The organism is Paramagnetospirillum caucaseum (assembly GCF_000342045.1).
GTDB classification, from domain to species: Bacteria; Pseudomonadota; Alphaproteobacteria; order Rhodospirillales; family Magnetospirillaceae; genus Phaeospirillum; species Phaeospirillum caucaseum.
The window spans coordinates 1-40,857 of the sequence record NZ_AONQ01000041.1; the positions used below are offsets into that span (position 1 = coordinate 1).

Sequence of the window (40,857 nt, forward strand, 5' to 3'; positions counted from 1 at the left end):
GGGCGCGGGTGCGGCGGCGGGATCGTCGTCGCCCCCAGGCCTGTCCCCAGCCCCCCGCCTCGGGCCAGGCCTTCTGTTCGGAGATCAGATCGGCGCACGCCGGCGCGGTCAGCGCCGAGGAGGCCGACAGCAAGGTGATGAGGAGCAGATGGCGGGAAGACGGCACGGTGGTCACCCTGGGCCCGTCACGCGGCGCCCATGGCCGGTACGGTCCGGCGGCACGGCCACGGCGGGCGCGCCAGGACCCACAGGCCAAAGGCGATGGGAAGGGCGGCGTTGATGTAGATGAGCGGGACGAAGGCCAGATTGCCGGCCGACAGGTTGGTGGCTCCCAGCGCCAGGGCCTGGACGGCGACCATCAGGGCGGTGGCGGTCATCACCTGCATGGTCTGGCCGCGCCGGTCGAAACCGGAGGTCAGCAGGATGGCGGCGGCCAGCAGCGGAAAGCCCAGGCTGTACAGCGGCGCGGTCAGGCGGGAATGCAGCTCGGACTTGAAGCGGCGGAAGTCGCCCTTGTTGGGCATGCTGTCGTCCATGGTCAGCAGCTCCAGGGTCGGGCGTTCGCGGGCGTCGCGGAAGCGGTCGGGCTTGTTGCCGGTGGCGGTGTTGAAATCCACCGTGTAGTTGTCGAAATACAGCAGCGACAGCTTGCCGGTCCCCTGGGTCACTTCCTGGCGGTTGCCGTTGACCATCAGCACCCGGGGCCCCTGCTCGGTATAGACCAGGGCGCCGCGCTCGGCCATCAGGGTGACGGGGCGCTGGGGATGGCGCTTGTCATGGACCAGCAGGCCGGTGAGCTCGCCGTCGGGAGTGCGCGAGCGGACATAGATGGTCAGCCCGTCGCCGAACTTGTTGAACATGCCTTCCTGCAGCAACACGTTGCCGATGTCGTTGCGGATGGTCCATTGCATCTCGTGGAAGCTGCGCACGGTGAGCGGAATGATCCAGCAACTGAGCAGATAGCCCACCGCGCTCACCGCCAGCCCGAGAACGATCGCCGGCCGCGCCAGGGCCAGATGGCTGAGGCCGGCGGCGCGCAGGACCACCAGTTCCCGGTCGGCGATCAGGCGGTTGTAGGTGAAGAGCACCACGGCGAACAGGGAGATGGGGATGATCACCACCAGGAAGCCCGGCATCAGCAGGATGGTGAGCTTGAGGAAGGAGCCGATGGACAGCCCCTTGTTGACGATCATCTCGACGAAGCGCAGCGACTGGGTCAGCCACAGGACGCAGGCCAGCGCGGCGGAGACGAAAATCATCCCCACCGCCATCTGGCGCATCATGTATCGCGTGATCCCCGACATGGCGCGGGATTATAGACACGAGGCCGGCGGCGGAACAGCGAAAGCTTCGGGCCTTCGCCGATTCATGGCCGCCCGGGGCCGGGGCGCAATATCTTTCCCGGATTCATCAGGCCGCGCGGGTCCAGCGCCTCCTTGACCCGGCGCATCAGCTCCAGGTCCACCCCCGGCTTGTAATGGGCCAGTTCGTCCACCTTGAGGCGGCCGATGCCGTGCTCGGCCGAGATGGAGCCCTCCATCTCCACCACGATGTCGTGGACGATGCGGTTCATCTCCGCCCAGCGGGCCAGGAAGGCGGTCTTGTCGGCCCCGATCGGCTGGGTCAGGTTGAAATGGGTGTTGCCGTCGCCCAGATGGCCGAAGGGCACCACCCGCACGCCGGGCATGGCCGCCTCCACCGCGCTGGTGCAGCGGCGGATCATCTCGGGCACGCGGGAGGTGGCCACCGCGACGTCGTGCTTGATGGAGCCACCCTCCTTCTTCTGTGCCTCGGGAATGGCCTCGCGGATGCGCCAGAAGCCGGCCCGCTGGCTCTCGCTTTCGGCCAGCACGGCATCCGCCGCCAGGCCGTCCGCGAAGGCGTCGCCCAGCACGTCCTCCAGCGCCTGGCGCAGGCCGCCGGGCCGCGACGACGACAGTTCCAGCAGCAGCATCCAGGGGTGGGGCGCGGCGAAGGGGTCGCGCACCCCGGGCACATGGCGCAGGCCCAGTTCCAGTCCCAGGCGGGGGATCAATTCACAGGCGGTGACGGAATCCCCCGACGCGGCGCGGGCGCGGGCGAACAGGGGCAGCGCCGCCTCCAGGTCGGACAGGGCCACCAGGGCCGTGGCTGTTTCGCGCGGACGGGGAAACAGCTTCAGCACGCAGGCGGTGACCACGCCCAGCGTGCCCTCGGCGCCGATGAACAGGTGCTGCAGGGCATAGCCGGTATTGTCCTTGCGCAGGCGCTTCAGCCCGTTCCACACGCTGCCGTCGGACAGCACCACTTCCAGGCCCAGCACCAGGTCGCGGGTGTTGCCGTAGCGCAGCACGTTGGTGCCCCCGGCATTGGTCGAGATGTTGCCGCCGATGCGGCACGAGCCTTCCGCTCCCAGGCTCAGGGGGAACAGACAATCGGCGGCGGCCGCCGCCTGCTGCAGGGTGGCCAGCACGCAGCCCGCCTCGGCGGTCAGGGTGAAATCCACCGGATCGACGGCGCGGATGCGGGTCAGCCGCTCGCTGGAGATCACCACCGAGCCCCCGTCCTCGGACGGCACGCCGCCGCCGCACAGGCCGGTATTGCCGCCCTGGGGCACCATGGGGATGCCGGCGTCCGCGCAGACCTTGACCACCTCCGAGACCTCGGCGGTGGAGCCGGGGCGGACGACGCCCCGGGCGGCGCCCCGGTAGAGGCCGCGCTCCTCCGCCAGATAGGGGGCGAGGCCGGCGGGATCGGCGATGACGTTGCCGGGGCCGACGATGGCGGCCAGAGAGTCGAGAATGCTCATTTCGGTTTGTCCCTCAGGCGCCGGGCGGGCGCCTTGGCGCCCTTGGCTCCTCCGCTGCGCTCCGGGTCGCTCAACGCTCCCGCGCTCGGCATAGCCTCGCTCATTTCTGCTTGTCCCTGGGAGCCGCCGCGCGGCGCAGGCGGTCGTTGATGGCCAGGCCCAGGCCCTTCTCGGGAATGGGCATCACGGCGATGCCCCGGTAGTCGGGGCGGTCGAGGGCGCGCAGCATGGCGAACAGATGGGCGGCGGCCTCGGACAGGTCGCCCTTGGGCGACAGGTTGAGGACGCAATCGGAGGCGGGGCCGAAGCCCAGCAGCGCCTCGCCGGGTTCGGCCCCGGCGGCGTCGAGGCGGACGGGCAGGGCGGGGGCATAGTGGCTTTCCAACTGGCCGGGCGAGCGTGGGGCGTCGGGCGTTTCCAGGGCGCGGCGGATGGGGTGGCCGAGGACGGCCTCCAACTCCTCGGCGGTGACGCCGCCGGGGCGCAGCAGGGTGGGGGGCTGCTCGGAGAGGTCGAGCACGGTGGATTCCACCCCCACCCGGCAGGGGCCGCCGTCCAGCACCATGGCGATGCGGCCTTCCAGGCATTGGGCGACGTGCTCGGCCCGCGTCGGACTGACCCGGCCCGAGCGGTTGGCCGAGGGCGCCGCCAGGGGGCGCCCCGCCGCCCTGATCAGGGCCAGGGCCACCGGATGGTCGGGCATGCGCACCGCCACCGAATCCAGCCCGGCCGAGGCCAGCAGCGACACCGGCGAATCGGGCCGCCTCTTCAGCACCAGGGTCAGCGGGCCGGGCCAGAAGCGCTCGGCCAGGCGGTGGGCGTCGCCGTTGAATTCCACCAGGGCGGCGGCCTGATCGAGGCCGCTGACATGGGCGATCAGCGGATTGAAGCTGGGACGGCCCTTGGCCTTGAAGATGGCGGCCACCGCCGCGTCCGAGGTGGCGTCGCCTCCCAGCCCGTACACCGTCTCGGTGGGAAAGGCCACCAGCCCGCCCTCGGCCAGCACGCGGCCGGCCCGCGCGATGGCGGCGGGGTCGGCGGACAGGATCATGGCGGAGGCGGGCTGGCTCATCCCCGGACCATAGTTCATGAGCCCCCTTCCGGAAAAGGGGGCTCGAGCTTCAGCCGCCCTTGCGGTGGGCCTTCACATAGGCGGCCAGCACCGCGTTCATGCGCGACTGGTAGCCCGGCCCTTGGCCCTTGAACCAGTCGAGGACCTCGCGGTCGACGCGGATGGAGATGGCCGCCTTGGGCTGGGGCATGACCAGTTGGGCGGTGCGGAACCATTCCTCGTCCAGGACGGGGGCGGCCTCCGGGTCGGCGGCGATGGCGGCGTCGATGGCGGAATCGGGCAGCGCCTTGACCCGCACCCAGTCGGTCTTGCCTTTGTGGCGCTCAGTGAGAGTGCGCCTGATGATATGCTCTTCGCTCATTTGTCCGTGCCCTTCGCGCCGAGATCAAGCGCTTGGCTGTTCCACGCTCGGCTATCCGCCCATAATATGTATATACAATTTACCTTTGCCAAGGAGAGCGCTATTGCCCCGCCACGGTGGACAGCGCCCGGATGAAGGCGCCGAGGCCGGAGCGGCGGACCGGCACGAAGGGTTTTTCCCAGCGGCGGCACAGGCGCTTGACCTCGTCGTGGGCGCCGTGGCTGACGCTGTCCACCGGGAACAGCACGGCGTCGGCGCGGCCGAACAGCGAGTGCAGGCGGCCCATGCTTTCCTCGAAGCCGCCGTCGTGGTGGGTGAAGGTGCCGCCCGCCTCTTCCACCAGCCGGCGGAAATGGGGCAGGTGCTGGTTGCGGCCGCCGACGAACAGGATGCAGCGGCCGCACAGGTCCAGGCGGGCGCACTCCTCGTCGCATTGGCCGAGTCCGTCGCCCGCCGTCTCGGCCGGGGCCAGGGTGGCGGCCAGCCGGGTTTCCGAGGCGGCCAGCTCATCGCGCATGTCGCGCAGTTCGCGGTGCAGGCGGTCGTTCTCCGCGTCCCGGTCGCGGGCCTGGGCCTGCAGTCGGCGCGCCTCGTCCTCGGCCACCTGGCGGAAGGCGGTCTCCACCTCCAGCAGGTGGCGCAGTTCGCCCACCTCGTGGTGCAGCCGATCCATGTTGAGGGCGGATTCGGCGGCATGGGCGAGGCGGCGGGATTCGGCGGCCTCCTGGTCGAGCAACTGGCGCAGTTCGCGGATTTCGGTGTTGCGCCGGCCGATCTCGGCCTTCAGGCGGTCCTGCTGGCGCGCCACCTTGGCCTCCAGGTCGGCCTTGTCGCGCTCCAGCTGGTGGATGGACCTGAGATCGGCGCGCGCCGCCGCTCCCACCTGATGGGACAGCATGTGGATGTCGCCGAAGATCCGGCTGCGCAGCGAATCGGTGCAGTCGGGGTGGCTCATCACCGCCCAGCAGGCGGCGGCGACCTCGCCCTTGCCCAGGCATTCCTCCCACCAGGCGCCCAGAGTCTCCTCGCCGGCCAGCGGCTTGGCGCGGTTGATGGCGGCGGCGTGCTTGCGGTCCAGCAGCTTGTTCAGCGTCTTGCCCACCAGGCGTTCCCGCGACGCCAGATGGATCATCGAGGTGTGGATTTCATAGGCGGTGGGCTTGGCCGAGCGCATCTGCACTCCCAGCTTGGAGGCCACTCCCCTCAACTCACCCAGGCTGAGGCAGGTGCCGATGATGGTGCAGTGCCACTGGTTGTCGATCTCCCACAGCCGGGCGCGGTGGCGGGGCGTCGGGGCCGCTTCGGCCAGGGCGGGGTGGCATTGCTCACACATGGGAAGCTCCTTGAGTGCAAATGCGAATGACTCGCAATTTGCTTTGGAAGGAGATCAATGTCAAGCGCTCTTCGCCAGACCGCTGTCGGGTGACTCAACCCAGCCTCTCCAGCGACGGCGCCGCTGTTGACGAACGTCATAGATACCTCCCTCAACCCGATTCACCATATCTGGCGGCCGAGGCTGCATGGAGGCAGCAAGGCACCAGGATGAATCGACGATGAAGCTGATCGACATTCTCCAAGACGAGCACGTCCTGATCGAGCAGGTGCTGGGATCCCTTCGCACGTATGTCGGCGGACTCGTCGACGGGACTGCGGACCCGGATGACGGCAAACGCTTTGCCGCGTTCTTCACCGAGTTCGCGGGCCATTTCCATCATGATCGCGAGGAACGAGTGTTCTTCGAGGCTCTGGTGACGGAGGCGGAACTGCCGGGCGACCGCGGGCCATTGCACGCCGTCACGCTCGAGCACGTCGAGATGGGAGGGTGGCTGTGCGAGATGACGCCGCTTCTCCAACAGAGGCCGCAGTCCGAGGATGATCGTGTTCGGCTTCAGGCTCTGGCAATTCGCTACTCGCACGCGCTCTGGCGCCATATCGACGCGGAGAACTCCGTCCTGTACCCGGAGGGTGCCGAGCGGCTTTACCGGTGCGGCATTCGCGAGTTGCCGGATCGGCCGATGAGCGATGTGGAGGCCGCCGCGCGTGAGGCCGGCGCGGCCCTGCTGCTCCGTTATCCGCCGGTCGAGGACGCGACGCTCACGCGTGGCGACGGTTGCTTCATGTGCCGAGCCTACGGTGACACCTGCGACGGCTTCGAGGCCGAATGGTGGACCGAGTTCGAGTGGGACGAGGAGGGTGACGCAAGCGACTGAAACTCCTGGTGCGCCACGAAGGTCAAATCCATCTTCGACACTTCGAGCAAGACACAGACACGGAGCACCGCCACCATTGTTTCCAGTGGATTGGGATCAGCAGCTTTGCGGGGTATGCGTCACCCGACAACCGCTGGCTTCGAACAATGGTTCGACCGGCGATCCCACGATCAGCAGGGCGCTGTAGGAATCCATCATTTCCGCCCAGTCGTGGATCACCGCGAACAGGCCGCTGCTGATCTCCTCGGTCACCGTGGCCGGATCGGGCGGGGTGAGGTCGAGGAAGGCCTCGGCCTCACCGCCCTCGAAATGCACCTGCATGCCGGCGCGCCGCGCCAGGGCGACCATGGACCGGTTGTCCGACAGGCACAGGGTATAGAGCTTTTCCGCCCGGCGGTTGCGGGCGAAGGCCACCGCCTGACGCAGCAGTTTGGAGCCGATGCCGTCGGTGCGGTGGCGCTCGTCGACGCTGACCCCCACCTCGGCGAGGCTGCCGCTCAGCGCCACATGGGCGGCCCCCACCAGTTCGTCGCCGGCGAAGGCGGCCAGGATCAGGTCGCCGACGCCGATGGTGGCGACATAGTCGTCGATCACCCGGTCGGCCACGCCGGAGCGGGCGAAGCGCAGGCGACGGTCCTCGGCCGACAGCCCCTTCAGATGGGCAACATAGGCGGCGCGTTCATGGATATAGAGTCTGCGGATCAGCATGGCCGACCTCCTTCACTGGTCATACCATGAGATGGGATGTTTATGTTGCGGTGCAACATAAACTTATGTGTCAAGGGATGCATGGGGGCATGCGGGACGGGACCGGAATGGGGCCGGAGCGGAATGAAGAAAGCCCCTTTCCCCGGCGAGGGAAAGGGGCTTTCGCGGTCCAGGGAGAAGGCTATCCCGCCAGGGCCTGCTCGATCCTGTCCAGGGCCGCCTGGGCCGCCGAGGCGTCGGGGCCGCCGGCCTGGGCCATGTCGGGACGGCCGCCGCCGCCCTTGCCGCCCAGGGCCTCCGAGCCGACGCGGACCAGGTCGACGGCGCTGTGCTTGCCCGTCAGGTCCTCGGTGACGCAGACCACGATGGAGGCCTTGCCTTCGGCGTCGGAGACCAGGGCGATGATTCCCGAACCGATCTGCTTCTTGATCTCGTCGGCCATGCCCTTCAGATCCTTGGCGGGCACACCGCTCAGCACCTTGCCGGCATAGGTGATGCCGTTAACGCTCTTGGTGGCGGCGCCCTGGCCGCCGCCGGTGGCCAGTTGCTTCCTGACTTCGGCCAGTTCGCGCTCCAGCTTGCGCCGCTCGTCCATCAGGCCGGCGATGCGGGCCGGCAGGTCGGCGGGGGCCGCCTTCAGGGTGTCGGCGGCCTTGGCCAGCAGGTCTTCCTGCGCCTGTGCCCAGGCCAGGAAGGCCGGGCCGGTCACCGCTTCGATGCGGCGCACGCCCGACGCCACGGCGCTTTCCGCCACGATCTTGAAGCCGCCGATGTCGCCGGTGCGGGTGGCGTGGGTGCCGCCGCACAATTCGGTGGACAACTCGCCCATGGAGACCACGCGGACCTCGTCGCCGTACTTCTCGCCGAACAGGGCCATGGCGCCGGCCTTGATGGCGTCGTCGGGGGTCATCACCTTGGTGGCGACCTCGGCGTTGACGCGGATGCGGCGGTTGACCTCGGCCTCGACGGCGCGGGATTCCGCGGCCGACAGGGCCTTGGTGTGGGCGAAATCGAAGCGCAGGCGGTCGGGGCCGACCTGGCTGCCTTTCTGGGTGACGTGGTCGCCCAGGATGTCGCGCAGCGCGGCGTGCAGCAGGTGGGTGGCCGAGTGGTGGCCGCGGGTGGCGTCGCGGCGGGTGGATTCCACGGCGAAATGGGCATCCTCGCCCACCGCCACCGGCCCGCCCTCGACGGTGCCGAAATGGACGATCAGGTCGCCCAGCTTCTTCTGGGTGTCGGTGACGGTGACGATGGCCTTGCCGCCGGCGACGGTGATCAGGCCGCAATCGCCCATCTGGCCGCCCGATTCGCCGTAGAACGGGGTCTGGTTGGCGATGATCGCCACCTGATGGCCGGGATGGACGGCCTCGACGCTCTTGCCGTTCTCCACCAGGGCGATGATCTTGCCCTCGGCCTGCTCGGCATCGTAGCCGAGGAACTCGCTGGCCCCCAGGCTTTCCCGCAGTTCGAACCACAGGGATTCGGTGGCCGCCTCGCCCGAGCCGGACCACGCCTTGCGGGCCTCGGCGCGCTGGCGCTCCATGGCCGAGGCGAAGCCGTCGGTGTCGACGCCGATGCCCTTGGCCTTCAGGGCGTCCTGGGTCAGGTCGAGGGGGAAGCCGTAGGTGTCGTAGAGCTTGAACGCCACCTCGCCGGCCAGCTTCCGGCCTGACCCGATCCGGGTGATTTCGTCGTCCAGCAGCTTGAGGCCCTTGTCCAGGGTGACCTTGAAGCGGGTTTCCTCCAGCTTCAGGGTCTCGGTGATCAGGGCGTTGGCGCGCACCAGTTCGGGATAGGCCTCGCCCATCTGGCGGGTCAGCGCCGGGACCAGCTTCCACAGCAAGGGCTCGGAGCAGCCCATCAGATGGGCGTGGCGCATGGCGCGGCGCATGATGCGGCGCAGCACGTAGCCGCGCCCCTCGTTGGAGGGCAGCACGCCGTCGGCGATCAGAAACGCCGACGAGCGCAGATGGTCGGCGACCACCCGGTGGCTGATCTTGTGCGGGCCGTCGGCGTCGGTGTTGGAGCCCTCGGCCGAGGCCTCGATCAGGGCGCGCATCAGGTCGATGTCGTAATTGTCGTGCTTGCCCTGCAGCAGGGCGGTCAGGCGTTCGAGGCCCATGCCGGTGTCGATGCTGGGCTTGGGCAGGGGAATGCGGGTCTGCTTGTCCACCTGCTCGAACTGCATGAACACCAGGTTCCAGATCTCGATGAAGCGGTCGCCGTCCTGGTCGGGGCTGCCGGGCGGGCCGCCGGGGATGTGGTCGCCGTGGTCGTAGAAGATCTCCGAGCACGGGCCGCAGGGGCCGGTGTCGCCCATGGCCCAGAAATTGTCCGAGGTCGGGATGCGGATGATGCGCGATTCGGGCAGGCCGGCGATCTTCTTCCAAGCCTCGGCCGCCTGATCGTCGTCGTGGTAGACGGTGACCAGCAGGCGGTCCTTGTTGATGCCGAAATCCCTGGTGATCAGGTTCCAGGCCAGTTCGATGGCCAGATCCTTGAAATAGTCGCCGAACGAGAAATTGCCCAGCATCTCGAAGAAGGTGTGATGCCGCGCGGTGTAGCCCACGTTGTCCAGGTCGTTGTGCTTGCCGCCGGCCCGCACGCATTTCTGGGCGGTGGCGGCGCGGACGTAGTCGCGCTTCTCGATGCCGGTGAAGACGTTCTTGAACTGCACCATGCCGGCGTTGGTGAACATCAGCGTCGGATCGTTGCGCGGCACCAGCGGGCTGGAATTCACGACGGTGTGGCCGTTCTTCTCGAAGAAGTCGAGGAATGTGCGGCGAATCTCGTTGGCGGTCTGCATGGCATCCATCGCGGGCTAGGGGGACGGCGTAACGGGCGGTTTTAACCCGTGGGGGGTTGGGCTGTCCAGGGGCGGCCCGAAGGCCGGGGAGGGGGTGGGGATAAATACCAGACATGGGATTGTGGGTTTTATGTAAAACACAGGAAATGCCGCTTGACCAGGCTCAAGGCAAAGCCTTAGCGCGGCGCTTATGTATTTATCAGAGCCCCGGTGCGGCAGGCCCTCCCCTCCCCACTCCCCTCCCGCCGTATCGGGGCCTCCCCAATTCCCAAGGAGCAGCGACCGCCATGTCCGAACCCCAGCTCGACGTCCGCGCCATCCAGCCGCGCGACCGCCATCCCCAGATCTTCGGGACCTTCGAGTCCCTGGCCGTGGGCGGTGCCTTCATTCTGGTCAATGACCACGACCCCAAGCCGCTCTATTATCACTTCAACGCCGAGCGCGCCGGCACCTTCGGCTGGGAATACCTGGAAGACGGCCCCGAGGTCTGGCGGGTGCGCATTTCGCGGACGGCCTGAGGCAAAGAGGAACTTGCGATGATGAACCGTCTGGGGCTGATCGCCCTTGTCCTGTGGTTGGTGTCGGCCGTCGGCCTGGGCGCCTTGTTCGTCCACGGGCGGACCGCAAAGGCCCCGGACGGCCGCACCGCCATTCTGCTGAGCGGGGCCGAGCGCGAGATGGTGTTCTCCGAGATGCGCGGCCTGCTGGTGGTGGTCCGCGACATCACCGCCGCCCTGGCCGAGGGCGACACCGCCAAGGTCGGCCGGGCCGCCCGGGCCATGGGCATGGGCGAGGCCCACGACAAGGCCCCCGACCTGCTGCTCAAGCTGCCGCTGGACTTCAAGCGGCTGGCCATGGGCCTGCACGGCGGTTTCGACGAGATGGCCGACGCGGCGGCCAAGGGCGAGAGCCCGGCCCAGCTCAACAGCCGGCTGATCGCCCAGCTGGACCGCTGCACCACCTGCCATGCCGGCTTCAGGATCGACGTCGCGCAATAAGTGCTCTACCTTGGGCTGATGCATGCAATCGCACTCGCCCTGACCGCCCTGATCCTGTCGGCCCCCGTCCTGGCCGCCGGGCCGCAGGCGCCGCCCGCCACGCCCGCTCCCGCCGCTCCCCTCCGCTGTCCCGAGGATGCCGAGGGCGGTGCCTGCGTGTGGGGCAAGGCCGAGGGCTACGACGCCGGCGCGGTTCAGGTGCGCGGCCTGCACATCGCCCTGGCCGGCATCGCCGCCCCGGGACGCAAGGATTGGTGCGCCAGCAAATCGGCCAAGGACGAATTCGACTGTGCCCGCCCGGCCAGGAAGCGCATGGGCGAAGCGCTGGCCAAGGGGGTGGCCTGCGAGATCGTCGATGTGGCTTCGGGCCAGCTGTGGGGGCGGTGCCGGGTGGCCGAGGGTGATCTTGGCCGCCTGCTGGTCCAGGCAGGGCTGGCCCGCGCCGCCAAGGACGGCCCCTATGCCGAGGCGCAGAAACAGGCCGTCGCCGCCCGGCGCGGCCTGTGGGCCGCCGACATGATCCTGCCCCGCGACTGGGAAACGGCGCGGCGCAAGGCGGCGGACGAGGATTAGGTTATTCCGCCTTCCGGGCGATTCTCTTCGGCTTCGTCCCGGCGTCGGCCTGTCGGGTTTCGGGGCAGGGGCTGATATCCGCCGGCTTGCCCACCGTCTCGCCGGCCAGGGCGATCAGTTGGTGGCCATTGGCCGAGGCGGCCTTGTCGAACAGCGGGGCATGCATCTCGCAATAGCCCTCGGTCTCGTGCACGCGGATCGACTCCCGGTTGGTCAGTACCGTGTTGTAACGGTCGAAGCTCGCCGCGCCCTTGCCGGTGCGCTGGAAATAGCCGCGCATGAGCTTGGCGTTGTCGCTCATGGTGCCACCGTGGCGGTGGACATAGGTGCTCCACTTGCCGGGCAGCGAGGGATCGTCGCCCCGGCAGTTCAGCGCCGCCACCTGCAACTGATAATGGAACTGGCGCAACTGGGCCGCCTTGATCTCCTCGGGCGTGCCGCAGGCCGACTTGGCGGCGGCGGGCAGGGCGGCGAGGGCGAGGACGAAGGCAAAGGCGGCGGGGCGAAGGATCAAGGCGGCCATCCTGGTCGGGGCAAGGGGCACCAGTGTGCTCTTCCCGGCGGGCAAAGATCAACTGGCTCGTGCCCGCCGGGTGAAGGGGCGCAGATGGCTGAGGAATTCCGCCGCCACCCGTGACCAGGAGAAGCGGCAGGCATGGCGGCGGCAATCCTCGGGCGGGATCGTCAGGGCCCGCAGGGCGGCGGCCCGCAAGTCCTCGTCCAGCACGCCGACGGAGGCGCCTCCCACGACGTCCAGCGGACCGGTGACCGGGAAGGCCGCCACCGGCACGCCCGAAGCCAGGGCTTCCAGCATCACCAGGCCGAAGGTGTCGGTGCGCGAGGGAAAGACGAAAACGTCGGCGGCGCGATAGGCTCGGCCCAGTTCCTGATCGCCGTTGACGATGCGGAAATGGGCCTCCGGATAGCGCCGCATCAGCCCGGTCCGCGCCGGACCGTCGCCCACCACCACCTTGGAGCCCGGCAGGTCGAGATCCAGGAAGGCCGGCAGGTTTTTCTCCACCGCCACCCGGCCCACATACAGGAAGATGGGGCGCGGCAGATCGAGGAAATCCCTGGGGCCGGGGCGGAAGAGACCGGCATCCACCCCGTGCGACCACGGCACGGCGTTGGAGAATCCCTTCTGCCGCAATTCGCGGTGGACCGAGGGCGACGGGCACAGCACCGTCGCCGCCGGGCCGTGAAAGCGCCGCATCAGGCCATAGGCCCAGTCCAGCGGAATGCCGGTGCGGGTATGGATGTATTCGGGGAATTTGGTGTGGTAGGCGCTGGTGAAGGGCAGGTGGTGCTTCAGGCACCAGGACCGCCCCGCCCAGCCCAGCGGCCCCTCGGTGGCGATGTGGACGGCGTCGGGGGCGAACTCGTCCAGCATCCGCGCCATGCGGCGGCCGGGCAGCAACGCCAGCGGAATCTCCGGGTAGGACGGGCAGGGAAGGGTGGTGAAGGCCGAAGGCTCGATCACCCGCACCAGATGGCCGAGATCCCCCAGCGTGTCGGCCAGGGTGGCCAATACCCGCACCACCCCGTTGCGTTGCGGAGTCCAGGCGTCGGTAACCAGGGCGATGCGCATGATGTCCTCCCGGATATTTCGGGAGAAGGCCTAGGCCGCGCCACGCCGCGGCTCAAGTGACAGGTCGGTGACGTTTACAGATCCGCCAGTTCCACCTCGGGCGCCGGGCCCAGCGCCGGGAACAGCTTTCCCACCATGCGGGCGAAGCGTTCCGGCGCGTCGGTGGAGATCAGCTGCAGGCCGCCGCCGCCCGGGGGGGCTTCGCGTCCCGCCAGCCGGCGGACCAGCATGGAGGCGGTCGCCTCGGCGCAATCCACCAGGGTGACGTCCGGCCCGGCGAGGCGCGCCAGGGCCGGGGCCAGCAGGGGGAAATGGGTGCAGCCCAGCACCAGGCAGTCGCCGGCCTCGCTGCCGTCGAACAGCGATCCCAGATAATGGCGGGCGACGCTGTCCACGATGGGGCCGTCGGTCAGCCCCTCCTCGGCCAGGGCGACGAACAGCGGGCAGGGCACGCAGCGCACCCGGGCGCCTTCGCGGCGCCGCGCGATGGCCCGTTCGTAGGCCTGGGAGCGGCAGGTGCCCTCGGTGGCCGCCACCACGATGCGGCCGTCCGCCGAGGCCTTGGCCGCGCCGTCGGCGCCCGCCTCGACCACGCCGAGCACCGGCAGGTGGGGAAAACGCTCGGCGATGGCGTCCAGGGCCACCGCCGAGGCGGTGTTGCAGGCCACCACCAGGGCCTTGATGCCCTTTTCAACCAGGAATTCAGCCGCCTGCACCGCGTAGCGGGTCACGGTGCGCGGCGATTTGGTGCCGTAGGGCTGGCGCGCCACGTCGCCAAGATAAAGCAATCGCTCGTCGGGCATGCTGCGCCGGATGGCCGCAGCGATAGTCAGTCCCCCCACCCCGGAGTCGAAAATCCCGACCGGATATGTCGCTGGTATAGCATCGGGTGAGGTGAACACTGTATGTCCTTGCTGCGAAGTCATTGGAATCTTTTGCCCGAGGGACCACATGATTGAACGGGAGATGAAGATTCTCCGGTCTTCATGGGAATTCAGACCGCCACGCTCTTGGACAGCCTCGGTAAATATCCTATAAACAGAGCCTGCTTCTAATCGCTTCGGCGGTTCGGTTCAACCGTCACCCGGTGGGAAGGATACGGGTCTTGGAATTGATGGGGCAATCCAGTATCGCGGGGGGCGCCGGAGCCTGCCTGCCGCCGGCGCGTCCGGTACGCTGGTCGCTGGCCCGCAAGGTCTCGCTGGCCCTGGTTTCCATTCTGCTGTCCACCCTGCTGCTGACCGCCTTCTTCGCCTATTACAAGTTCGAAAGCGTCTATTCCGCCCAGGTGCAGTCCCGCTACTCCTTCGTGGTGTTCACCATCAAGAAGCGGATCGAGGACAGTCTCAACCTGGGGTTCGCCCTGCGCCAACTGCGCCAGGTACAGGAAATCATCGAGCGCGAGAAATCGCGCGATTCCCAGATCCTGGCGGTGGAGGTCTACGACTACCGGGGCGAGGTGCTGTTCGACACCGACCGCGGCGCCATCGGCACCAGGGTGTCGGATTCCCTGGCCGAGGCCATTCGCAGCGGCATGCAGCAATCCTTCAGCGTGGTGGACGAGGACAACCTGATCGTCGGCCTGCCCCTGGTCAACAACCTGGGCAAGGTTGAAGGCGGCGTGGTGCTGCGCTATCCCATGGCCTATGTGGAGAAGGGGGTTTCCGGGCTGCTCAGCCAGTTGCTCAAGAGCATCGCCATCGCCCTGGCGGCGGCCTCGGTGGTGGCGGTCGGCGGATTGTACATCCTGTTCGGCGGCGTCGGACGCAAGCTGGGCAGCATGGAAAAGACCATGGGCGAGGTGCTCTCGGTGGGCGGGCAGGCGATCCCCGAGAGCGGCGGCGATTCCTTCGAGGCGCGCTTCGCCGAGTTTGTCGGCAAGACCCGCGAGACCATCGACCACGTCAAGGACGCCACCGACGAGGTCGGCCGTCTTGACCGGCTGATGTGAGGGGGCGGCCATGATCCTCGACCGCACCCGCCCGCTGTTCATCCGCCTGCTGCTGCTGGTGGTGCTGGTGCTGGTGCCGCCGGTGGCGTGGATCGCCCATCAGGCCACCGGCGAGTTCAGCCGCGGCCTGATTCCCGAGATGGACAAGAAGGCCGAGGCCATCGGCCGCGATCTGGAGCAGTCCATCGAACGGGCGGTCGGCTACGGTATTCCTCTCGACCAGTTGCAGGGGATGGACCAGTTCTTCGCCCCCGTCCTGGCCGCCAACCCGGAAATCCGCTATCTGGCGGTGACCGACCGCGCCGGCAAGGTGCTGTTCATCGAAGGCGCCGAGCGGTCGGTGCTGGAAGCCGTCTATGGCGGCGCCGACTTCGCCGCCGGAACGGAGCATTCGCGCAAGCTGGCGCTGGGCGGTTTCATCGATCTGGCGCAGCCGTTGGCCATCAAGGGCGCTCGCATCGGCCACATCCATGTGGGCATGGACCAGGATTACGTCGGAGGCCGCCTGCAGGAGATTCTCGTCGATCTGGCGGTGGTCACCCTGGGGGCGCTGCTGGTGGCGGTGGAGATCCTGCTGTTCGTGGTGACCTTCAACATCACCGGCCCCATGCGGGTGGTGGGCACGGTGATGGAACGGGTGCGGCGCGGCGATTTCAGCTGTTCGGCCGGCGTCACCTCCGACGACGAGGTGGGGCGCTTCGTGCACGGCTTCAACGGCGCCATCCGGCTGGCCGACCAGTTGTTCCGCCGGCTGGAGGCCTATATCGACGAGGTCAAGGCCGCCCATTTCGATGCCGGCGTGGTCGAGAAGGTCAAGGACATCGAGTCCCGGGTGCGCTTCCTGTTCCGCTTCGCCCGCAACGGCCGGCCCGAGATCGTCAACGAGCACCAGGCCACCGACATCCGCCTGCCGCTGTTCCTTTTCGTGTTCGCGGAAGAGATCTCGCGCTCGTTCATGCCGCTCTACATCCGCGACCTCTACGCCCCCATTCCCGGCCTGACGCCGGAACTGGCCATGGGCCTGCCCATCGCCCTGTTCATGCTGGTGATCGCCCTGGCCTCGCCCTCGGCCTCGCTGCTGGCCAACCGGCTGGGGGCGCGCCGGGTGTTCCTGATCGGGCTGGTGCCGGCCACCATCGGCTTCGTCATGTCGGCGCTGGCGGTGACCATCTACGACCTGATCGCCTGGCGGGCGGCGACGGCGCTGGGCTACGCCTTCATCACCATGGCCTGCCAGGGCTACATCGCCCAGGTGTCGCAGCAGCAGACCCGCACCCAGGGCCTGGGCGTCTATGTGGGCGCCGTGCTGACCGCCAGCGTGTGTGGCACCGGCATCGGCGGCGTGCTGGCCGAGCGGGTGGGCTTCCGCGTCACCTTCCTGGTGGCCGGCGCGCTGACGGTGATCACCGCCGTACTGATCTGGCGCCTGTTGGACAGCACCCAGCCGCAAGCCGAGGGGCCCAGCCCGCGCAAGCGCGACTTCCTGCGGCTGCTGCGCAACTGGCGCTTTTCGGCGCTGGTGGCCTTCGCCGCCATTCCCGCCAAGATGGCGCTCACCGGCTTCCTGTTCTTCCTGGTGCCGCTGACGCTCTCCCAGAACCCGTCCCTCGACCTGGGGGACGTGGCCCGGATGATGATGGCCTATCCGGTGTCGGTGGTGCTGCTGTCGCCGCTGGTGGCCCGCTTCGCCGACCGGGTGGGGTGGCGGGTCGGGCTGGTGGCGGCGGGTGGCCTGCTGGGCGGGGCCGGGCTGGTGCTGCCCGCCTTCTGGGACGAGCCGGTCCTGGCGGTGCAGGCGGCCATCCTGCTGCTGGGCGTCTCGCACGGCCTGTCGGCCTCGCCGCAGCTGGCCATGATCCCCGATCTGTGCTGGACCGAGTGCCGGGCCATCGGCCAGACCAACGTGCTGGCCTTCCTGCGTCTGGCCGAGCGCATCGGCAGCTTCGCCGGGCCGCTGCTGGCGGCGGCGCTGATCCCGCTTTACGGCCATCAGGGGGCCATCGTGGCGCTGGGCTGGCTGGTGCTGGGCATGGCGGCGGTGTTCGCCCTGCTGTCCTTCGCCTACCATGCCGGTCCCCATATCGAGACGGAGTGGGGGGAATGAGACGACTCGTCACCCTGATCCTGGCGGCATGCGCCCTGGCCCTGTCCGGGCCTGCCGGGGCGGCCGAGCCGGGGGCCAAGCCGTTCCGCATCTACATGGCCCTGTGGCGGGGCTGGGAGGATGCCGCCCAGGGCTTCAAGGACTATTTCGCCAACCAGGGCATTCCGGTGGAGCTGATCATCCGCGACGCCGGCCAGGACAAGGCCAAGCTCAAGGATTTCGTCGCCGAGGCCAAGGCGCTGAAGGTGGATCTGGTGTTCACCTGGGGCACCACGGTCAGCGAGGAGATGCTGGGCCGTTTCGATTCCGCCGACCCGGCGCGGCACATCACCGACATCCCGGCGGTGTTCGCGGTGGTGTCGCAGCCGGTGGGCGGCGTGGTGCCCAGCCTGTCGTCGTCGGAGCGCAACATCACCGGCACCCTGTACCTGGTACCCATGGAGACCCAGGTCAACCTGATCCAGTCCTACCGGCCGGTGAAGCGGCTGGGCATGGTCTATAATCCGCTGGAGCGCAATTCCCAGGTGGCGGCCGAGCAGCTGGACGGCATCGGCAAGGCCACCGGCTTCGAGGTGGTGGCCCTGCCGGTGGATGTGGCCGAGGGCAAGCCCAAGCCGGCCAGCATCGCGCTCAAGGTGGCGGAGATCAAGGCGGCGCGGGTGGATTTCCTCTACATTCCGCCCGACACCTTCCTCAACATCAACCGCGACATCCTGACCCAGGCGGCGCTCGACCACGCCATCCCCACCTTCGCGGCGGCGGAGAATCCGGTGGTGACCTCCAAGGCGATGTTCGGCGGCGTCTACCGCTACTACACGGTGGGCCAGCTGACTGCCTACAAGGCCGAGCAGATCCTGGTCCGCAAGATCGCTCCCAAGGACATTCCCATCGATGCGCCCAAGCGGCTGTCGGTGCTGATCAACATGCCGGTGGTGCGGCAGATCGGTCTCTTTCCCCCCATGAAGCTGATGGGGCTGGCCGAGATCATCGACCGCACCGAGGCCAAGGAGAACAAGCCTTGATCACCTCCCACCCGCCCCTCCGCATTCTGGTCTGCACCAAGATGGACCTGGCGGGGGCCTTGATTCTCAACACCCTGCTGCCGCATCTGGCCGGCGACACGGTGATGGTGCTGATGAGCGAGAAGACGCGGCCCGTCGAGAACACCGTGCCCGAACTGGCGGAGATCAAGTTCTTCGAGCGCGACCTGCCCATGGACATCCTGTTCCCGCTGCTCGACCGGGCGGAAGCGTCCGGCGTCGGAGAGGGGGGGGCGCCGCTGCTGACCTTCGCCGGGCTGTCGCAGCGCTACGGCATCACCATCGAAAGCATCTCCGACCTCAACGGGCCGGAGGGCGAGGCCCGCATCCGCGCCTTCGCCCCCGACCTGACCATCTCGGCGCGTTTCTCGCTGATCTTCAAGCCCAACACCTACGATATCCCCCGGCTCGGCACCTACAACATCCATCCCGGCGCCCTGCCGCGCTATGCCGGGCTGTTCGCGCCGTTCCGCTGCCTGCTCGACGGCTCCGATTCCATCGGCTGCACCCTGCACCGGGTGGACAAGGGCATCGACACCGGCCCCATCGTCGGTATCGGCTATCTGCCCATCGAGCGGCAACGCTCGCTGCTCTGGCACGTGGTCAACACCTACCAGCCGGGCCTCGCCCTGTTCCTTGCCATGCTGGCCGGGCTGCGCCAGGGCCGCCAGCCCGAATACGCGGCGCAGGATTTCAGCCTGCGCCAGTACGGCTCGCTGCCGGGTCCCGAGCCCTTCGCCGCCTTCAAGGCCAAGGGGCTGAAACTGTTCGAACCGGCCGAGTATCTGGAGATACTGTCGGGCTTCCTGCCGCCGGACATGGCCATGCCCGGCGCGGTGGCCAACGCGGTGGTCAACGGGCGGGGGGATGCATGCTGCTCCGCACCCGCGTAACGCTCATCGTCACCGTCACCTATTCCCTGCTGGTGGCGGGGTTGTTCTTCGCCGGCCTGAAGAACGAGGAACTGGCCGACGAGCGTTATGTCCAGGCCACCCTCAACGGCCAGCAGATCTTCTGGGACAAGCTGGTGGAGAATACCGTCCAGCGCCTGGAAGCCGCCGCGCCGCTGCTGACCGCCAACCAGGAGATGATCGCCGCCATCGCCCGCAAAAGCCCGAGCGAGGCGCGCGAGGCCATGGCCCCGACCATCGCCGGGCTGGCCCGGCGCGGTGTCGGGCGGGCCGAGATCGTTGGCCTGGACGGCGACCTGCTCTATTCGTCCCAGGGTTCGCTGCTGGACACGCCCCTGGTGGATGCAGGCACGGTGCGGCTGATCGCCGAGAGCGGCAAGGCGCGCACCGGCATTACCCAGAACAGCGACAAGCAGTTCATCGCCGCCATCACCGTGCCGCTGGCCGGGCTGGACGGGACGGTGGTCGGCGTCGCCACCATCGTTTCCGATCTGCGGCCGCCGCTGGAGGAGTTCAAGGCCTCGACCGGGTCCGATGTCTTCCTGGTGGACCGGGTCGGGCAGATGACCGACGGCACCAATGACCTGCTGTGGAAGGTGTTCGAGTCCAAGATTTCGGTCCGCAAGAGCCGGCTGGAGAGCTGGCGCGACGGCTCGCGCTTCTATTCCGTGGTGGTGTTCCCGCTGTCCGACGGCGAGGGCAGGGTGATCGGCGCCCTGGTCAGCGTGCGCGATTCCACCGAGACCCAGGCCCGCCAGCACGAGATCCGCATGATCGCCATCGGGGCGGTGGGGCTGTTCCTGGTCTTCGTGCTGGCCGTGTTCTCGGTCTATCTGCGCCGCTCGTTCGATCCCCTCGACCAGGCCATCGCGGTGCTCAACGCCTTGTCCCGGGGCGATACCTCGGTGATGCTCGACGTGCGCCACGACAACGACGAGATCGGCCGCATCGCCAGCACGGTGGGAGTGTTCCGCGAGAACGCCATCAAGATCGACCTGCTGGAGGAGCGGCGCGAGCGCCAGCGCCGCCGCCAGGAACTGTTCATCCGCCTGCAGATGCTGCGCCTGTCCGAGATGCTGGAGCAGGACGCCCGCGAGGCGGTGCTGGACGACCTCAAGCAGATCGAGGAACTGTCCAGCCGCCCGACCGCCGGCGCCGAGGGCGGCGACGGCTCCAAGGGCGAGCTGGAGGTGCTGGCGGTGGCCTTCCAGACCATGTCGTCGCGCATCCGCGAACAGCACGAGCGTCTGGAATCGCTGATTGCCGAGCGCACCCGCGACGTGGAGATCCTGCGCGAGGCCCTGCGCACCCGCGACCAGCTGGCGGCGCTGCGCCAGGAACTGGACTTCGCCCGGGAATTACAGCTGTCCTCGCTGCCCCAGGTGTTCCCGCCCTTCCCCGAACGGGGCGAGTTCCAGATTCACGCCTCCATGGTGCCGGCCAAGGAGGTGGGGGGCGATTTCTACGACTTCTTCCTCATCGACCACCACCACCTGGGCTTCGTCATCGGCGACGCCTCGGGCAAGGGCGTGCCGGCGGCCATGTTCATCGCCATTACCCGCTCGCTGGTCAAGGCGGTGGCGCCGCTGTCCAGTTCGCCCGGCGAATGCATGGCCTTCGTCAACACCATGCTGGCCCGCGACAACCCCCAGACCCTGTTCGCCACCTGCTTCTACGGCGTGCTCGACACCCGCAGCGGCGAGGTGGGGTTCTGCAATGCCGGCCACCCGCCGCCCATGATCCTGCGGGCCGACGGTTCCGTGCAGGCCATCCGCGACGTCTCGGGCGTGGCGTTGGGGGTGCTGGAGGATCTGGAATACGAGACCGGCACCTTCACCCTGAATCCCGGCGAAGTGGTCCATCTCTATACCGACGGCGTCACCGAGGCCCAGAATTCCGCCGATGCCCTCTATGACGAGCCGCGCCTGATCGCCGAACTGGGCGGTACCGAGGATTCAAATCCCGAGGCGGTGATCGCCGGGGTGCTGCGCTCGGTGGAGGCCTTCGTCGGCAACGCGCCACAATTCGACGATATCACCATGTTGACGCTGCGCTTCGATCAGGCTTCCATGGAGGCGGATGCGCCCATGGAAGTCCGGCCGCGGCTGATGCTGACCGGCTTCCAGGCGCCGGGAGGGAACGACATGGACGGCAGGGGCATGCCCGCGCCCGCGGACGAGATTGCGGCGGCTTCCGTGCCGCCCGCCATCGTACCGCCCGCCGTCACTCCGGCCCAGCGTCCGCCGTTCCAGGACATGGAACCCAAGCGGGCGGCCATGGTCATCGGCAACGATGTCGCGGAACTGGAGCGGCTGGCGGATTTGGTGGACGTCTTCATCGAGGAGAACGGCCTGCCGGAAAAGCTGGCCTTCAACCTCAATGTCTGCCTGGACGAATTGATCACCAACATTATCTCGTACGGATACGATGACGAGGATGCCCATGAAATCCAGGTGGAGTTCGTCTACGATGGCCGGGAATTCGTGACCCGCATTATCGACGACGCCAAGGAGTACGATCCTTTTACCGAGGCGCCCATTCCCGACCTCGACCTGGACGTCGAGGACCGGCCCATCGGCGGGCTGGGGGTCTTCCTGGTGAAGGAGTTCATGGATGGAACCGAGTATGCGCACGAGGGCGGCCGCAACACCACCACCCTGCGCAAGACGATTTCGGCATAGGAGAGTTCTAGGTTATGGAAATCCGTGAAGAACAGGCTGGCGACGCCACCGTGCTGGTTCCCCTCGCCCGGGTGGACAGTTCGACGGCCAAGGCCTTCGAGGCCCGCGTCCTGGCGGTGGTCAACGCCGGCGCGCCCAAGATTCTGATCGATTTCGGCGAGTTGGACTATATCTCCAGCGCCGGGCTGCGCGTGGTGCTGGTGGGGGCCAAGATGACGCGGGGCACCCGCAAGTTCGCGCTGTGCTCCATGCGGCCCCATATCCGCGAGGTGTTCGACGTCTCGGGCTTCGCCAAGATCCTGTCCATCTACGCCGACCGCGAGGCCGCGCTGGCCGCCCTGTGACGGCATCGCGTCAGGGCGGCTGGAATGTCTTCCTCGTCTGCGCTACCATGAGGGCTCGACCCTAACCGCCCCACCATGGGCAAGACCAGGGCTGCGGGCCGAGGAGGGCAGGACCATGAACGATCCCTACAAGAATATGCTCGAGATGCAGCAGGCCATGCTGGAAGGCTGGATGAATTCCACCAACCAGATGATGCAGTACTGGAAGCACCTGATCGAATTGCAGGAGCGCCTGATGCAGCACGCCACGTTCGGCCGCGACCACGTGGAGATCGACGACGGGCCGTCTTTCACCGGCAAGTACGGCAAACGCCGCTTCGACATCGATCCCGAACGGGACGTCTGACCCGTCCCAGAGCCCCACGGCCCCGCCGCGGGGCTTTTTCTTTGGGCTCCGGCCTCAATCCTCGCCCATGCCGCGCCGCGAGATGGGGATGTCGCGGTGGATATAGGCGCTCATCACCAGCCCCCAGCCCAGCAGCAGCGACAGCATGGCGGTGCCGCCGTAGGAAATCAGCGGCAGCGGCACGCCGACCACCGGCACCAATCCCATCACCATGGCGGTGTTGATGAAGAAGTAGAGGAAGAAGGTGGTGGCGATGCCGTGGGCCACCAGCCGGCCGAACTGCGAGCGGCAGCGGATGGCGATGGCATAGCCGTAGGCCAGCAGCAGGGCGTAAAGGCCGAGCAGCACCAACCCGCCCATCATACCCCATTCCTCGGCGAACATGGTGAAGATGAAGTCGGTCTGCTTCTCGGGCAGGAAGTTGAGGCGGCTTTGCGTTCCCATCATGTAGCCCTTGCCGAACAAGCCGCCCGAGCCGAGCGCGATTTTGGACTGGGTGATGTGGTAGCCGGCCCCCAGGGGATCGCTCTCGGGGTTGAGGAACACCAGCACCCGCTTCTTCTGGTATTCGCGCAGGAACTGCCAGGCCACCGGAATGGCGGCCAGGGAACCGGCGATGACCACCACGAACTTCCACATGCGGACCCCGGCCATGAAGAACAGGGCGCCCGACGACATGATCAGCATCATGGCGGTGCCGAGATCGGGCTGTTTCAGCACCAGGATGGCCGGGGCGAACACCATGATCATCGGCGGGATGAGGAACAGCGGCCGTCCGATCTCCTGCTGGCCGGCGCCGTGGAAATAGCGGGCGAGCGACAGGATCAGGGCGATCTTCATGATTTCCGAGGGCTGCAGTTGGATGAAGCCCAGATCGATCCAGCGTTGCGCCCCCATGCCGATGGTGCCCTTCACCTCGACCGCCACCAGCAGCACGAAGGCGATGGCGTAGATGCCGTAGGCGTGGCGCATCCAGAAGCGCAGATCGATCATGGCCACGGTGATCATCAGGCCGATGCCGACGGCGAAGCGGACCATCTGCTTGATGGCCCAGGGTTCCATGGACCCTTGCGCCGCCGAATAGAGCGTGGCGAAGCCCACCGAGGCGATGGCGGTCAGCACGGCGATCAGCGACCAGTTGATCTGCCAGATTTTGTCGCGCATGGACATTTCGGTGCGGTTGAGGCGCGACGGCGTGCGCGGCAGCGGCCTCAGCATCAGAATCTCCTCAGGTCGGACGTGGTGGGAACGCCGCCGTCATCGGTGGCGATACGCGCCATGTCGCGCTTCTGCACCTCGATCATGATGTCGCGGGCGATGGGCGCCGCCACCGCCGAACCGCCGCCGCCATGCTCGACGATCACGGCGATGGAATAGCGCGGGTTGTCGTCGGGGGCATAGGCCACGAACAGGGCGTGGTCGCGCTCCTTCCACGGCAGCTGGTCGTTCTTCTTCACCCCGGTCTCGCGCTCGCGCATGGTGATGCGCCGCACCTGGGCCGAGCCGGTCTTGCCCGACAGCCACATGCCGTCCTGGAAGATGCGGGCCTTGTAGGCGGTGCCGCCCGGCTCGTTGGACACCGCGAACATGCCCTTGCGGATCAGGGCCAGGGACTGGCGCGACACGTCCATGCTGGGCCAGGCGGGGGCGGCGCGGCCCCGGGCGGATTTCTCGGTGATCTGGTCGCGGGCCACGTGGGGCACCACCGCATAGCCGCCGTTGGCGATACGCGCCGTCATGGTGGCCAACTGCATGGCGGTGGCGGTGACATAGCCCTGGCCGATGGCGTTGATCAGGGTCTCGCCCGGATGCCAGGGCTGCTTCAACACCGCCCGCTTCCACGCCTTGTTGGGGATGATCCCCGACTTCTCGCCGGGCAGGTCGATACCGGTGGGGGTGCCCAGGCTGAACTTCTTGGCCATCTCGGCGATCTTCTCGTAGCCGACGCGGCGCGCCACTTCGTAGAAGTAGACGTCGCAGGAATTCTTGATGCCGCTGATCAGGTCCTGTGCCCCGTGGCCTTCCTTCTTCCAGCAATGGAACTTGATGGAGCCCAGTTGGGTGTGGCCCGAGCAGAACACCCGCATCTCGGGCGTGATGTCGCGGGCCTCCAGCGCCGCCAGGGCGGTCAGCATCTTGAAGGTGGAGCCGGGCGCGAAGGTGCCGCCGATGGCCTTGTTGGTCAGCGGCGAGCGGGGATTGGTCGACAGGTCCTTCCATTCGTCGACGGACAGGCCACGATTGAAGGAATTGGGGTCGAAGGACGGGGTCGAGGCCATGACCAGCACGTCGCCGGTATGGATGTCCATCACCACCACGGCGGCGCTTTCGTCGCCTAAGCGCTGGGCGGCGTATTCCTGCAACTTCATGTCCAGCGTCAGGTTGAGGTCGAGGCCGGGCTCGCCCTCCTTGCGCTCCAGCTCGCGGATGACGCGGCCCACCGAGTTGACCTCCAGGGTCGATGTGCCGTGGCGGCCCCTGAGCGCCATGTCGTAGATACGCTCCACGCCGCCCTTGCCGATGCGAAAACCCGGCAGTTCCTCCAGCGGGTCGCCGGTCAGTTCGTTTTCCGACACCGCCGAGACGTAGCCCAGGATGTGGGCGCCCAGGCTTTCCAGCGGGTAATAACGGCTTTGGCCCACGTCGATCACCACGCCGGGCAGGTCGGCGGCGTTGACCTCGACGCGCGCCACTTCCTCCCAGGTCAGGTTCTCGCGCACGCTCAGGGGCACGAAGCTGCGCCGCCGGCGCACCTCCTTGTGGATGCGGGCGCGGTCGCCGTCGCCGATGGCGATGATCTTGGTCAGGGCGTCCAGGGTGTAGTCAAGGGACGGCGTCTGCTCCGGCACCACCATGACGCGGTAGTTGTGCTGGTTGACCGCCATGGCGATGCCGTTGCGGTCGAGGATCAGGCCGCGCGGCGGAGCCAGCAGGCGGGTGCTGATGCGGTTGTCCTCGGCCTGGACGGCATACTTGTCCGCCTCCATGACCTGCAGATAGTACATGCGGGCCGCCAGCGCCCCCATCAGGGTCGCCTTGCCGCCAGCCAGCATCATGGCCCGGCGGGAGAACAGCTTGGAACGGTCGTTGTCGTGATACATGGCCCGTCCTCCCTACACGTCGCGCAGGAAGGCGAGCTGTGTCCGGGCCAGCGTCCAGGTCAGCAGCGGGAACAGGGCCAGGGTCATCAGGTATTCGAACACCACCGGCGCGATATCCAGCGGCCGGCCCTTGATGAACGACAGCAGCAGCCAGGCCATGCCGATGGCGCCAGCGGTCAGCAGGCTGAACGCCCACCAGGTGACGGCGAACGACTTGCCCAGGAAGAACTTGCGCTGCGAGGCGGCAGTACCCTGGACCAGCAGCAGCACCAGGGCGTTGACCCCCAGCGGCGTGCCGGCGACGATGTCGTAGAGCAGGCCGATGACGAAGGCCAGCCAGGCGGGCAGCAGATCGGGGCGGTAGATGGCCCAGTAATAGACCCCCATCAGCGGCAGCATGGGCGCGATGCCGGAAAAGCCGGGAATGTGGGTCGGAATGGCGGTCAGCAGCAGCAGGAATACGGTGATGCCGAAGGGGACCGAATGGCGGACCCAGGTGTCCATCTTCACCCAGACGGAGGGTTTCACTCCTCCCTCCCGCGGCGGCGGCGCTCCGGCGGCGGCGGGCGCTCGAACGGCAGGATGCCGCCCAGGCCGAAATCGACGATGGACACGAATTCCAGCCGGTGGCGCTGGACGAAGGGCTCAACCCGGACGATGCCGTCGGTCACCGACGACACCATGCCCACCGGAATGCCCGGCGGGAAGGCGCCGCCCGAGGCGGCGGTGACCACCCGGTCGCCCACCGAGATGGTCGGGCTGCCGGTGATGTAATTGAGGCGCGGCCGCTGGCTGTTGTCGCCGGTCAGGATGGCCCGGGTACGGGTGGCTTCCAGCATGACCGGGGTGCGGGCGTTGATGTCGGTGATCAGCAGCAGGCGCGACGAGCGGGCGCCCACCTCGGCCACGTGGCCGGCCAGGGCTTCGCCGGTCAGCACCGCCTGGCCCTTGCGCACCCCGTCCTTGGCGCCGGCCCCCAGCAGCATGCTCTGGCCGAAGGCCGAACCCATGTCGCCGATCACCCGTGCGGTGACGAAGGCGGGGTCGGGATCGGGGACGTAGTTCAACTGGTCGTGCAGGACGGTGTTTTCCGCCTCCAGGCGGCGCGCCACCGTCTGCCAATGCATCAGCTTGGCGTTCTCTTCCTTGAGCCGGGCGTTCTCGGTGCGCAGGTTGGCCAACTCGTGGAAGTTCTCGGTGACCTGGGCGATGGTGGCGGCGGGCCGCGCCATGGCATCCAGCAGGGGGGCGATGGCGTCGGCGACCAGGGCGCGGGTGCGCTCGATCAGCACGATGTCGGCCTTGCCGAGGATCATCAGGGCCACCGAGGCGACGATCAGAGAAAGAAAGGCGAAGCGCTGGACCAGCAGCCTTAATGTCGCGAGCCGACCTGCCGCACCCGACTGCTTCACCTAGCCCCTCCGTTCCGCCGATGCTCCCCGGCACCATGGGGAAAACTTCGGCTCGATCCTACTATATCTAGTAACCGTAAAACTACCAATTACGGCAGCCGGGGGCCTAATACATGCTGGTGAGCACGTTTTTCAGCTTGGGCATTTCTTCCAGGGCGCGACCGGTGCCCAGCGCCACGCAGCTGAGCGGGTCGTCGGCGATGGAGACCGGCAGGCCGGTGGCGTGGCGCAGCACGTAATCCAGGTTGGACAGCAGGGCGCCGCCGCCGGTGAGCACGATGCCCTTGTCGACGATGTCGGCGGCCAGTTCCGGCGCGGTGTGCTCCAGGGCGACCTTGACCGCCTCGATGATGGCGCCGACCGGCTCGGCCAGGCTTTCGGCGATCTGGCGCTCGGAGATGATCAGTTCCTTGGGCACGCCGTTCATCAGGTCGCGGCCCTTGATCTCCATGGTGCGGCCCTCGCCGTCCTCGGGCGGACAGGCGGAGCCGATTTCCTTCTTGATGCGCTCGGCCGAGCCTTCGCCCACCAGCAGGTTATGGTTGCGGCGGATATAGGCGATGATCGCCTCGTCCATCTTGTCGCCGCCGACGCGTACCGAGCGGGAATAGACGATGCCGCCCAGCGAGAGCACCGCCACCTCGGTGGTGCCGCCGCCGATGTCGACCACCATGGAGCCGGTGGGCTCGGTCACGGGCAGGCCGGCGCCGATGGCGGCCGCCATGGGCTCCTCGATCAGGAAGACGCGGCGCGCGCCGGCGCTTTCCGCCGATTCCTGGATGGCGCGGCGCTCGACGGCGGTGGAGCCCGACGGCACGCAGACGATGACCAGCGGGCTGGCGAACGAGCGGCGGTTATGCACCTTGCGGATGAAGTGCTTGATCATCTCTTCCGCCACTTCGAAATCGGCGATGACGCCGTCGCGCAAGGGGCGGATGGCCTGGATATAGCCCGGGGTGCGGCCCAGCATCATCTTGGCTTCGTCGCCGACTGCCAGGACCTTCTTCTTGCCCTTTTCCTCGGCGATGGCGACCACCGACGGTTCATTGAGGACGATCCCTCGACCCTTGACGTAGACCAGCGTATTGGCGGTTCCGAGATCGATCGCCATGTCGGCGGACATCCAACCCGTCAGCTTCGAAAACATAATCCCTCACTCACCTTACGATGCGTCTTTGAATGATCCCAGCCGCGCGCGTGCTATATCATGGCCCGGCGGCGTCGGGGGCGGTTTTTTGCCGCTTGACCAGAAGTTTGTTCAGGGCGTTGACGTAGGCCCGCGCCGACGCCACCAGGGTGTCGGTCTCGGCGCCCTGGCCGTTGACGCTCTTGCCATCCTCTTCCAGACGCACGGTAACCTCGGCCTGGGCGTCGGTCCCTTGCGTCACCGCGCTCACCTGATAGAGCTGCAGCTTGGCCTCGTGGGGGAACAGCGCCTTGATGGCGTTGAAGGTGGCGTCGACGGGGCCGTCGCCGGTGGCGCGGACTTCCCGCGTCACGCCGTCGACGGACAGTTCCAGCACCGCCGACGGCGGCTGGTGCTTGGTGCCGCACAGCACCTCCAGCGAAATCAGCTTGACCCGGTCGTTGCCGCGCACCACCGCGTCGTCCACCAGGGCGACGATGTCCTCGTCGAACACGTCCTTCTTGCGGTCGGCCAGATCCTTGAAGCGGTTGAAGGCGTCCTCCACCGCGTTGTCGCCCAGGTCGTAGCCCAGTTCCTTCAGCTTGGCCTTGAAGGCGGCGCGCCCCGAATGCTTGCCCATCACCAGATGCGAGCGGTGCAGGCCGACGGAATCCGGGGTCATGATCTCGTAGGTCTGGGCGTGCTTCAGCACCCCGTCCTGATGGATGCCCGATTCGTGGGCGAAGGCGTTCTTGCCGACGATGGCCTTGTTGGGCTGGACCACGAAGCCGGTGATGGTCGAGACCAGACGCGACGCCTTGGTGATGTTCTCGGTCTTGATGCCGGTCTTGAAGGGCATCCGGTCGGGCCGGGTGCGCAGCGCCATGACGATCTCTTCCATGGCGGCGTTGCCGGCGCGCTCGCCCAGGCCGTTGATGGTGCATTCGATCTGCCGGGCGCCTTTGCCGACGGCGGCCAGGGAATTGGCCACCGCCAACCCCAGGTCGTTGTGGCAATGCACCGAGATGACCGCCTTGTCGATATTGGGCACCCGGTTGAACAGCATCTCGATCAGGGCGGCATACTCGTCGGGGACGGCGTAGCCCACGGTGTCGGGGATGTTGATGGTGCGCGCCCCGGATTTGATGGCGGCCTCGACGCAGCGGCACAGGAAGTCATGCTCGGTGCGCGAGCCGTCCTCGGCCGACCATTCCACGTCGTCTGTGAGCGAGCGGGCATAGGCCACCGATTCGGCGACCTTCTCCAGCACCTTCTCCGGCTCCATCTGCAGCTTGTATTTCATGTGCAGCGGGCTGGTGGACAGGAAGGTGTGGATGCGGCCGCTGGCCGCCGGCTTGATGGCCGCGGCGCAGCGCTCGATGTCGCCCCTGGTGGCGCGGGCCAGGCCGCAGATCACCGAGTTCCTCACCGCCTTGGCCACCGCCTCGACCGCCTCGAAATCGCCGTTGGACGCGATGGGGAAGCCGGCCTCGATCACGTCGACCCCCATCTCCTCCAGCACCAGCGCGATGCGGACCTTCTCCTCCAGGTTCATGGAGGCGCCGGGCGATTGCTCGCCGTCACGCAGCGTGGTGTCGAAGATGATGACGCGGTTGTGGTCCATGCACTCGCTCTTGAACTCTGGGGCGCGACGGGGGTGCGCGTACGGAAAAAGAGGCGAGCGCGGCCCGCCGGAAGCGGCCGGTGAAACAGGGTCGTGAAACCCGTTTCACCGCGCCTATAGGAAGGCCATTTCACGGGGCAATGTCAACACAGATCATGTGTCGGAATCGCAGGGGCCTCCAAGCTTTCCTCCCGTTGCTCCCGTCCGGCGGGGCCGGGGCGAGAGGGGGAGACGGCGGCGTCCAGGATTCATTCCATGAAGCTGTCTAGCGGCTTGATGGGAAAGCGGAAAATTGTGTGCGCCCGCTCACAGTCCATACCCGACAAAAATACTAGCATGATTTCGGGATGGACGATTGAGATGCATGGGTTTGGAGCCTTGACGTGATGCGTACCGCCTCGATCCAGTCCGCTGCCGCCCGGCAGTCGCGACAGACCATCAACCGGACCCTGGCGGGGCCGGTCATGGCCAAGCTGGTGGATATGGTTCCCGATCTGGCCTGGGTGCCGCGCGGCCGGGAACTGGAAACGGCATTGCGCGACTGCGACCTGCTGCACCGCTGCTTCATCGCCTTCCGCACCCACCGGGCCAGCTTCCGCCCCCTGCTGGTGGACGGGCGCGGCCGTCCGGTGGACAACGACAACACCCCGCTGACCTGCGGCCGCACCGTCAACCAGATCATCTCCATGATCGTCCGCTCGGCGGCCAAGCGGCATTTCCGCGCCCGCCTGGATTGCGGCTTCCCGCCCGGCCGTGCCGAGCGGCTGCGCCGGCCCGAGGACGTGGGCTGGGGCGGCATGCTGGCCTGGATGAGCGACAGGACGGACGAGCGGCGGAACCGCAAGGGCCAATCCCCCGGCGACCTTCTGTACGGCGCCATCCGCCGCTACCTGCTGCACGACTGGCAGGTGCCGATCATTCCCCAATACGCCCGCATGACGCCGCCCGAGGTGCGCGCCCTGGGCTCGCGCATCCTCGACTTCCGCGATGCCGCCGAACTGGCCGCCTGGCTGGAGGGCGGCGAGACCGGGCGGCGGATGCCGGCCGAGTGGGTGGTCGAGCCGGTTTCCTTGGCGCCGGAGTCCGCCTCCGCGTCCGACTCCGTCCCCGATCCGGTGGCCGAGATTGCCGCCCCCGAGCCGGTCGAGGGTGCCGCCACCCTGCCGAGCGCTTCCTTGGCCGGCGACGGGCGGTCCCGTCTGGGCGAGGTGCTGTCCGCCGACGGCCGTCTGATCCGCATGGAAACCGTGGTGCCGCTGCTGACCACGCCGGAGCTGAAGGCCGCCCTGGGCCATCCGGGGCGGGAGGAGTTGCGCCGCGCCGCCCGTTCCCTGGCCGGCACGGGCGCCAACACCGTGCGCCGCCTGGCGGTGGATTACGGCCTGTCGCCGGAGCAGATGACCGCCATGCTGGCCAAGTCCGCCCTGCTGCTGCCCCCTGCCGTCTACGAAAGAATGTTCGGCCGCAAGGGCGAACTGGTGCTGATCCTGGCCCTGATCGGCCGGGCGCGGGCCGCCGGCCTGGATGCCCAGGCCTCGCCCGCCGCCTTCGCCGCCTTCATGGAGGATCTGTTCGGCCGCTTTGCCCGCTGAGCAGGTGGTAGAGCGGTGCCATGCGGGCGAGGCGCGCCGTGAGTTCCGTGACGAGATCCGGCGAGAAGAACAGCGGCTCCATGGGGCGCTCGCGGATGAGCACGCCCGATTTTAGGCCGAACCAGCCGAGCACCGGGGTGGGCAGGGCGTCCTCCATGCCCTTGGGCAGGCGGGGACGGCGGTAGGCCTCCCCCGTCAGGGTGAAGCCCGCATCCGCAGCCGCCGCCATGGCCTCGGCGAAGCGGCCGGGGCGGGCGGCGATGGCGGCGCGCAGTTCGGTCATGGTGGCGGGGCTGGCGGCGTAGTAGCCCAGGCCGTAGCGGTAGCCGCCCGGCGCGAAGGCCAGGAAGAAGGTGGGGCGGCTCTGCCAGCCTTCGCCGGCCCGGCGGAAACTCATCCACTGCTTGACGCGGTAGGGCGACTTGTCGCGGGAGAAGCGGGTGTCGCGGCGGATGCGCGAGATGGCGCCGCCCATGGGACTGGCGTCGAAGCCGGGATCGATCTCCAGCATGGCCGGCGCCATGGTCGCGAACAACCGGCGCAGCGGCGTCTGGATCAGGTCGCGGTAGTCGTCCTTGCGGGCGTTGAACCAGCCGGTGTCGTTGTTGGCGGCCAGTTCGGCCAGGAAGGCGGGGGCCTGGGGGGCGAAGCCGGGAAAGTCGGTCATGGCGCGATGCTACCTCAGACCCGGCCCATGAAAAAAGCCCCGGCGATTTCCCGCCGGAGCCTTTTCCGAACCGTGCAGGGATCGGGCCTAGTTCTTGGCCTTGTCCACCAGCTTGTTCTTGGCGATCCAGGGCATCATGGCGCGCAGCTTCTCGCCGATGACCTCGATGCCGTGCTCGGCCTGGATGCGGCGGGTCGCCTTGAAGGACGGCTGGCCGGCCTTGCATTCCAGCATCCAGTCGCGGACGAAGCGGCCGGCCTGGATGTCCTCCAGGACGCGCTTCATCTCGGCCTTGGTCTCGTCGGTGATGATGCGCGGGCCGGTGACGTAGTCGCCGTATTCCGCGGTGTTGGAGATGGAGTAGCGCATGTTGGCGATGCCGCCCTCGTAGATGAGGTCGACGATCAGCTTCACCTCGTGCAGGCACTCGAAATAGGCCATCTCGGGGGCGTAGCCCGCCTCGACCAGGGTCTCGAAGCCGTACTGGATCAGCTTGGTCAGGCCGCCGCACAGGACGACCTGCTCGCCGAACAGGTCGGTCTCGCATTCCTCGCGGAAGGAGGTCTCGATGATGCCGGACCGGCCGCCGCCGATGGCCGAGGCGTAGGACAGGGCGATTTCCAGCGCGTTGCCGGTCGGGTTCTGGGCCACCGCCACCAGGCAGGGGACGCCGCCGCCCTTGACGTATTCGCCGCGCACGGTGTGGCCGGGGCCCTTGGGGGCGATCATGAACACATCGAGATCGGCGCGGGCTTCGATCAGCTTGAAGTGGATGTTCAGGCCGTGGGCGAAGACCAGGGCGGCGCCCTGCTTCATGTTGGCGGCCAGGTCGTTGTAATAGAGGTCGGCCTGCAGCTCGTCCGGGGTGAGGATCATCACCACGTCGCCCCACTTGGCGGCATCGGCGGGGGTCATGACCTTCAGGCCCTCGCCCTCGGCCTTCTTGGCGGTGGCCGAGCCGGCGCGCAGCGCCACGGCCACGTCCTTGACGCCGGAATCGCGCAGGTTCAGGGCATGGGCGTGGCCCTGCGAGCCGTAGCCAACGACCACGACCTTCTTGCCCTTGATCAGATTAACGTCGGCATCCCGATCGTAATAGACGCGCATGTTGGTTCCTTTCGACGGGCGGAGACGGCTCCGCTGAGAAATCTGGGCGGCTTTCTAAATCGGATTCGGTCCGCGCGCAATGGCGACGACGCCGGTGCGCGAAACGTCGGTCAGACCCAGGGGCTCCATCAGCTTGATGAAGGCGTCCACCTTCTCGGTGGCGCCCACCACCTCGAAGACGAAGCTCTCGTTGGTGGAATCGATGGCCCGCGCCCGGAAGATGTCGGCGATGCGCAAGGATTCCACCCGCTTGTCGCCGGTGGCCACCACCTTGATCAGGGCCAGTTCGCGGCTGACATGAGGACCTTCGATGGTCAGGTCGTGGACCTTGTGCACCGGCACCAGGCGGCGCAGCTGGTTCTTGATCTGCTCGATGATCATGGCGGTGCCGCTGGTCACGATGGTGATGCGCGACAGCTTCTGCGCCGCGTCCACCTCGGCCACGGTCAGGCTTTCGATGTTGTAGCCGCGACCCGAGAACAGGCCGATGACCCGGGCCAGCACGCCGGATTCGTTATCCACCAGGACGGCGACGGTGTGGCGGTTGATTTCCTCGATGGCTTTGGTCACTTGCATTCCCCCCCTTACACCAGAACCATGCCGTCTTGTTCCGAGCCCGGCTTGTCGCGGCCCTTGTCCTCCGGCCCCAGCACCATCTCGTTGTGGGCCATGCCGGGCATGATCATCGGGAAGACATTTTCCGAGGCGTCGGTGCGCAGTTCCAGGATCACCGGGCGGTCCACCGCGATCATCTCCTTGATGGCCTCGTCCACCTCGCCGGGCTTCTCGGCGCGCAGGCCGACGGCGCCGAACGCCTCGGCCAGCTTGACGAAGTCGGGGTGGTGGATCATGTGGCTCTCGGAATAGCGGCCGCCGTGGATCAGTTCCTGCCACTGGCGGACCATGCCGAGATACTGGTTGTTGAGGATGACGATCTTCACCGGCAGGCGGTGCTGCACCAGGGTGGCCATCTCCTGGATGTTCATCTGGATCGAGGCCTCGCCGGCGATGTTGATGACCAGCGCCTCCGGGTGGGCCATCTGCACGCCCATGGCCGACGGCAGGCCGTAGCCCATGGTGCCCAGCCCGCCCGAGGTCAGCCAGTGGTGGGGCAGGTCGAACTTCAGGTGCTGGGCCGCCCACATCTGGTGCTGGCCCACCTCGGTGCAGAAATAGGGGTTGCGGTGGCGGGTCAGCTCGTACAGGCGCTGCACGGCGTATTGCGGCTTGATGATCTTGTTGGAATTCTCGAAGGACAGGCAGTCGCTGGCCCGCCACTGGTCGATCCTGGCCCACCAGGCCTTCAGCGCCTTTTCATCGATGCGGCACTGCTTGGCCTTCCACACCTTGATCATGTCTTCCAGGACATGGGCGCAATCGCCGACGATGGGCAGGTCGACCACCACGTTCTTGTTGATGGAGCTGGGGTCGATGTCCACATGGATCTTCTTGGACTTCGGGCTGAAGCCGTCCAGCTTGCCGGTGACGCGGTCATCGAAGCGGGCGCCGATGTTGATCATCAGGTCGCAATCGTGCATGGCCATGTTGGCCTCGACCGTGCCGTGCATGCCCAGCATGCCCAGGAACAGCGGGTCCGAGCCGGGGAAGGCGCCCAGGCCCATCAGGGTCAGGGTGCAAGGATACCCGGTCATGCGCACGAACTGGGTCAGCAGCTGGCAGGCCGCCGGGCCGGAATTGATCACGCCGCCGCCCACGTAGAACACCGGCCGCTTGGCGTGGGCGATCATCTCGACCGCCTTCTCGATGGCCTTGAGGTCGCCCTTGACCTGGGGCTTGTACTTGGACTTGACCTTGGACGGCGGCTGGTACTCGCCCTTGGCCTGGACCACGTCCTTGGGCAGGTCGATCAGCACCGGGCCGGGGCGGCCCGAGCGCGCCACGTGGAAGGCCTCGTGCACCGTCCGCGCCAGGTCGTTGACGTCCTTGACCAGGTAATTGTGCTTGGTGCACGGCCGGGTGATGCCGGTGATGTCGGCTTCCTGGAAGGCGTCGTTGCCGATCAGGTGGGTGGGCACCTGCCCCGTCAGGCAGACCAGCGGCACCGAATCGCACTGGGCGTCGGCCAGACCGGTCACCGCGTTGGTGGCGCCGGGACCCGAGGTCACCAGCACGCAGCCCACCTTGCCGGTGGAGCGCGCATAGCCTTCGGCGGCATGCACGGCGGCCTGCTCGTGGCGGACCAGCACATGGCGCAGGCGGTTCTGCTTGAACAGCTCGTCGTAGATGGGCAGTACGGCGCCGCCGGGATACCCGAAAATGACCTCTACGCCCTGGTCGACCAGGGCCTTGAGGAGGATTTCCGCTCCGGTCAACGTATCGTGATGCACCATCTCAGCACCTTGTCTGTCATGTCGTTGTCGCCCGCCGGAAAGGCAGGCAAGCGCGCTGCTGCACTGCGGCGCGGGCGGACAACCTAGCGGCATGTCCTCATGGGGTCAAGAGGTGTTGGCGAATTTTCAGAAAGATTGTGGCTATTAAACTTTCCGAAAATTGCTCTGAGACGGTGACGGACGCATTGATCTGGTGGCGGAACCAGGTGGATTGGCGCTTGGCGTAGTTGCGGGTGGCCTGTTGCCCGGCGGCGATGGCGGCGTCCAGGTCCAGTCCGCCCTCCAGATGGGCGGCCAGTTCGCGGCGTCCCAGGGCCTTGGCGATGGGCAAATCCGGGCCGAGGCGCAGGGCCTCGAAGGCGCGGACCTCGTCCAGGGCGCCGGCCGCCATCATGGCGCGGAAGCGGGACTCGCACTGGGCGTAGAGGCGCGGCCGCTCGGGGTCGAGGACGATGGTCAGCCAGCTGGCCGCCACGCCGCCGGCGCGCGGCTCGGCCTGCCAGACGGCCAGGGAGCGGCCGGTGGCGTCCAGCACCTCCCAGGCGCGGGCCAGCCGTTGGGAATTGCCGGGATCGAGCCTGGCCGCCATCTCCGGGTCGCGTTTGGCCAGCAGGTCGTGAAAGGCGGCGTTGCCCATCTCCGCCAGCCGCGCCCTGGCTTGCGCCCGGATATTCTCGGGGATGTCGGGAATCGGGGATAGGCCCTCCATCACCGCCCTGAGGTAAAGGCCGGTGCCGCCGGCGAGGATGGGCAGCCTGCCTTCCGCCCAGGCGGCCTCCATCTCCGTCGCGGCCAACGCCCCCCAGCGTGCCGCCGAACAGACCTCGCCGGGCGGCAGTACGCCATAGAGGCGGTGCGGCGCCCGCGCCATGTCCTCGTCCGAGGGCCGCGCGGTGAGCAGCGGCAGGGCGTCGTAGACCTGCATGGAATCGGCGTTGATCACCACGCCGCCGAATTCGCGGGCGACCTTGAGCGCAAGGCCGGACTTGCCCGACGCGGTGGGGCCGGCGATGACCAGGGCGGGGCGCAGGGTCATGCCCGTGCGTTCATAGCGGCTTGGCCTCGCTCAGGACTTCGTCGCGGATCACGTAATGGAGACTCTCGTCATCGACCACGTCCACCAGGGAACGGTCGTCCTCCACGTGGACGAGGAGGTCGATGTCGCGGCCGTCGCCGCGCGCCACCGAGCCGAACACCCGCACGTTGACCGCCCCGTGCAGGGCGGCCAGCCGCAGGATCTCCTCGCGCTTTTCTTCCAGCAGGGTGCGGGCCGATGCCATCCAGGTGCCTCCGGCGCCGATTATAGTGCAGGCGGCGGCTTTCTCCACCCCCGCGCCATGGTCCACGCCACCAGGGCGAAGGACGCCGACCACAGGGCCATGGAGGCGGGAATCAGGATTTCCGGCATCAGCGCGGCGGCGGTGCGCAGGTCGGCGCCGCCCACCAGCAGCACGGCGACGACGATGCCGGCGCGCGGCCACTGGCCCACCCGGCGCTCGCGGATGGCGTCGATGCGCAGCATCATGGCGGCGGTGACCACCCCCATGCCGCCGATGGTGGCCAAATGCAGCGCGTCGGTGGACGGCCCGATGCCCAGCCGGTCCGAGGCGGCGGCGGCGATCAGCCCGAGGGCCAGCAGGGCGTGGCCCACCTGGAGCGGCCCCAGTGAGGAATCCGACAGCGCCAGGAGCGGCCGCCAGCTCCTCTGGCGCCACAGCCCGGCCAGCCCGGCCAGAGCCATGGCCCCGAAGGTGGGCAGGCCCAGGGCCTGGGTGACGGCCTCGGCGGTCATGCCGAGCACGCACAGCCATTCCGCCCAGGGCCGGTTGCGATCGAACAGCTCTCGCGCCTCCTCCTTGCGCACCAGCCCGGCCATGCCGGCGGGGATCACCCGCCCGCCCATCACCAGGATCATCAGCGCCACCAGGCAGAAGGCCATCATCACGCCCCGGCGCTCGGCCCCGTCGACCAGCCCCATGCGCCCGGCCTGGTACAGGGCCTCGGCCACGGCAAAGGCGGCGATGGCCGGGGCGAACACCATGTTGTGGCCCAGTTTGGCGGCTTTCAGGAACGGCCAGCCGCCCAGGGCGAACAGGGCGATGGGATAGGCCAGCGACAGGGCCAGCCCGGCCTCGCCGCCGATTCCCGCCCAGGCGCCGATGCGCGCCGCCACCCAGGCCAGCAGGGCCAGGGCGAGCCGGAGGCGGGTGACCTTGGTGAACAGATAGCCGCCCAGCACGGCGGCCGCGAAGCCCAGCAGCATCTCGTGGGCATGGCGGGCCACCGGGTCGCAGCCGTTGCAGCCGGGCAGCAACCCCGCCCATTCCGCCACCCACAGGGGCACCGACAGGGCGGCGTAAAGGCTGGCGGCCAGGAAGAACGGCCGGTGCGCCTTGGGAAAGCGGCCCGAGCGGGGCAGGGGAGCGGCGGCCCCGGTCATCGGCTCATCCTATTGCCAGGCGGGGATCGGCCCCAGCGACCGGAGCCATTCCTCGGCGGCCTTGGGGTGGGGATCGCGGAAGCCCTGGCCGGCCAGCCGGGCCAGATTGGGCGAGGACAGCAATTCGTCCAGCGGTTTCTTCAGGCACTGGGCGTAACCCGGCCCGACATCGCTCTGGTAGTCGGTCTTCACCGGCGATTCCCAGCGCGCCACGAAATTGCCCAGCGGCACCCCGTCGGCGGTCCAGGCGTCGATGCCGCAGCCGATCTTCAGGGTGGTGTCCTGCTTGCTCCAGCTGGGGCGGCCGATGAGGCGGACGACGATGTGGGGACGGATGGAGGGGTCGTTGACCGCCACCTGCCTGAAGCCCTTGGTCAGCAGGGCCTGGGCGGTCTCGGCCAGGATGCGGCCGTCCAGCACCTTGGTTTCCTCGGACTGGTAGCGGCTGATCTGGATGGACATCTTCCGCTTCAGGTCGTTCTCGCCCATGTAGATCATCACGCGGGCGTTGAAGGGCAGGGCGACGCCGGGCACCGGCGCCGGATCGACGCTGGCGGCGGGCGGCAGGCCCGAGGCGCAGCCGGCCACCAGCAGCGCCGCCAGGGCCGCCCCGATCCAATTGCGTCCAGCCATGCTCATGATCCTCTTCCTCAGTTGATGGACGACAGCCCTTGAGCCTTCACCCGCTTCTGCCACTCGCCCATGAAGGTCTGGAAGTCCTGGACTTGCTTGATCTTGTCGCCCAGCCGGCGGTAGTCGATGATGCCGCGCTCGGGCTCGCTGGTCAGCAGGTCGAAGGCCTCGCGCCATTCGGTGGGGGCCATCAGGGCGCCGTAGGTGCGCCGCAGCCGGGTCAGACCGCGCTCGTCCTTGGCGAGCGTCATGGCGGTGGCGGTGTCGAGCAGGCGGCGTGCCGTCGCCGGGTCGAGCGGGCGGTTGCCGATGGGCTTGACGATGGTCGATTCCAGGGCGGCGGCGGCCTCGGGCCAGCGCTTGAGCTTCCAGTTGATATCGCCCCTGAGGCGGTTGGCCTCCTCGCCCTGGTCGTTGATGATCAGGGCCAGCGCCTCGGCCGAGCGGCCGAGATCGGTCAGGGCCTGCACCCGGATATAGCGGCGCCGGGCGGCGAGGTCGGTGGGGATTTCCGGCGCCTCGCTGGCTTCCAGCGCTTCCAGGGCCAGGCTGGGCCGGCGGTCCGACAGGTTGAGGAAGGCCAGCCGGGTGCCGACCCGGACCTTGTCCAGGCCAGACAGGCGGAATTCCACCTGATGGCGCAGCAATTCTCCTGCCCGCTCCAGCAGGTCCACCCCGGCCAGACGGTCGGCCAGGCGGCGGATCATCTCGTCGCCCTTGGTGCCCGAGGGCGTCAGTTCCTGGAACTCGTCATACAGGCCGATGGCCACCACCGGAGCCAGCTTGTCTGCCTCGCCGACCAGGAACAGGCGGTTGAAAGTGTCGCTCATCTCCTCCTGGACCTTGCCGATATCGGGATTGTCGGGATAATTGGCGACCAGGGAGTGCATGGAGCGCAGGCCCTCGCCATAGCGGCCCGCCGCGATCTGCAACTGGCCCAGGCGCTTCATCAGCTGATATTCGAAGTCCTCGCCGCGCCAGGCGAAGCGCAGCTTTTCCAGGTCGCGGATGGCTTCGGTCGGACTCATCTTGTTGAGCTTGAGCATCAGTTCGACGCGGTCGCGGGCGGCATAGGCGCGGTCGGGGCGGCTCTCGCTGGCCTCGGCGTCGCGGTAGCGCGAGATGGTGGTGTCCCACTGCTTGCCCGCCTGGGCGGCCATGCCCGACAGATAGGCCAGCTTGCCGACGTCGCGGCGCGACAGGCCGGGACCCATCATGGCGTCGACGATGCGCGCTGCTCCCTTGGAATCGCCCGCCCTGGCCACGGTCTTGGCGGCGACCTCGCCGATGGCGATGCGCAGGTTGCGCGGCCAGCCCTTGATGTCCTCGGGCGCCAGGCGCAGCACCAGAGCGTGCTTGTTGGGATCGGGCAGCGAGCGGGCCGAGGCGGCGGCCAGGAACAGCTGCACCCGGGCGTCGCCCTTCAGCGCCGGGGTGGACAGATCGACGATGGCGTCGGCGTCGCGGCCCATCAGGAAGCTGGCGGCGCCGCGCACCGCGCGGAAGGGGGGCGTGTCGACAATCAGCGGGTCCACCGCCGCCATCACCCGCAATTCGCCCAGGGCCTCGGCCCCGAAGCCGTTGGCCAGGTAGTGGCGCGCGATCTCCATGCGCTGGGCGTTCTTCTCGTCGGGCCGCACATGGGCCAGGCGGCTGATCAGCTTGCGGTGGTCGTCCACGAACTTGTCGTTGCCGCCGCGCAGCCACTTGCTGATGTCCAGCGGGCCGGTGGCCATCACGTCGGCGCCCACATTGCCGTCGGTGGCCACCTTGCCGCCGCCGCCGGTGGCGCCCTCGGCGGCCAGCATGGGCGACAGGAACAGGCCGCCGGGCTGGCTGATCTCCACCTGCTCGCGGTTGGTGTCCAGGCGGACGGTGTCGCCGCGCGGGATCATGGCGATGCCCTGGGCGGTGGGCAGCAGTTCCGCCCCGGGATATTCGCGGCCGATGCGCACGCCGGCGCCGATGGCCGGCACCGTCACCACATGGATCGAATCGCCCACTTCCGGGTCGCGCAGGATCATGGGCTGCGAGCCGTCGGTGGCCCTGATCACCACGCGGCCGCGTTCCTGGAAATCCATCTGGGTGGCGACGTCGAAGCCGGCCTTGGGGGCGATGGGCTGCTCGTGGATGTCCAGCACCCACAGTTGGCCTTCCTTGCGGACCGAGGGGTTGAAGCCCGGGCGGGTGATCATGCGCACGGCGGTGCCCTTGAAGCCCTGGACCTGCTCCACATGCAGCACCACGTCGCCGCCGGTGCGCTTCAGCAGCTTGGCGTCCATCTCGGCCTTGAGGTCGAACACCGCCCACAGCCAGCCGGAGC

At 67.9% G+C, this 40,857-nt stretch carries 36 protein-coding genes and 1 pseudogene; 12 read left to right on the forward strand and 25 right to left on the reverse strand.

Translation table 11 applies throughout. The features are described 5' to 3' along the window. Window positions 1–185 precede the first annotated feature (185 nt). The 5 genes and pseudogenes from lptF to H261_RS14585 form a co-directional block, all read right to left on the reverse strand. The gene (gene lptF, locus H261_RS14565) at window positions 186–1,283 is read right to left on the reverse strand and encodes an LPS export ABC transporter permease LptF (protein WP_008618914.1); all 1,098 of its coding nucleotides are present in this window, start codon (window positions 1,281–1,283) and stop codon (window positions 186–188) included. Between the two features lie 83 nt (window positions 1,284–1,366). Next, window positions 1,367–2,892 (reverse strand): annotated as a pseudogene (locus H261_RS14570) (FAD-binding oxidoreductase). Next, on the reverse strand, window positions 2,889–3,878 hold the full coding sequence (locus tag H261_RS14575; RefSeq protein WP_235062940.1) for an L-threonylcarbamoyladenylate synthase: 990 nt from the start codon (window positions 3,876–3,878) through the stop codon (window positions 2,889–2,891). Before H261_RS14575 ends, H261_RS14570 begins: the two are co-directional and overlap by 4 nt. A 31-nt stretch (window positions 3,879–3,909) precedes the next feature. Then, window positions 3,910–4,221, reverse strand: a complete 312-nt coding sequence (locus tag H261_RS14580) for a BrnA antitoxin family protein (protein WP_008618917.1) — start codon at window positions 4,219–4,221, stop codon at window positions 3,910–3,912. Between the two features lie 100 nt (window positions 4,222–4,321). Then, complete coding sequence (locus tag H261_RS14585) at window positions 4,322–5,554, reverse strand: DUF2325 domain-containing protein (RefSeq protein WP_008618918.1); 1,233 nt, start codon at window positions 5,552–5,554, stop codon at window positions 4,322–4,324. 220 nt (window positions 5,555–5,774) lie between these two features. On the opposite strand from H261_RS14585, the gene H261_RS14590 reads away from it, so the two are divergent. After that, entirely contained in the window at window positions 5,775–6,431 is a 657-nt protein-coding gene (locus H261_RS14590) for a hemerythrin domain-containing protein (protein ID WP_008618919.1), read from the forward strand. A gap of 96 nt (window positions 6,432–6,527) precedes the next feature. Here the strand turns inward: H261_RS14590 and H261_RS14595 are convergent, their stop codons facing one another. After that, window positions 6,528–7,139, reverse strand: a complete 612-nt coding sequence (locus H261_RS14595) for a GNAT family N-acetyltransferase (protein ID WP_008618920.1) — start codon at window positions 7,137–7,139, stop codon at window positions 6,528–6,530. A 181-nt stretch (window positions 7,140–7,320) separates the two neighbouring features. Further along, window positions 7,321–9,945, reverse strand: coding sequence for an alanine--tRNA ligase (gene alaS / locus H261_RS14600; protein WP_008618921.1), 2,625 nt, complete (start codon window positions 9,943–9,945; stop codon window positions 7,321–7,323). A gap of 287 nt (window positions 9,946–10,232) precedes the next feature. Here alaS and H261_RS14605 point away from each other — a divergent pair, with 287 nt between their 5' ends. Genes H261_RS14605 through H261_RS14615 form a run of 3 tightly spaced genes read left to right on the forward strand, consistent with a single transcriptional unit; the run spans window position 10,233 to window position 11,516 of the window. Then, window positions 10,233–10,463: a DUF2249 domain-containing protein gene (locus H261_RS14605; protein ID WP_008618923.1), complete on the forward strand. Its 231-nt coding sequence runs from the start codon at window positions 10,233–10,235 to the stop codon at window positions 10,461–10,463. Window positions 10,464–10,481: 18 nt separating this feature from the next. Continuing rightward, the gene (locus H261_RS14610; protein WP_008618926.1) at window positions 10,482–10,943 is read left to right on the forward strand and encodes a hypothetical protein; all 462 of its coding nucleotides are present in this window, start codon (window positions 10,482–10,484) and stop codon (window positions 10,941–10,943) included. Window positions 10,944–10,961: 18 nt separating this feature from the next. Then, window positions 10,962–11,516, forward strand: coding sequence for a thermonuclease family protein (locus H261_RS14615; protein ID WP_040476587.1), 555 nt, complete (start codon window positions 10,962–10,964; stop codon window positions 11,514–11,516). A 1-nt stretch (window position 11,517) separates the two neighbouring features. Here the strand turns inward: H261_RS14615 and H261_RS14620 are convergent, their stop codons facing one another. The 3 genes from H261_RS14620 to murI all read right to left on the reverse strand — a co-directional run bounded on the left by H261_RS14620 (window position 11,518) and on the right by murI (window position 14,057). Beyond that, window positions 11,518–12,039, reverse strand: coding sequence for a hypothetical protein (locus H261_RS14620; RefSeq protein WP_008618929.1), 522 nt, complete (start codon window positions 12,037–12,039; stop codon window positions 11,518–11,520). A gap of 48 nt (window positions 12,040–12,087) precedes the next feature. Beyond that, the gene (locus H261_RS14625; RefSeq protein ID WP_008618931.1) at window positions 12,088–13,104 is read right to left on the reverse strand and encodes a glycosyltransferase family 4 protein; all 1,017 of its coding nucleotides are present in this window, start codon (window positions 13,102–13,104) and stop codon (window positions 12,088–12,090) included. A 74-nt stretch (window positions 13,105–13,178) separates the two neighbouring features. Further along, on the reverse strand, window positions 13,179–14,057 hold the full coding sequence (gene murI / locus H261_RS14630; protein ID WP_322096296.1) for a glutamate racemase: 879 nt from the start codon (window positions 14,055–14,057) through the stop codon (window positions 13,179–13,181). Between the two features lie 152 nt (window positions 14,058–14,209). Between murI and H261_RS14635 the strand changes: the two genes are divergently transcribed. The 7 genes from H261_RS14635 (at window position 14,210) to H261_RS14665 (ending at window position 22,481) form a co-directional block, all read left to right on the forward strand. After that, window positions 14,210–15,055, forward strand: coding sequence for a hypothetical protein (locus H261_RS14635; protein ID WP_008618936.1), 846 nt, complete (start codon window positions 14,210–14,212; stop codon window positions 15,053–15,055). A 10-nt stretch (window positions 15,056–15,065) separates the two neighbouring features. Beyond that, window positions 15,066–17,159 carry an MFS transporter gene (locus H261_RS14640; protein WP_008618938.1) on the forward strand — a complete coding sequence of 698 codons (2,094 nt, stop codon included), beginning with the start codon at window positions 15,066–15,068 and terminating at the stop codon, window positions 17,157–17,159. Then, window positions 17,156–18,181: an ABC transporter substrate-binding protein gene (locus tag H261_RS14645; RefSeq protein ID WP_008618940.1), complete on the forward strand. Its 1,026-nt coding sequence runs from the start codon at window positions 17,156–17,158 to the stop codon at window positions 18,179–18,181. Before H261_RS14640 ends, H261_RS14645 begins: the two co-directional genes overlap by 4 nt. Continuing rightward, a complete protein-coding gene (locus H261_RS14650) occupies window positions 18,178–19,092 on the forward strand; it encodes a formyl transferase (RefSeq protein ID WP_008618942.1) in 915 nt (304 codons plus the stop codon). Before H261_RS14645 ends, H261_RS14650 begins: the two co-directional genes overlap by 4 nt. Then, on the forward strand, window positions 19,071–21,791 hold the full coding sequence (locus tag H261_RS14655; RefSeq protein WP_008618943.1) for a SpoIIE family protein phosphatase: 2,721 nt from the start codon (window positions 19,071–19,073) through the stop codon (window positions 21,789–21,791). The genes H261_RS14650 and H261_RS14655 overlap by 22 nt, the downstream gene beginning before the upstream one ends. A gap of 14 nt (window positions 21,792–21,805) precedes the next feature. After that, a complete protein-coding gene (locus tag H261_RS14660) occupies window positions 21,806–22,135 on the forward strand; it encodes an STAS domain-containing protein (RefSeq protein ID WP_008618944.1) in 330 nt (109 codons plus the stop codon). A 115-nt stretch (window positions 22,136–22,250) separates the two neighbouring features. Further along, entirely contained in the window at window positions 22,251–22,481 is a 231-nt protein-coding gene (locus tag H261_RS14665) for a hypothetical protein (protein WP_008618945.1), read from the forward strand. Window positions 22,482–22,535: 54 nt separating this feature from the next. Here H261_RS14665 and rodA read toward each other — a convergent pair whose 3' ends face one another. From rodA to H261_RS14695, 6 genes are all read right to left on the reverse strand, one after another. Continuing rightward, window positions 22,536–23,699, reverse strand: a complete 1,164-nt coding sequence (gene rodA, locus H261_RS14670) for a rod shape-determining protein RodA (RefSeq protein ID WP_008618946.1) — start codon at window positions 23,697–23,699, stop codon at window positions 22,536–22,538. Beyond that, the gene (gene mrdA, locus H261_RS14675; RefSeq protein ID WP_008618948.1) at window positions 23,699–25,582 is read right to left on the reverse strand and encodes a penicillin-binding protein 2; all 1,884 of its coding nucleotides are present in this window, start codon (window positions 25,580–25,582) and stop codon (window positions 23,699–23,701) included. The genes rodA and mrdA overlap by 1 nt, the downstream gene beginning before the upstream one ends. Before the next feature lie 12 nt (window positions 25,583–25,594). Further along, window positions 25,595–26,110, reverse strand: coding sequence for a rod shape-determining protein MreD (mreD, locus tag H261_RS14680; RefSeq protein WP_052004284.1), 516 nt, complete (start codon window positions 26,108–26,110; stop codon window positions 25,595–25,597). Further along, the gene (gene mreC, locus H261_RS14685) at window positions 26,107–26,994 is read right to left on the reverse strand and encodes a rod shape-determining protein MreC (protein WP_008618976.1); all 888 of its coding nucleotides are present in this window, start codon (window positions 26,992–26,994) and stop codon (window positions 26,107–26,109) included. Before mreC ends, mreD begins: the two co-directional genes overlap by 4 nt. A gap of 106 nt (window positions 26,995–27,100) precedes the next feature. After that, window positions 27,101–28,141, reverse strand: a complete 1,041-nt coding sequence (locus tag H261_RS14690) for a rod shape-determining protein (RefSeq protein WP_008618978.1) — start codon at window positions 28,139–28,141, stop codon at window positions 27,101–27,103. A gap of 58 nt (window positions 28,142–28,199) precedes the next feature. After that, window positions 28,200–29,744, reverse strand: a complete 1,545-nt coding sequence (locus tag H261_RS14695) for a 2-isopropylmalate synthase (protein ID WP_008618979.1) — start codon at window positions 29,742–29,744, stop codon at window positions 28,200–28,202. Window positions 29,745–30,130: 386 nt separating this feature from the next. On the opposite strand from H261_RS14695, the gene H261_RS14700 reads away from it, so the two are divergent. Beyond that, window positions 30,131–31,336, forward strand: coding sequence for a hypothetical protein (locus H261_RS14700; RefSeq protein WP_008618980.1), 1,206 nt, complete (start codon window positions 30,131–30,133; stop codon window positions 31,334–31,336). On the opposite strand, the gene H261_RS14705 is transcribed toward H261_RS14700, so the two are convergent. The 9 genes from H261_RS14705 to H261_RS25475 form a co-directional block, all read right to left on the reverse strand. Beyond that, complete coding sequence (locus H261_RS14705; RefSeq protein WP_008618981.1) at window positions 31,302–32,003, reverse strand: TIGR02453 family protein; 702 nt, start codon at window positions 32,001–32,003, stop codon at window positions 31,302–31,304. The genes H261_RS14700 and H261_RS14705 overlap by 35 nt on opposite strands. An 87-nt stretch (window positions 32,004–32,090) precedes the next feature. Then, on the reverse strand, window positions 32,091–33,110 hold the full coding sequence (ilvC, locus tag H261_RS14710; protein WP_008618982.1) for a ketol-acid reductoisomerase: 1,020 nt from the start codon (window positions 33,108–33,110) through the stop codon (window positions 32,091–32,093). Window positions 33,111–33,164: 54 nt separating this feature from the next. Next, a complete protein-coding gene (gene ilvN, locus H261_RS14715) occupies window positions 33,165–33,686 on the reverse strand; it encodes an acetolactate synthase small subunit (protein ID WP_008618983.1) in 522 nt (173 codons plus the stop codon). A gap of 8 nt (window positions 33,687–33,694) precedes the next feature. Next, complete coding sequence (locus H261_RS14720) at window positions 33,695–35,461, reverse strand: acetolactate synthase 3 large subunit (protein ID WP_008618984.1); 1,767 nt, start codon at window positions 35,459–35,461, stop codon at window positions 33,695–33,697. Window positions 35,462–35,558: 97 nt separating this feature from the next. Then, the gene (miaA, locus tag H261_RS14725) at window positions 35,559–36,497 is read right to left on the reverse strand and encodes a tRNA (adenosine(37)-N6)-dimethylallyltransferase MiaA (protein WP_008618985.1); all 939 of its coding nucleotides are present in this window, start codon (window positions 36,495–36,497) and stop codon (window positions 35,559–35,561) included. A 10-nt stretch (window positions 36,498–36,507) separates the two neighbouring features. Further along, the gene (locus H261_RS14730) at window positions 36,508–36,741 is read right to left on the reverse strand and encodes a nucleotidyltransferase family protein (RefSeq protein ID WP_008618986.1); all 234 of its coding nucleotides are present in this window, start codon (window positions 36,739–36,741) and stop codon (window positions 36,508–36,510) included. A 20-nt stretch (window positions 36,742–36,761) separates the two neighbouring features. Beyond that, window positions 36,762–37,901, reverse strand: a complete 1,140-nt coding sequence (locus tag H261_RS14735) for an NnrS family protein (protein ID WP_008618987.1) — start codon at window positions 37,899–37,901, stop codon at window positions 36,762–36,764. Between the two features lie 9 nt (window positions 37,902–37,910). Next, the gene (locus H261_RS14740; protein ID WP_235062942.1) at window positions 37,911–38,534 is read right to left on the reverse strand and encodes a hypothetical protein; all 624 of its coding nucleotides are present in this window, start codon (window positions 38,532–38,534) and stop codon (window positions 37,911–37,913) included. Between the two features lie 17 nt (window positions 38,535–38,551). Next, on the reverse strand, window positions 38,552–40,857 hold a 2,306-nt coding region (locus H261_RS25475; protein WP_008618989.1), incomplete at its 5' end, for a tetratricopeptide repeat protein.

Bases quoted from the DNA above. Each gene is read 5' to 3' on its own strand.
- lptF (WP_008618914.1), bottom strand. From the start codon at position 1,283: ATGATGCGCCAGATGGCGGTGGGGATGATTTTCGTCTCCGCCGCGCTG.
- H261_RS14575 (WP_235062940.1), bottom strand. From the start codon at position 3,878: ATGAACTATGGTCCGGGGATGAGCCAGCCCGCCTCCGCCATGATCCTG.
- H261_RS14580 (WP_008618917.1), bottom strand. From the start codon at position 4,221: ATGAGCGAAGAGCATATCATCAGGCGCACTCTCACTGAGCGCCACAAA.
- H261_RS14585 (WP_008618918.1), bottom strand. From the start codon at position 5,554: ATGTGTGAGCAATGCCACCCCGCCCTGGCCGAAGCGGCCCCGACGCCC.
- H261_RS14590 (WP_008618919.1), top strand. From the start codon at position 5,775: ATGAAGCTGATCGACATTCTCCAAGACGAGCACGTCCTGATCGAGCAG.
- H261_RS14595 (WP_008618920.1), bottom strand. From the start codon at position 7,139: ATGCTGATCCGCAGACTCTATATCCATGAACGCGCCGCCTATGTTGCC.
- alaS (WP_008618921.1), bottom strand. From the start codon at position 9,945: ATGCAGACCGCCAACGAGATTCGCCGCACATTCCTCGACTTCTTCGAG.
- H261_RS14605 (WP_008618923.1), top strand. From the start codon at position 10,233: ATGTCCGAACCCCAGCTCGACGTCCGCGCCATCCAGCCGCGCGACCGC.
- H261_RS14610 (WP_008618926.1), top strand. From the start codon at position 10,482: ATGATGAACCGTCTGGGGCTGATCGCCCTTGTCCTGTGGTTGGTGTCG.
- H261_RS14615 (WP_040476587.1), top strand. From the start codon at position 10,962: ATGCATGCAATCGCACTCGCCCTGACCGCCCTGATCCTGTCGGCCCCC.
- H261_RS14620 (WP_008618929.1), bottom strand. From the start codon at position 12,039: ATGGCCGCCTTGATCCTTCGCCCCGCCGCCTTTGCCTTCGTCCTCGCC.
- H261_RS14625 (WP_008618931.1), bottom strand. From the start codon at position 13,104: ATGCGCATCGCCCTGGTTACCGACGCCTGGACTCCGCAACGCAACGGG.
- murI (WP_322096296.1), bottom strand. From the start codon at position 14,057: ATGTGGTCCCTCGGGCAAAAGATTCCAATGACTTCGCAGCAAGGACAT.
- H261_RS14640 (WP_008618938.1), top strand. From the start codon at position 15,066: ATGATCCTCGACCGCACCCGCCCGCTGTTCATCCGCCTGCTGCTGCTG.
- H261_RS14645 (WP_008618940.1), top strand. From the start codon at position 17,156: ATGAGACGACTCGTCACCCTGATCCTGGCGGCATGCGCCCTGGCCCTG.
- H261_RS14655 (WP_008618943.1), top strand. From the start codon at position 19,071: ATGCTGCTCCGCACCCGCGTAACGCTCATCGTCACCGTCACCTATTCC.
- H261_RS14660 (WP_008618944.1), top strand. From the start codon at position 21,806: ATGGAAATCCGTGAAGAACAGGCTGGCGACGCCACCGTGCTGGTTCCC.
- H261_RS14665 (WP_008618945.1), top strand. From the start codon at position 22,251: ATGAACGATCCCTACAAGAATATGCTCGAGATGCAGCAGGCCATGCTG.
- rodA (WP_008618946.1), bottom strand. From the start codon at position 23,699: ATGCTGAGGCCGCTGCCGCGCACGCCGTCGCGCCTCAACCGCACCGAA.
- mrdA (WP_008618948.1), bottom strand. From the start codon at position 25,582: ATGTATCACGACAACGACCGTTCCAAGCTGTTCTCCCGCCGGGCCATG.
- H261_RS14690 (WP_008618978.1), bottom strand. From the start codon at position 28,141: ATGTTTTCGAAGCTGACGGGTTGGATGTCCGCCGACATGGCGATCGAT.
- H261_RS14695 (WP_008618979.1), bottom strand. From the start codon at position 29,744: ATGGACCACAACCGCGTCATCATCTTCGACACCACGCTGCGTGACGGC.
- H261_RS14700 (WP_008618980.1), top strand. From the start codon at position 30,131: ATGCGTACCGCCTCGATCCAGTCCGCTGCCGCCCGGCAGTCGCGACAG.
- H261_RS14705 (WP_008618981.1), bottom strand. From the start codon at position 32,003: ATGACCGACTTTCCCGGCTTCGCCCCCCAGGCCCCCGCCTTCCTGGCC.
- ilvC (WP_008618982.1), bottom strand. From the start codon at position 33,110: ATGCGCGTCTATTACGATCGGGATGCCGACGTTAATCTGATCAAGGGC.
- ilvN (WP_008618983.1), bottom strand. From the start codon at position 33,686: ATGCAAGTGACCAAAGCCATCGAGGAAATCAACCGCCACACCGTCGCC.
- H261_RS14720 (WP_008618984.1), bottom strand. From the start codon at position 35,461: ATGGTGCATCACGATACGTTGACCGGAGCGGAAATCCTCCTCAAGGCC.
- miaA (WP_008618985.1), bottom strand. From the start codon at position 36,497: ATGACCCTGCGCCCCGCCCTGGTCATCGCCGGCCCCACCGCGTCGGGC.
- H261_RS14730 (WP_008618986.1), bottom strand. From the start codon at position 36,741: ATGGCATCGGCCCGCACCCTGCTGGAAGAAAAGCGCGAGGAGATCCTG.
- H261_RS14735 (WP_008618987.1), bottom strand. From the start codon at position 37,901: ATGACCGGGGCCGCCGCTCCCCTGCCCCGCTCGGGCCGCTTTCCCAAG.
- H261_RS14740 (WP_235062942.1), bottom strand. From the start codon at position 38,534: ATGGCTGGACGCAATTGGATCGGGGCGGCCCTGGCGGCGCTGCTGGTG.